The sequence below is a fragment of the Halomonas sp. MS1 genome (assembly GCF_024182575.1).
Lineage (GTDB): Bacteria > Pseudomonadota > Gammaproteobacteria > Pseudomonadales > Halomonadaceae > Vreelandella.
The window spans coordinates 1,728,222-1,785,892 of record NZ_CP098926.1 but is presented as its reverse complement, the minus strand read 5'-3'; the positions used below and the strand labels follow the sequence as shown (position 1 = coordinate 1,785,892).

51 protein-coding genes, 4 tRNA genes and 1 pseudogene (2 of these 56 cut by a window edge) are annotated in these 57,671 nt (G+C 54.2%); 22 read left to right on the top strand and 34 right to left on the bottom strand.

Annotated features, from left to right (window positions below; all coding sequences use genetic code 11):
* The 13 genes from rpoB to NF683_RS07970 all read right to left on the bottom strand — a co-directional run.
* Window positions 1-459, bottom strand: partial view of a DNA-directed RNA polymerase subunit beta gene (gene rpoB, locus NF683_RS08030; RefSeq protein ID WP_089040013.1) — the 5' portion only. 3,618 nt of this gene lie to the left of the window's left edge; 459 of the gene's 4,077 nt are visible here — the first part of the coding sequence; it begins with the start codon at window positions 457-459; its stop codon lies off the left edge, out of view.
* A gap of 351 nt (window positions 460-810) precedes the next feature.
* The gene (gene rplL / locus NF683_RS08025) at window positions 811-1,182 is read right to left on the bottom strand and encodes a 50S ribosomal protein L7/L12 (RefSeq protein ID WP_038480362.1); all 372 of its coding nucleotides are present in this window, start codon (window positions 1,180-1,182) and stop codon (window positions 811-813) included.
* Between the two features lie 112 nt (window positions 1,183-1,294).
* Complete coding sequence (gene rplJ / locus NF683_RS08020) at window positions 1,295-1,798, bottom strand: 50S ribosomal protein L10 (RefSeq protein ID WP_009723910.1); 504 nt, start codon at window positions 1,796-1,798, stop codon at window positions 1,295-1,297.
* A gap of 298 nt (window positions 1,799-2,096) precedes the next feature.
* The gene (gene rplA, locus NF683_RS08015) at window positions 2,097-2,789 is read right to left on the bottom strand and encodes a 50S ribosomal protein L1 (RefSeq protein ID WP_030074217.1); all 693 of its coding nucleotides are present in this window, start codon (window positions 2,787-2,789) and stop codon (window positions 2,097-2,099) included.
* A 2-nt stretch (window positions 2,790-2,791) separates the two neighbouring features.
* Entirely contained in the window at window positions 2,792-3,223 is a 432-nt protein-coding gene (gene rplK, locus NF683_RS08010; RefSeq protein ID WP_009098963.1) for a 50S ribosomal protein L11, read from the bottom strand.
* Between the two features lie 123 nt (window positions 3,224-3,346).
* Window positions 3,347-3,880 carry a transcription termination/antitermination protein NusG gene (gene nusG, locus NF683_RS08005; protein ID WP_038480355.1) on the bottom strand — a complete coding sequence of 178 codons (534 nt, stop codon included), beginning with the start codon at window positions 3,878-3,880 and terminating at the stop codon, window positions 3,347-3,349.
* A gap of 8 nt (window positions 3,881-3,888) precedes the next feature.
* Complete coding sequence (gene secE / locus NF683_RS08000) at window positions 3,889-4,272, bottom strand: preprotein translocase subunit SecE (protein WP_125744928.1); 384 nt, start codon at window positions 4,270-4,272, stop codon at window positions 3,889-3,891.
* A gap of 73 nt (window positions 4,273-4,345) precedes the next feature.
* Window positions 4,346-4,421: transfer RNA gene (locus NF683_RS07995), tRNA-Trp, on the bottom strand.
* A 141-nt stretch (window positions 4,422-4,562) separates the two neighbouring features.
* A tRNA-Thr gene (locus NF683_RS07990) sits at window positions 4,563-4,637 on the bottom strand.
* A 14-nt stretch (window positions 4,638-4,651) separates the two neighbouring features.
* Window positions 4,652-4,725, bottom strand: a tRNA-Gly gene (locus tag NF683_RS07985).
* 105 nt (window positions 4,726-4,830) lie between these two features.
* A tRNA-Tyr gene (locus tag NF683_RS07980) sits at window positions 4,831-4,914 on the bottom strand.
* A gap of 138 nt (window positions 4,915-5,052) precedes the next feature.
* Window positions 5,053-5,892, bottom strand: coding sequence for a type III pantothenate kinase (locus NF683_RS07975; protein ID WP_253921696.1), 840 nt, complete (start codon window positions 5,890-5,892; stop codon window positions 5,053-5,055).
* Window positions 5,889-6,872, bottom strand: coding sequence for a biotin--[acetyl-CoA-carboxylase] ligase (locus tag NF683_RS07970; RefSeq protein WP_120385937.1), 984 nt, complete (start codon window positions 6,870-6,872; stop codon window positions 5,889-5,891). The genes NF683_RS07975 and NF683_RS07970 overlap by 4 nt, the downstream gene beginning before the upstream one ends.
* Before the next feature lie 163 nt (window positions 6,873-7,035).
* On the opposite strand from NF683_RS07970, the gene typA reads away from it, so the two are divergent.
* The 6 genes from typA to NF683_RS07940 all read left to right on the top strand — a co-directional run bounded on the left by typA (window position 7,036) and on the right by NF683_RS07940 (window position 14,585).
* Window positions 7,036-8,862, top strand: a complete 1,827-nt coding sequence (typA, locus tag NF683_RS07965) for a translational GTPase TypA (RefSeq protein WP_253921695.1) — start codon at window positions 7,036-7,038, stop codon at window positions 8,860-8,862.
* Between the two features lie 306 nt (window positions 8,863-9,168).
* Complete coding sequence (locus NF683_RS07960; RefSeq protein ID WP_253921694.1) at window positions 9,169-10,602, top strand: sodium-dependent transporter; 1,434 nt, start codon at window positions 9,169-9,171, stop codon at window positions 10,600-10,602.
* A gap of 52 nt (window positions 10,603-10,654) precedes the next feature.
* On the top strand, window positions 10,655-11,425 hold the full coding sequence (locus tag NF683_RS07955; RefSeq protein ID WP_083000439.1) for an ABC transporter ATP-binding protein: 771 nt from the start codon (window positions 10,655-10,657) through the stop codon (window positions 11,423-11,425).
* Between the two features lie 85 nt (window positions 11,426-11,510).
* Window positions 11,511-12,239, top strand: coding sequence for an ABC transporter ATP-binding protein (locus NF683_RS07950; protein WP_030074224.1), 729 nt, complete (start codon window positions 11,511-11,513; stop codon window positions 12,237-12,239).
* A 16-nt stretch (window positions 12,240-12,255) separates the two neighbouring features.
* Window positions 12,256-13,260 (top strand): branched-chain amino acid ABC transporter permease, encoded by a 1,005-nt coding sequence (locus tag NF683_RS07945; protein ID WP_253921693.1) that lies wholly within the window; start codon window positions 12,256-12,258, stop codon window positions 13,258-13,260.
* Window positions 13,260-14,585 (top strand): branched-chain amino acid ABC transporter permease, encoded by a 1,326-nt coding sequence (locus tag NF683_RS07940; RefSeq protein WP_089040021.1) that lies wholly within the window; start codon window positions 13,260-13,262, stop codon window positions 14,583-14,585. Before NF683_RS07945 ends, NF683_RS07940 begins: the two co-directional genes overlap by 1 nt.
* A gap of 91 nt (window positions 14,586-14,676) precedes the next feature.
* Here NF683_RS07940 and NF683_RS07935 read toward each other — a convergent pair whose 3' ends face one another.
* Together NF683_RS07935 and NF683_RS07930 are read right to left on the bottom strand one after the other, a co-directional pair.
* A complete protein-coding gene (locus tag NF683_RS07935) occupies window positions 14,677-15,885 on the bottom strand; it encodes an ABC transporter substrate-binding protein (RefSeq protein WP_089040022.1) in 1,209 nt (402 codons plus the stop codon).
* 97 nt (window positions 15,886-15,982) lie between these two features.
* Window positions 15,983-16,228 (bottom strand): hypothetical protein, encoded by a 246-nt coding sequence (locus NF683_RS07930; RefSeq protein WP_253921692.1) that lies wholly within the window; start codon window positions 16,226-16,228, stop codon window positions 15,983-15,985.
* A 66-nt stretch (window positions 16,229-16,294) separates the two neighbouring features.
* Here NF683_RS07930 and NF683_RS07925 point away from each other — a divergent pair, with 66 nt between their 5' ends.
* Both NF683_RS07925 and rapA read left to right on the top strand, forming a co-directional pair.
* Window positions 16,295-17,098 carry a TlpA disulfide reductase family protein gene (locus NF683_RS07925; protein WP_089040024.1) on the top strand — a complete coding sequence of 268 codons (804 nt, stop codon included), beginning with the start codon at window positions 16,295-16,297 and terminating at the stop codon, window positions 17,096-17,098.
* A 114-nt stretch (window positions 17,099-17,212) separates the two neighbouring features.
* Window positions 17,213-20,158 carry an RNA polymerase-associated protein RapA gene (gene rapA, locus NF683_RS07920; RefSeq protein ID WP_253921691.1) on the top strand — a complete coding sequence of 982 codons (2,946 nt, stop codon included), beginning with the start codon at window positions 17,213-17,215 and terminating at the stop codon, window positions 20,156-20,158.
* Between the two features lie 10 nt (window positions 20,159-20,168).
* Here rapA and NF683_RS07915 read toward each other — a convergent pair whose 3' ends face one another.
* A complete protein-coding gene (locus NF683_RS07915; protein ID WP_253921690.1) occupies window positions 20,169-21,071 on the bottom strand; it encodes a TIGR01777 family oxidoreductase in 903 nt (300 codons plus the stop codon).
* 176 nt (window positions 21,072-21,247) lie between these two features.
* Here NF683_RS07915 and NF683_RS07910 point away from each other — a divergent pair, with 176 nt between their 5' ends.
* The 9 genes from NF683_RS07910 (at window position 21,248) to NF683_RS07870 (ending at window position 30,188) form a co-directional block, all read left to right on the top strand.
* Window positions 21,248-22,312, top strand: a complete 1,065-nt coding sequence (locus tag NF683_RS07910; protein ID WP_253921689.1) for an NAD(P)/FAD-dependent oxidoreductase — start codon at window positions 21,248-21,250, stop codon at window positions 22,310-22,312.
* 221 nt (window positions 22,313-22,533) lie between these two features.
* Window positions 22,534-23,454, top strand: a complete 921-nt coding sequence (locus NF683_RS07905) for a MerR family transcriptional regulator (protein WP_198361381.1) — start codon at window positions 22,534-22,536, stop codon at window positions 23,452-23,454.
* A 43-nt stretch (window positions 23,455-23,497) separates the two neighbouring features.
* On the top strand, window positions 23,498-24,910 hold the full coding sequence (gene phrB, locus NF683_RS07900) for a deoxyribodipyrimidine photo-lyase (protein ID WP_089040029.1): 1,413 nt from the start codon (window positions 23,498-23,500) through the stop codon (window positions 24,908-24,910).
* 105 nt (window positions 24,911-25,015) lie between these two features.
* Complete coding sequence (locus NF683_RS07895; protein ID WP_253921688.1) at window positions 25,016-25,447, top strand: nuclear transport factor 2 family protein; 432 nt, start codon at window positions 25,016-25,018, stop codon at window positions 25,445-25,447.
* A gap of 58 nt (window positions 25,448-25,505) precedes the next feature.
* The gene (locus NF683_RS07890; protein ID WP_253921687.1) at window positions 25,506-26,291 is read left to right on the top strand and encodes an SDR family NAD(P)-dependent oxidoreductase; all 786 of its coding nucleotides are present in this window, start codon (window positions 25,506-25,508) and stop codon (window positions 26,289-26,291) included.
* Complete coding sequence (locus NF683_RS07885) at window positions 26,288-27,643, top strand: NAD(P)/FAD-dependent oxidoreductase (protein WP_253921686.1); 1,356 nt, start codon at window positions 26,288-26,290, stop codon at window positions 27,641-27,643. The genes NF683_RS07890 and NF683_RS07885 overlap by 4 nt, the downstream gene beginning before the upstream one ends.
* The gene (locus NF683_RS07880; RefSeq protein ID WP_253921685.1) at window positions 27,640-28,404 is read left to right on the top strand and encodes a DUF1365 domain-containing protein; all 765 of its coding nucleotides are present in this window, start codon (window positions 27,640-27,642) and stop codon (window positions 28,402-28,404) included. Before NF683_RS07885 ends, NF683_RS07880 begins: the two co-directional genes overlap by 4 nt.
* The gene (locus tag NF683_RS07875) at window positions 28,401-29,669 is read left to right on the top strand and encodes an SAM-dependent methyltransferase (protein WP_253921684.1); all 1,269 of its coding nucleotides are present in this window, start codon (window positions 28,401-28,403) and stop codon (window positions 29,667-29,669) included. Before NF683_RS07880 ends, NF683_RS07875 begins: the two co-directional genes overlap by 4 nt.
* On the top strand, window positions 29,670-30,188 hold the full coding sequence (locus NF683_RS07870; protein WP_089040035.1) for a DUF2878 family protein: 519 nt from the start codon (window positions 29,670-29,672) through the stop codon (window positions 30,186-30,188).
* Window positions 30,189-30,216: 28 nt separating this feature from the next.
* Here the strand turns inward: NF683_RS07870 and NF683_RS07865 are convergent, their stop codons facing one another.
* Window positions 30,217-32,058: a putative bifunctional diguanylate cyclase/phosphodiesterase gene (locus tag NF683_RS07865; RefSeq protein ID WP_253921683.1), complete on the bottom strand. Its 1,842-nt coding sequence runs from the start codon at window positions 32,056-32,058 to the stop codon at window positions 30,217-30,219.
* A gap of 276 nt (window positions 32,059-32,334) precedes the next feature.
* Here NF683_RS07865 and fabA point away from each other — a divergent pair, with 276 nt between their 5' ends.
* Together fabA and fabB are read left to right on the top strand one after the other, a co-directional pair.
* Entirely contained in the window at window positions 32,335-32,850 is a 516-nt protein-coding gene (fabA, locus tag NF683_RS07860) for a 3-hydroxyacyl-[acyl-carrier-protein] dehydratase FabA (RefSeq protein WP_038480285.1), read from the top strand.
* Window positions 32,851-32,862: 12 nt separating this feature from the next.
* Window positions 32,863-34,080 (top strand): beta-ketoacyl-ACP synthase I, encoded by a 1,218-nt coding sequence (gene fabB, locus NF683_RS07855; protein WP_089040037.1) that lies wholly within the window; start codon window positions 32,863-32,865, stop codon window positions 34,078-34,080.
* An 86-nt stretch (window positions 34,081-34,166) separates the two neighbouring features.
* Here fabB and NF683_RS07850 read toward each other — a convergent pair whose 3' ends face one another.
* The 4 genes from NF683_RS07850 to NF683_RS07835 form a co-directional block, all read right to left on the bottom strand.
* The gene (locus tag NF683_RS07850; RefSeq protein ID WP_089040038.1) at window positions 34,167-34,901 is read right to left on the bottom strand and encodes a lysophospholipid acyltransferase family protein; all 735 of its coding nucleotides are present in this window, start codon (window positions 34,899-34,901) and stop codon (window positions 34,167-34,169) included.
* On the bottom strand, window positions 34,898-35,788 hold the full coding sequence (locus tag NF683_RS07845) for a sugar nucleotide-binding protein (RefSeq protein WP_089040039.1): 891 nt from the start codon (window positions 35,786-35,788) through the stop codon (window positions 34,898-34,900). Before NF683_RS07845 ends, NF683_RS07850 begins: the two co-directional genes overlap by 4 nt.
* A 58-nt stretch (window positions 35,789-35,846) precedes the next feature.
* On the bottom strand, window positions 35,847-36,506 hold the full coding sequence (locus NF683_RS07840) for a single-stranded DNA-binding protein (protein WP_089040040.1): 660 nt from the start codon (window positions 36,504-36,506) through the stop codon (window positions 35,847-35,849).
* A gap of 169 nt (window positions 36,507-36,675) precedes the next feature.
* The gene (locus tag NF683_RS07835) at window positions 36,676-38,055 is read right to left on the bottom strand and encodes an MFS transporter (RefSeq protein ID WP_089040960.1); all 1,380 of its coding nucleotides are present in this window, start codon (window positions 38,053-38,055) and stop codon (window positions 36,676-36,678) included.
* 171 nt (window positions 38,056-38,226) lie between these two features.
* On the opposite strand from NF683_RS07835, the gene uvrA reads away from it, so the two are divergent.
* Together uvrA and NF683_RS07825 are read left to right on the top strand one after the other, a co-directional pair.
* Window positions 38,227-41,076, top strand: coding sequence for an excinuclease ABC subunit UvrA (gene uvrA, locus NF683_RS07830; RefSeq protein WP_253921682.1), 2,850 nt, complete (start codon window positions 38,227-38,229; stop codon window positions 41,074-41,076).
* A gap of 188 nt (window positions 41,077-41,264) precedes the next feature.
* Window positions 41,265-42,005 (top strand): Crp/Fnr family transcriptional regulator, encoded by a 741-nt coding sequence (locus NF683_RS07825; protein ID WP_253921681.1) that lies wholly within the window; start codon window positions 41,265-41,267, stop codon window positions 42,003-42,005.
* A 127-nt stretch (window positions 42,006-42,132) separates the two neighbouring features.
* Here the strand turns inward: NF683_RS07825 and NF683_RS07820 are convergent, their stop codons facing one another.
* Window positions 42,133-42,927: a ribonucleoside-diphosphate reductase gene (locus NF683_RS07820; RefSeq protein ID WP_089040043.1), complete on the bottom strand. Its 795-nt coding sequence runs from the start codon at window positions 42,925-42,927 to the stop codon at window positions 42,133-42,135.
* Between the two features lie 59 nt (window positions 42,928-42,986).
* Window positions 42,987-45,098: an adenosylcobalamin-dependent ribonucleoside-diphosphate reductase gene (locus tag NF683_RS07815; protein ID WP_089040044.1), complete on the bottom strand. Its 2,112-nt coding sequence runs from the start codon at window positions 45,096-45,098 to the stop codon at window positions 42,987-42,989.
* Between the two features lie 181 nt (window positions 45,099-45,279).
* Between NF683_RS07815 and NF683_RS07810 the strand changes: the two genes are divergently transcribed.
* On the top strand, window positions 45,280-45,864 hold the full coding sequence (locus tag NF683_RS07810; protein ID WP_456362356.1) for a hypothetical protein: 585 nt from the start codon (window positions 45,280-45,282) through the stop codon (window positions 45,862-45,864).
* A gap of 9 nt (window positions 45,865-45,873) precedes the next feature.
* Here the strand turns inward: NF683_RS07810 and NF683_RS07805 are convergent, their stop codons facing one another.
* From NF683_RS07805 to cheY, 11 genes and pseudogenes are all read right to left on the bottom strand, one after another.
* Window positions 45,874-47,913, bottom strand: a complete 2,040-nt coding sequence (locus NF683_RS07805; RefSeq protein WP_253921680.1) for a sensor domain-containing diguanylate cyclase — start codon at window positions 47,911-47,913, stop codon at window positions 45,874-45,876.
* 23 nt (window positions 47,914-47,936) lie between these two features.
* Window positions 47,937-48,607: pseudogene (locus NF683_RS07800) on the bottom strand (OmpA/MotB family protein).
* A 4-nt stretch (window positions 48,608-48,611) separates the two neighbouring features.
* Complete coding sequence (locus NF683_RS07795) at window positions 48,612-49,427, bottom strand: motility protein A (RefSeq protein WP_089040047.1); 816 nt, start codon at window positions 49,425-49,427, stop codon at window positions 48,612-48,614.
* A gap of 39 nt (window positions 49,428-49,466) precedes the next feature.
* Entirely contained in the window at window positions 49,467-50,168 is a 702-nt protein-coding gene (locus NF683_RS07790; protein WP_089040048.1) for an RNA polymerase sigma factor FliA, read from the bottom strand.
* A gap of 26 nt (window positions 50,169-50,194) precedes the next feature.
* A complete protein-coding gene (locus NF683_RS07785) occupies window positions 50,195-50,635 on the bottom strand; it encodes a flagellar protein FlhE (RefSeq protein WP_232471396.1) in 441 nt (146 codons plus the stop codon).
* A gap of 67 nt (window positions 50,636-50,702) precedes the next feature.
* Window positions 50,703-51,281, bottom strand: coding sequence for a hypothetical protein (locus NF683_RS07780; protein WP_089040049.1), 579 nt, complete (start codon window positions 51,279-51,281; stop codon window positions 50,703-50,705).
* Window positions 51,278-53,488: a flagellar biosynthesis protein FlhF gene (gene flhF / locus NF683_RS07775; RefSeq protein WP_089040050.1), complete on the bottom strand. Its 2,211-nt coding sequence runs from the start codon at window positions 53,486-53,488 to the stop codon at window positions 51,278-51,280. Before flhF ends, NF683_RS07780 begins: the two co-directional genes overlap by 4 nt.
* A 53-nt stretch (window positions 53,489-53,541) precedes the next feature.
* A complete protein-coding gene (gene flhA / locus NF683_RS07770) occupies window positions 53,542-55,626 on the bottom strand; it encodes a flagellar biosynthesis protein FlhA (protein WP_089040051.1) in 2,085 nt (694 codons plus the stop codon).
* Window positions 55,623-56,789, bottom strand: a complete 1,167-nt coding sequence (gene flhB / locus NF683_RS07765) for a flagellar biosynthesis protein FlhB (protein ID WP_253921679.1) — start codon at window positions 56,787-56,789, stop codon at window positions 55,623-55,625. The genes flhA and flhB overlap by 4 nt, the downstream gene beginning before the upstream one ends.
* A 117-nt stretch (window positions 56,790-56,906) precedes the next feature.
* Complete coding sequence (gene cheZ / locus NF683_RS07760; protein WP_038480231.1) at window positions 56,907-57,602, bottom strand: protein phosphatase CheZ; 696 nt, start codon at window positions 57,600-57,602, stop codon at window positions 56,907-56,909.
* 42 nt (window positions 57,603-57,644) lie between these two features.
* A protein-coding gene (gene cheY, locus NF683_RS07755; RefSeq protein WP_009097747.1) for a chemotaxis response regulator CheY crosses the window boundary here: on the bottom strand, window positions 57,645-57,671 show its 3' end. Its footprint extends 363 nt past the window's final position; only the last 27 of its 390 coding nucleotides appear in the window; the start codon falls outside the window, past its right edge; the stop codon is at window positions 57,645-57,647.

Genomic DNA, 57,671 nt, shown 5'->3' with positions numbered 1-57,671 from the left:
GAGCTGAGAAACGATAACCCGCTCAGTACCATTGATGACAAAGGTACCATTCTCGGTCATCAGGGGGATTTCCCCCATGTAGACTTCCTGCTCTTTAATATCCTTGATTGCCTTGTTCGAGGAGTCGCGATCATAGATGATCAAGCGAACCTTGACACGCAGCGGGGCGGAATAGGTCACGCCACGCAGCTGACACTCCTTTACATCGAACGCCGGCGTGCCGAAACGGTAGCTGACATACTCCAGCGCCGCATTCCCAGAGAAGCTTTCAATCGGAAACACGGACTTAAACGCCGCGTGCAGACCAATCTCGTGGCGCTCGTCGGGCGAACGATCCTGCTGGAGAAAGTCGTAGTAGGAATCAAGCTGGATGGCCAGCAAGTAAGGCACATCCATCACTTGGGGCAGTTTGCCGAAATCCTTGCGGATGCGTTTTTTCTCAGTATATGAGTAAGCCATCTGTATTCCCCAGCTTGTTCACCATGGGTGACCGATGCGTGGTCATCTGCCCCGCGGGCGTTTCAGACGCAGACAGCAAGCTCCTAAATCGGTAGCTCGCCGTCAAAAATCTTGATAGATAACAGTGTTACAGTAGTGCTGCTAGCGCTTCGTTATCACTCGCGCTTCACAACTTACGCTTCACAACTTACGCTTCACAACAACGGTCTTACTGTTTTGCTGCTTCTTACCGCAGCCTTCCTGCTGTAATGCTGCCGAGCAACATGATACAACAGAAAAAGGCCGGCAGCGGGATAAGCCCGCCGCCAGCCGTGGAAGCTTACGCAGCGCGTAAAGCCGTCAGCACAAGAATTACTTGAGCTCGACGCTTGCGCCCGCTTCTTCCAGCTTGGTTTTAGCTGCTTCAGCGTCTTCTTTAGACATTGCTTCTTTGATGGTAGCCGGCGCGCCATCAACTGCACCTTTGGCTTCTTTCAGGCCAAGACCAGTGATTTCACGAACTGCTTTGATGACGTTAACTTTCTTGTCACCAGCAGAGGTCAGTACCAGATCAAATTCAGTCTGTTCTTCAGCAGCTGCTTCGCCGCCGCCAGCCGGACCAGCCATTACGGCTGCTGCAGCAGAAACGCCGAATTTCTCTTCCATTGCTTCGATCAGCTCGACAACTTCCATTACGGACATGTCGGCTACAGCATTGATGATATCGTCTTTGGTCAGTGCCATTGTCTCATTCCTAACTTTGCGGGAGCCTCGGTCTACCGAGTGCTCAGGATTCATTGCATGGTTCAAGCAGCGCCCTGCTTATGCAGCGCAAACTGCTTGCAAAAAGGCCTGCTTATGCAGCTTCTTCTTGCTTCTGGTCGCGCAGGGCGGCCAGAGTACGAACCAGCTTGCCAGCGGAGGCTTCTTTCATTACCGACATCAACTTGGCAATTGCTTCGTCGTAAGTCGGTAGGGTTGCCAGACGATCGATGTCAGCAGCCGGAATCAGCTCACCTTCGTAGGCCAGCGCCTTCACTTCGAAGTTCTGATCTTGCTTCGCGAACTCTTTGAACAAACGAGCGGCAGCGCCCGGGTGCTCAGTAGAGAAAGCCAGCAGAGTAGGACCAACAAAGCTCTCGTTCAGGCACTCCCACTGAGTACCTTCGAGGGCGCGGCGTGCCAGAGTGTTGCGAACAACACGCAGCTGGACGCCATTCTCACGCGCTTGCTTACGCAGGTCGGTCATTTTACCGACTGTAACGCCGCGAGAATCGGCAACTACGACGGAGAGTGCGCCCTTGGCCGCTTCACTGACCTCGGCAACAATCGCTTTCTTGCCTTCAAGTGCTAGTGGCACAGTGATCACTCCTTCGTGCCGGAACCCACAACAGGCTCCGGTGGTTACCATCTCTTCCAGACGATAAATAAATAACGCTGGAAGCCTTGGGGGATGGTGCTCACCAGAAAGCGGTTTGGCTAAAAACCTCAACCAACTGGCGGCCACACCATCTGCGCAGGCGCTTTAAGGGCGATTAAGCCGCACCTCTAAAAGATGCGGCACCTGCGGTCTTTGACGATGCCCTGCCTGGCTTACGCATTAACAGGGGACCGCAAAGTTCTTGCTCGGTTCTTACAAAAATCGTACGACTACCTGCTTATACCAACGCAGAATGGTCGATAGTCAAGCCCGGGCCCATGGTAGTGGACAGGGTGACTTTCTTAAAGTAGATACCTTTAGAAGAGCTCGGCTTGAGCCTCTTAAGGTCAGCAACCAGCGCTTCCAGGTTACCCAGAACAGCAGATGCTTCAAAATCAGCTTTACCCAACGTTGTGTGGATAATGCCATTTTTGTCGGTACGGAAACGCACCTGGCCTGCCTTAGCATTTTTAACCGCAGTGGCAACGTCAGGTGTAACGGTACCAACTTTCGGGTTAGGCATCAGGCCGCGCGGACCAAGAATCTGACCCAGCTGACCGACAACACGCATAGCATCTGGAGAGGCAATCACGACGTCAAAATCCATCACGCCTTTTTTGACTTGCTCAGCCAAATCTTCCATACCTACGATGTCAGCGCCTGCTTCTTTAGCAGCATCGGCGTTAGCACCCTGGGTGAAGACCGCTACGCGTACGTCTTTGCCAGTACCGTTAGGCATGACAGTAGCGCCACGTACAACTTGGTCAGATTTACGCGGATCAACACCAAGGTTGATCGCCACATCCAAGGACTCTTTGAATTTAACGGTGGACAGCTCAGCGAGCAGCGCAACCGCTTCTTCAAGAGAGTAAGCTTTGTTCGGGTCTACTTTCTCGCGAATAACTTTCGCGCGCTTAGTTAGTTTAGCCATGATCAGAGACCCTCCACGTTTAGGCCCATGCTACGAGCGCTGCCAGCGATGGTGCGCACCGCGGCATCGAGATCAGAAGCCGTCATATCGGGCTCTTTGGTCTTAGCGATCTCTTCGAGCTGTTCACGCGTAACGGTACCAACCTTCTTCTTGTTCGGCTCACCAGAACCAGACTTGATGCCCGCTGCTTTTTTCAGCAGTACGGCAGCAGGCGGCGTCTTGGTGACGAACGTGAAGCTACGGTCAGAGTAAACGGTGATCACGACAGGCGTCGGCAGACCTGGCTCAATTTCTTGAGTAGCCGCGTTGAACGCCTTACAGAATTCCATGATGTTCACGCCGTGCTGACCCAGCGCGGGGCCGACGGGCGGACTAGGATTGGCTTTACCTGCAGCAACCTGCAGTTTGATATAAGCCTGTACTTTCTTGGCCATGCTAAATACTCCAGTTGGGTGATAGCGCCTTACGGCTCCCCGGTACACATAAAGCAGCGCTTAGCTGCTTCACATAATGCAAGGATGGCGTGCAATGCACACCACCCCGCTACTTAATTAAATTTACTCTTTCTCTACCTGAGAGAACTCAAGCTCCACAGGCGTTGCGCGCCCGAAGATCAGCACGCTGACCTGCAAACGGCTCTTATCATAGTTCACTTCTTCAACGACACCGTTAAAGTCAGCAAACGGACCATCAATAACGCGGACCGACTGACCCGGCTCAAACATGGTTTTGGGCCGCGGCTTATCAGTACCGTCTTTCACGCGACGCAAAATAGCATCGGCTTCACGCGAAGTAATAGGTGCAGGCTTCTCTTTCGTGCCACCAATAAACCCCATTACACGCGGAGTTTCATTGACGAGATGCCAGGTTTCATCGGCCATTTCCATCTCGACCAGCACGTAGCCTGGATAGAATTTGCGCTCACTCTTACGGCGCTTTCCGTCACGCACTTCAACGACTTCTTCCGTCGGCACGAGAATTTCGCCAAAGCGATCTTCCATGCCATACATTTTCACGCGCTCGACAAGCGAACGCATGACATGCTTTTCAAAGCCGGAATAAGCGTGGACGACATACCAACGTTTGGACATGAAAGCTCCTAACCAATGACGCCGGACATCGCCCAGCCAAGAAGAGTATCAATCAACCACAGCATCAAACCCACCACCACAACAGCCGCCAGCACAATGGCTGTAGTCTGAATGGTTTCGGGGCGAGTCGGCCATACAACGCGCTGTATCTCTTTCTTGGCGCTGACGGCAAGCTCTACTAAATCGCGACCTTTAGCAGTGGTCAGCGCGATCAAACCCGCAATCACACACAACACCACCACACCTAATACGCGGTAGAGCAGGCCAATATCAGCGAAATAGGTATTACCAACAACTGCAACAACAAGCAGCGCCACAACCGCCGCCCACTTGAGCCCGTCATGGCGCGACTGTTGCACCTCTTCGCCATGTTTTACGGAACTAGGCTTCATAAAAACGAGACTCCCAAGGGTGCAGCGAGCGACAAAGGAATTCTAGAAAAAGACATACCAACCTGGGGAAGGCTGGCAGGCCAGGAGGGAATCGAACCCCCAACCTGCGGTTTTGGAGACCGCTGCTCTGCCAATTGAGCTACTGGCCTGTATCGTCATGTGCGCAAACAAATGCCTACGCAACAGCGGGCGCCATAATAGCGGATAACTTTCCGCCTGACAACCCTCAACACTTATCAAACTGACAAGTGAAAACAAAAAAAGCGAGCTTGGCTCGCTTTTATGCAATATGGAGCTCATGGACGGAATTGAACCGTCGACCTCACCCTTACCAAGGGTGTGCTCTACCCCTGAGCTACATGAGCTAAATACATCAAACTGGAGCGGGCGGCGGGAATCGAACCCGCACCATCAGCTTGGAAGGCTGAGGTTCTACCATTGAACTACGCCCGCCGAACTTGCCTATGGAATGACAACCCGTTGCACGAGATACAGTAGCTAAGCCCGCTTACCGGCCTTTCATTCCCAAGCAATGACTCAGTCACTGCTCGATAAAACTGGTGGAGAGGGAAGGATTCGAACCTTCGAAGCTTTCGCGGCAGATTTACAGTCTGCTCCCTTTGGCCACTCGGGAACCTCTCCAGCTGTGGCGGCACATTATGCCAGCCTCCAAAGCCATGTCAAGCTTACAAACTCTTTATTTATCAAAGCTTGTGAACTTACCAACACTTGCGCACTAATATTTAAAGTGGCTTATGCCTTGGAACGCGCTGCATTCTGTCAAAGCAGCATTGAGAATGCAAGACCTGCGCGAATTTTTTCTAACGAAACAGGCTCAGGCACCCCTGGTGCGCCTGACATTTTTCCAGCACGCTCCGCAAAGGTCAGCGGAAAGCAGGCTTCCAGCCCCCCGTAGACCATATCCGGCCATACCGCATGGGGCACTTGAACACCACGGGAAACCACTCTGGCATCACCACCCGTCAATAGCACTGGCAATGCGATCCCCTGCTGATCGCAGACTTCACTGTAAATTCTATTAATCGCACTGACCGCCGCCATATAGATACCGTGATTGACAGCATCTACCGTGCGCCTCCCCGGCTCCAATAACGCATCAGCTTCACTTTCTGGATCAATGGCTACGTTGCGGGTGCCTAATTTAAGGCTCTCTTTCATTAATCGTAACCCGGGGACGATAAATCCGCCGAGATGGACACCACCCGGCAATACAAAATCAATGGTGATCGCACTACCACAATCGACTGCACAGCAACCGCCCGCCAATTGGTAGCCTGCCAGCGCCCCCATCCAACGATCGACGCCCAGTCGCCCAGGCTCTTCATACCCGTTGACAACACCCAGTGCTTCAGGAGTTGAGCGTGCAACATACACTTGGCGCACTTGGCGACGCAGCAAGGCAACGGCCTCCTCCAGCACGGCAGCTCTAGCGACACTGGAAATGCGCACCGCCTCGACGACATCAAGATTCGGAATATCTGACCCAGGCCGCCACTCCTCCCGTGTCCACACAGCACCTCGTGAACGTATTTCACTACTTTCGGCATCTTTTAAACGCCATTTCGATAGCGTATTGCCGATATCCAAATCCAAAATCATAGGCGCCTGCGTACACTGATCTCACCGCCCGACAGGCGTCGCGAGTGATCATTTTCGGTAACCCAAAGATTACCACTCTCATCTACCTCTCTAGCCACTGCATCGCTTGAGCGCTCACCCTGAATAATACGGATCGGCAACCCTGCATAGGCATGGCGACTATTCCATTCATCTCGCCAAGGGGCAAACCCTTCGCTTTCGAAACCTGCCAGCATATCCAATAGCTCAGACACCATATCCGCGGCTAACTGATTGCGCGAAATACCCGCTTTTGCATCAAACAGCGCTGCCACAGGCTGATCAATAGCGGCACGCAAGCTATCGGGTAGCGATAGATTCATACCAATGCCAATGACCACTTCACAGGGGCCCGCTGCATCCCCAGTGACTTCAATCAAAATACCGGCCAGCTTGCCAAGCTCACTACCTTTCTCTGCCAGCAGTATATCGTTAGGCCATTTTAATTTTGGTGAAACCCCATACTGCTCCAGCACTTGAGCAACCACCACGCCAACCGCAAGACTCAACCCCTCCAGCGCATTAACTCCTGATTCAAAACGCCAGCCAAGCGAGAGCATCAAGCTTTGCCCCCAAGGCGTAGACCATACGCGCCCGCGACGGCCACGACCTGCGGTTTGTAGCTCAGCGAAGCATACCTCACCGTGCCCGGCCCCCTGCGCAAAGCGTTCGCGCACATATTCATTGCTCGATGGCAACTGGTCTTCAATGAATAGCCTGGTTAAGAGGTGGCGAGCACTAGCGGGCAAACGCTCTACAATTTTTGCCCCATCAAGCGGCTCTAGCGGATAGGCAAGTCGATACCCTCGACCTTTCACAGCCACCAATTCAACGCCCAGTGCGTCTAATTTTTTTAGTTGTTTCCATACGGCGGCTCGAGAAACGCCCAGCGCTTCACCTAATTGTTCACCGGAATGAACCTCGCCATCGCTCAACAAACGCATCAGGTTACCGATGGTCATGTGCTTGCCCCAACTGGGAAAACGCCTATCTTAACGGAAGCACCGCTGGAGCGAAAACTGCCATGTTTAGGTTATTGACTTGCACCTTTATTTAAGACAGCACTGGTAGTGGACCGCGCCCAGACCCTATAATGCCGCCCTATTTTTCTAGCAGGATCGCGTCGTGATCGAGAATCTTCGCAACATTGCCATCATCGCCCACGTTGACCACGGTAAAACTACCTTGGTAGACAAGCTGTTAAGCCAGTCCGGAACGCTCGACCGCAAGGCCGAAGGCCAAGAGCGCATCATGGACTCCAATGACCAGGAAAAAGAGCGCGGTATTACCATCCTGGCCAAAAACACTGCTATTCAGTGGCAAGATGGCAATGGTAAGGATTACCACATCAACATCGTGGACACCCCTGGACACGCCGACTTTGGTGGCGAAGTTGAGCGGGTTATGTCCATGGTGGACTCGGTACTGCTTCTGGTAGACGCCGTTGACGGCCCTATGCCGCAGACTCGCTTCGTTACCCAGAAAGCATTTGCCCAGGGCCTGAAGCCGATTGTCGTCGTCAATAAAATTGACCGCCCCGGCGCACGCCCGGATTGGGTTATCGACCAGATCTTTGATCTGTTTGACAACCTAGGGGCTTCTGATGACCAGCTCGACTTCCCGATCATCTACTGCTCGGCGCTAAACGGCATTGCCGGCATGGACCCTGAAGAGCTGGCCGACAACATGGACCCCATGTTCCAGGCGATTGTCGATATCGTTGAGCCGCCCGCGGTTGAGATCGATGGTCCATTCCAGATGCAAATCTCCGCACTGGATTACAACAGCTACGTCGGCGTTATCGGCCTTGGCCGCATCAAGCGTGGCTCGGTGAAGCCTAACCAGCAAATCTCGATCATCAGCGTTGATGGCTCTACCCGTAAGGGTAAGATCGGCCAGGTCATGACTCATATGGGTCTTGAGCGCGTCCAGACAACGGAAGCGACAGCAGGCGATATCGTCTGCGTTACTGGCATTGAAGATCTATCAATTTCTGACACGCTGTGTGACCCGAGTGCCATTGAAGCGCTGCCGCCGTTGTCTGTTGACGAGCCGACCGTTTCGATGACGTTCCAGGTCAATGACTCACCGTTCGCCGGAAAAGAAGGTAAGTTCGTCACCAGCCGTAATATTAAAGATCGTCTGGAACAAGAGCTTATCCACAACGTGGCGCTACGCGTTGAACAGGGCGAAACCCCTGAGAAGTTCAAAGTTTCTGGCCGTGGTGAGCTTCACTTATCAGTGTTGATTGAAACCATGCGTCGCGAAGGCTTCGAGCTGGCGGTTGGCCGCCCAGAAGTCATCATTAAAGAGATCGACGGCGTTAAGCAAGAGCCCTACGAAGAAGTCATCATCGACTGTGAAGAGCAGCATCAAGGCTCGATCATGGAAGAGCTTGGCTACCGCAAGGGTGAAATGACCAATATGAACCCCGATGGTAAGGGTCGTGTGCGTCTCGACTTCATCATCCCGGCGCGCGGTTTGATTGGTTTCCGTGGTCAATTCTTAACCTTGACCTCCGGCACCGGCATCCTGACCAGCCGCTTTGATCACTACGGCCCGCTAAAGCCCGATGCTTCCATCGAGCGTCGCAATGGCGTACTGGTCTCAATGGTTGGCGGCAAAGCCCTTGCTTATGCACTCTACGCCCTGCAAGAACGCGGCAAGCTGATTATCGATCACGCCACTGAAGTATACGAAGGTATGCTGATTGGTATTAATAATCGTGCCAATGACATGGTCGTTAACCCGACCAAAGGTAAGAAACTCGATAACATGCGCTCAACGGGTAACGATGAAAACATCGTGTTGACGCCGCCGATCAAGTTTACTCTTGAGCAGGCTATCGAATTCTTGGATTCCGATGAACTGGTTGAAGTTACTCCCAGCCATATTCGTCTACGCAAGAAGCACCTGACCGAAAACGAGCGCAAGCGTGCTAGCAAGAAGTAAGCTCTCACCAGTCCATGCTCGATAGTCAGTACCCCAAAGCCCGCCATGTGCGGGCTTCTTTTTTAGCTTCGGCTAACGATCCCCCCTCGCTCATTTCCCGTCTCCGTATTACCCCACACGCCCCGCCCCCTGCGCCAAGTGGCTTCGTAAACGCAGCCTTAACGCTAGCAGGCTGGTAAGCGTAAGCGTTCTATCGCACAGTAACGCTACTATCAGTGCGTCCCTAGGCCGCTGGCAATCTACAATGCATACAAGTGTTTGGATAGTTACCCTCATCCTTCCACTACCACACGGACACTCCTCCACATGAGCGGTCATAACGTCTGGACTCACAAAGGCACGTTTTTGCTGGCAGCGGTCGGTTCAGCCGTCGGCTTGGGCAATCTCTGGCGCTTCCCCTATCTCACCGGGGAAAATGGTGGCGGCGCGTTTATTTTAATTTATGCATTGACCATCTTTGCTGTCGGCATCCCCATTTTAATTGCCGAAACAATGCTTGGCCGTACCAGTCGTCAAAGCCCTATTATGGGGATGCGCCATTTAACTAAAACACACAAGACCTCCCGTGCCTGGGAATCGATTGGCTGGTTGGGCGCTGCTTCCGCTTTTTTAATTTTGAGCTTTTATTCCGTCATCGCTGGCTGGGCACTGCACTACACGTGGCTGATGCTAACCGGCTCACTCGTGGGTGCCGATGCAGCAACGATTAGTGCTGGCTTTGATGCGTTGCTGGCGTCTCCGGGTCTGATGACGCTTTATCACACGCTGTTTATCGCCTTCTCGGCATTAATTGTCGGTATGGGGATTCATAAAGGGATAGAGTCAGGGCTGCGCATCATGATGCCAGCGCTGTTTGTTATTCTCATCGTGGTGCTTATCTACGGCGTCATCAATGGCGACGTGAGAGCGGCAGCCAGCTTTCTGTTTACGTTCAATATTGCCGATCTCAGCTTAGAAGGCTGGTTACAAGCGATGGGGCAATCCTTCTTCACCCTGAGCCTTGGAATGGGGGCCATCATGGCCTACGGCGCTTATATGTCCAGCGAAGCCTCTCTAACCCGTACCGCTATCGCCGTGGCATTTGTAGATACTGCGGTTGCCATGGTGGCAGGGCTAGCAATTTTCTCGCTGGTCTTTGGTGCGGGGCTCGAAACCGGCCAAGGCCCGGGACTGATGTTTGTTACTCTGCCGCTAGCGTTTGCTGACATGCCGTTTGGTGCTCTGGTGGGCGGGGTCTTTTTTATTCTGGTGCTAGGGGCCGCGATTAGCTCGTCTATTTCATTGATAGAGCCGGTCGCTGCCTTCCTGGTTGAGCGTTTTGATATGACCCGCCCTCAGGCAGTCACCATCATGGTCGTCGCGGCTTGGGCGATGGGCTTACTGACCGTGGTGAGCTTCAACATATGGGCCGAAGGGACGCTTTTCCACGCTCTATTTGGACGCAGCGCTTTTGAATTCATTGAGCTGTTGACCAATATCTTTATGCCGCTGGGCGGGCTAATGATCGCTCTATTCGCGGGCTGGGCACTGACTCAAAATGAAGTCATGAAAGAGCTTGGCACCAACATCACTTGGTTTAAAACGTGGCGCTTCCTGGTGCGCTTTGTTGGCCCTGCTGCGGTGTCGTTTGTATTTTTACGCACTATTCCACAGGTGGAAGGCTACGTTGTCCCAACCCTCGGCGCACTGCTCATTGTGGGTGTATTTGCCTTGAGTCAGCGGCTGCGTAAGTCTGCTTAATATAATTCTAATAACGCGGGTGGACAAAGGTCGCCTGCGGCGCGAGGACACGATGACTCCCCTTATTGAGGTACAACACGTCAACAAAGCCTTCGGCGGGCTGCACGTTATCAATGACTGCTCAATCCGGGTTGAAAAGGGTTCGATTACCGGCATGATCGGCCCCAATGGGGCAGGTAAGTCGACGCTTTTCAATTTAATTGCGGGCGCACTTACGCCAGATAGTGGCCGCATTCTGCTGGACGGTGAAGACATTACGTCGCTAAGCGCTGATCAACGTTTTCACAAAGGGTTACTGCGCACCTTCCAAATCGCCCATGAGTTCAGCCAAATGAGCGCGCTGGAAAACTTGATGATGGTGCCACCCAACCAAGCAGGGGAACGTCTATTCAACACCTGGTTCAAGCCTGCTCTGGTCCGCAGCCAGGAGGCAGAGGTACGCCGCCGCGCACTGGAAGTCATTGAGTTTGTTGGTTTGCATCATGTACGCAACGAGCTTGCGGGCAACTTATCGGGTGGTCAGAAAAAATTGCTAGAGCTTGGCCGCACGATGATGACCGATGCCAAAGTCGTGCTGTTAGACGAAATCGCCGCCGGTGTAAACCGCACGCTACTCGGCGACTTAATGGGCAACATCGAACGTTTAAATCGCGAAATGGGCTATACCTTTCTGGTGATTGAGCACGATATGGATATGATTTCGCGGCTCTGCGATCCAGTGATTGTACTGGCACAAGGCAGCGTTATGGTTGAGGGTTCAATTGAAGAAATACAAAACAATCCGGCCGTTATAGAAGCCTATTTCGGTACTGATGCCGCTTGATAGCGCTGAGTTTGTCACCTAAACAATAGCCACAATAACATGGTCGCCATTGTTCACCGCAGTGCGGCCCAGCTGAGACGCGTTTATGTCATCCACACCGTCATCCCCACAGCCACTGCTCGAGGCACGCGATGTGCACGGCGGCTATGGCAGTATGAATATCCTTAACGGGGTCAATATGACCCTGTATGCCGATGAAGTCGGTGTCATTGTTGGCCCTAACGGGGCTGGCAAATCCACTATGCTAAAAGCAGTATTTGGGCTGCTGAACGTTAATCAAGGCGAGATTTTGCTTAACGGTCAGCCGATCCATAACCTGCCGCCGAATCAGTTGGTTGAGCGTGGTATGGGGTTTGTCCCCCAGGAGAAAAACGTTTTCCCCAGCCTGACGGTGAAGGAAAACCTGGAAATGGGCGCCTATCTAAAACCTCAAAACGTAAAGCGCATGCTGGAGCAAGTTTACGACTTCTTCCCCCCTCTCGTTGAGAAGCGCCACCAGCCTGCAGGAGAGCTTTCCGGTGGCCAGCGCCAAATGGTCGCCATGGGCCGTGCGCTAATGGCTGAACCTAGTCTGCTGCTGCTGGATGAGCCAACCGCTGGCTTGTCGCCCCTTTACATGAATGAAATTTTTGACCGGGTAAAAAAAATCAACGCTGCCGGTGTGGGCATTTTGATGGTGGAACAGAATGCTAAACAGGCCTTAGCCATTGCCGATAAAGGCTTTGTGCTGGCGGCGGGACAAAACCGCTTTACAGACACGGGGGCTGCGTTACTGGCTGACCCTGACGTCGCCAAAAGCTTTTTGGGCGGCTAGCCCGGGGGAGAAACGCGTGAACGAACTGGTCTTTTTTATCAATAACGTAGTGATTGCAGGTAGCGTCACTGGCTCTATTTATGCCATTGGCGCCATTGGCGTCACGCTCATTTTTAGCATTATGCGCTTTGCCCACTTTGCCCATGCCGACATCATGACGTTTGGTGCCTTCATGGTGCTGCTCCTGACGACCGCCTTCCCAGCGGTGGGCGCCAGTATCGGGGTGCCGACGGCGCTCATCATGCTGCCGCTAGCGATGCTGCTTACTGCAGCGCTGGCAGTAGGCATTGATAAAGCGTTTTATAAGCCGCTACGCGCCCATGGCGTCAAGCCTATCGTGATGGTGATTGGCTCGCTGGGCGTGACACTTATGCTCCAAGGGCTTATCCGGCTATTCTCAGGCACCGGTGGTCAGAGCTTGTACGTCGATGACCGCAAGGAAATTTTCCGCATCGCGCTACCTTTCGAGGGCGTTCGGGCCCCCATCGTGATTACCGAACCACAGATTTATCTGTTTGTGATTACGCTAGTGGCCGTGGTCGCCCTACACCTATTCCTCAATCGCTCGCGACTTGGCAAAGCCATGCGCGCCATGTCAGACAACCCCGAGCTTGCCCAGGCATCTGGTATTAATACCAACACCATCGTGGCCGTCACATGGGTGATTGCTGGCGCACTGGCGGCAATTGCGGGCACCCTGCTGTCATTAGACGTCACGTTTAAACCCGACCTAAGCTTCTTCCTGCTACTGCCTATTTTCGCGGCGGCCATTGTCGGCGGCGTAGGCCACCCCTACGGGGCCATTGCAGGAGGATTTGTCGTCGGCTTTGCAGAAACCCTGGCAGTATTTAATTGGAATGTTCTCCTGCGCCCTTTCCGCGACAGCCTACCTACTTGGCTAGAGCTCCCTTCCAATCTCGCCTTTGTAGGCACTGAGTACAAAATTGTGGTGCCGTTCTTTATTTTGGTGGCCATCTTAGTGTGGCGCCCTACCGGCCTGTTTAAAGGCAAGGTGATCTAATGAGCCATTCCACAAAAAACCGTAATCCTGCTTACACGCCCAAAGATGCCACTCCTGAACGGCGCTTTCCGTTGCGCGAACTGGTGCTGTTTGGCGCTCTATTAGCTGCCGTGCTAGCGGTGTACGCGATAATGGGAGCGGCCTACAGCACGCGTATGCTGGTAGAGGCTGCTTGTTACGCCATTCTTGCCCTGGGCCTAACGATTCAATGGGGCTATGCCGGGCAGTTTAATGCTGGCGTCATGGGCTTCGTCGCGCTCGGCGGTTTCTGCGCCATGCTATTTAGCGTCCCGGTGAATGACGCATTCTGGGGTACTGAACTGCCGGGAGAGCTCGGCCAAGTTCTGCTGTATGGCATTGCGGCAACCTTGATCGTCGTCGGAGTGACAAAGCTTGACCGATTCGGCGTGCCGAAAAAGCTACGCACCGTGCTCGCCATCGTGATCGGAATCGTACTCTATTTGATTGTCATCAGCCTGCTGCGCGAAGTGACCAGCCAAATACAGTCTCAAGCGGGCTTTATTGGCGGATTTGGCTTGCCGGCCTGGGTGGGCTGGATTGTAGGTGGCGCGCTTGCTGGCGGCGTTGGTTACTTTATTGGCCACGTTTGCCTTGGCCTACGCAGTGACTACCTCGCCATTGCCACCCTGGGTATCGCGGAAATCATCAAAGCTTTTTTGAAAAATTCCGACTGGCTGACGCGTGGCACGGCCACGGTATCACCTCTTCCTTGGCCGACCCCCGGCCCGGCGGAACTCGGCTTTACGCTTTCCCGAGCAATTTATCTCTCAGTGACAGCTGTCGTGATCGCAGTGATTTTCTTTTTACTCCATCGGGCTTACCACGCCCCCTGGGGAAGAATGATTCGTGCGATTCGCGATAACGAAGTCTCGTCAGCGGCCATGGGTAAAGATATCAATAAGCGGCGCTTGGAGATTTTCGTATTAGGCTGCATTTTGATGGGCCTTGGCGGCGGCATGCTGGGCACCTTTAACAGCCTGTTTGATCCTCAAGGCTACTTGCCTCTCAACCACACCTTCCTGGTGCTGGTCATGGTTATTTTAGGTGGCCCAGGTAATAACCTTGGCACCATTTTTGGGGCGGTCGCGGTTTATATCATTTGGATTATGTCAGAGCCGTTGGCGCTATTTTTAATGCAACTAGCGGTCACACTGGGGGAAAACGCCTTCGGCTGGGAAGCGCCTAGCAATATGGATAGCCGGGCACTGCAAGCGCGGGTTCTGGTAATCGGTATGTTGATTACCCTGGTACTACGCTTTGCTCCGAAAGGTCTGTTGCCAGAGAAAATTAAAACCCTCGGTTAACGTCCTCACAGTGTTAAAAACTTACAGTGCTAAAAAACGCCCCAGGCTCGCCTGGGGCGTTTCGGTTATTGCTTAAAGAGCGTCATTTTGACTAGAGGTCAACCAAGCCCTTGCCGGTGAACGAGCCGTCTTCTACCACCATTTCCACAACAACCCCAGGCACGTCGCCGTTTTCATCAAATTCATGAGAGCCAGAGGCGCCTTCGTAGTTGATCTCGGTACCCGCTGCGATCAGCTCAAGTGCTTTTTCCCACTCACCCGGCAGTATCACTTCGCCTGGCGCACTGGAAACACTGCGTAGCGCTTCAGAAAGCCCTTCACGCTCGGCACTGCCATTTTGCTCAATAGCCAACGCTACTAGGAAAGCCGCGTCATAAGCTTGGGCAGCAAACACGGCACTAGGATCAATGTCTGCCGCAGTAGCCGCTTCATTAAAGATGTCCGTGCCGGGGAGATCAGGGCTACCAGGCCGTGTGGCGATCATGCCGTCTAGCACGTCTGCGCCAATCGCTTCTATTAAGCTATCCCCCACCATGCCATCGGCGCCCACATACTGGGTGAACATGCCGCTTTCGTAGGCTTGGCGCAGTACCGTCTGGCCGGAGGTATCGGCATAGGCCAGCACGACCAGCGTGTCTGCGCCACTCGAAGACAGCGAGCCAAGCTCAGAGCGATAGTCGGCACGGTTATCTTCATGTGCGAGGTTTTCGGCTATTTCGCCACCGCCCGCTTCAAAGGCGCCACTGAAGGCATCCGATAAGCCACGGCCATAGTCGTTGTTAACGTAGGTCACCGCGACAAAGTCGATACCTTTATCAAGCAGTAGCTTAGCAAGCATTTCGCCCTGGAAGGCATCCGATGGCACGGTACGGAAAACTAAGTCGTTGTCGTCTAACTCAGAGACAGCGGGGGCCGTTGACGCAGGTGAGACCATCAACACACCACCGGGAACCGCGGCGTTATTAGCAGCGGCAACCGTCGCCCCAGTACATAAAGCGCCGACAATCGCGGTGACTTGCTCAGAGTTCACCATACGATCTGCGGCGTTAGACGCAGCCGATGCATCCGAGCAGGTGGTATCCCCGGAAGGCATTTCCAATGTTTGCCCACCCAAGATACCGCCCTGCTCATTTATCTGCGCAACGGCAAGCTGAGCACCTGCAAAAATGGGTGGCGTCAGGCTTTCAATTCCCCCGGTAAAGCCGCCCAAGAAGCCAACTTTGACCTCCGCCTGGGCCATGCCCGCTAAAGCGAGTGATGAGGCCGCAACGGCGGTGGCTAATGTGCGCTTATTAATCATATTATTGGTCGCTCCCAGTATATTAAGTGCCCCGACTGTCCAGCGCGGGACTTCTCTTAATCTGGAACCGTAACGCCAAAAACACAAGCAACGCTTTCTAACGCTCCTCCTCTTCATCCGCATTTTGGCGACGCTCAGCCATCTGTTTTTGGTAACGCTTATTTTGGTACAGTCGCACCAGCGCAATCGTAAGCGCCGACGCGATCATGACAGCCAGCACACCCCCTTGCCAGGGGCGCGCAGCATCGCCCATTACGGTTTCCAGCGTAATAATCAGCATTAAACCCAGCGCCTGCGACCCAATGGCCAGCGCCCGCAGTATGTCGAAAGCGGGTTGTGGCATAGACATCTCCGTAATGTTTAACGTGCGTGGTATGGTTCACCAGTGTACCTGCTTAACGGAAAAATCATGAATGCGATTGCCATTGGACCACTGCTGATCTCCACCCCTAGGCTATATGCCCTCGGCTGCGCGCTACTGCTGTTATTGGCTAGCCGCTATCTGTTGGGATTAACGTCTTCTCAGCATGGGCGCTGGTTCAACGGGCTACTGGTGGTATGGCTACTGGCGGCTCGAATTGTTTTTGTCGTGCTCAACTGGGAAAGCTACAGCGCAGAACCGCTCGAGGCGCTCAAGCTATGGCAGCCCGGTTACAACGCGCTGGGCGGCCTAATCGCGGGGTTAATTTGGACAGCCTGGGCACTACGCAAGCGGCTGCTGTCGCTTATCGGCGGCCTTGCCATGTTGATTGGCACAACAAGCCTGTGGCTGGTCTTGGTAACGCTTGCCCCCTTAGGCAATGAATTTGCTATTGATACGTTGCCGGAGGTGACGTTGGACGATGTGGACGGCAACGCAGTGCATCTCCCTTCGCTGGCCGAAAGCGGTGACCTTATTATCGTTAATCTATGGGCGACCTGGTGCCCCCCCTGCCTGCGGGAGATGCCGCTGCTTGAAGAGGCAGCCAAGCGTGACGATGTCAGTGTGGTAATCGCGAACCAAGGCGAGGACTTACTGCCCGTCGTGCGCTATTTAGACGAGCAGGGACTGGATTTTCGCTACGCGCTGCGTGACCCAAGCCAAACGCTAATGGCACAATTTCAAGCGCCAGGCCTACCCACCACGGTACTTTTTGATCGCCAGGGCAACACGCTGGATGTCCACGTTGGCGAGTTAACCCGAGCCCAGCTGGAACGCTGGTTAAAAGATTGACCACGATAGACCTTAATCCCCCCGCCGCTTTGCGTTAGAATCCCCCGCCCTGTTGCCACCGGAAACCTGCCCCGGTGGCGTACAACCTGTTTCTGTAGACTTCCTCGAGGCATCATGAGCGATTTTTCTCCCGGCCAGCGTTGGATTAGCGACGGCGAGGCTGAGCTTGGACTCGGCACCGTGCTTAACTGCGACGCCCGTAGCGTTACCATTTTGTTCAGTGCCAGCCAGGAAACCCGTACGTACAACACTCGCCAAGCCCCCTTAACTCGCGTCATGTTCGGCGGTGGCGACCGCGTGATTTCTGCTGATGGCTGGCAGATGATCGTAGACGATAGCAAAGAGACCAGCGGCTTAATCACTTATATTGGCGAAGATAGCGACGGCAATCCTCGTGAGCTATCCGAGGCAAAGCTTGCCGATACCATGCAGTTTGATCAGGCGCGCGATCGGCTGCTGACTGGCCAGGTTGATCGCAATGATTGGTTCGATCTGCGCTTTCGCACGCTGCACCACTATCAGCGCATCGAACAGCACAGCGCCCTGGGCTTTGCTGGGCCGCGTATCGATCTGATTCCCCACCAGCTTTATATCGCTGACGAAGTGGCAGGCCGCCATGCGCCGCGTGTCTTGCTTGCGGACGAAGTTGGGCTGGGTAAAACGATCGAGGCTGGGTTGGTTCTGCACCGCCTCCTCCTGGCTGGCCGAGTAGAACGCGCATTAATTTTGGTGCCTGACAGCCTTACCCACCAATGGCTAGTAGAGCTTTTACGCCGTTTCTCACTTAAGGTCAGCTTGCTAGATGAGCAGCAAAGTCTCGCCCACGGTAGCGCTAACCCATTTGAAAGCGCTCAAATAGTACTGGCCAGTCAAGGTTGGCTATTCGCCAACACACACCGTCAAGAACAGGCCCTGGCGAGCCACTTTGACCTGCTGATCGTCGATGAAGCCCACCATCTCGACTGGAGCCCTGATGGCAGCGGTCCAGGCTATCAGTGCGTTGAGCAGCTTGCTGCTGATATTCCTGGCTTATTGCTGCTGACGGCCACGCCAGAGCAGATGGGGGTGGAGAGCCATTTTGCTCGCCTGCGCTTGCTAGATGCCGAGCGTTACCACGATATCGAACGCTTTAAAGACGAAGAGCATCATTACATCGCTGTCGCTCAAGCCATTGATGCCTTGGATGAGCTACCCAATACCGTCGAGGCCCGTGAACGGGTCGATAATGTCGCGGACGACCGCGACAGTCAGGCGCTGCTAGCAACGCTATGCAACCCTGAAGCCAGTACCGAACAGCAGAATGCTGCTCGCGCTCAGTTACGCGATGCTCTGCTTGATCGTCACGGTACCGGGCGCGTCATGTTCCGCAACAGCCGCCGTCATGTGGGAGGATTCCCAGAACGTCGCCTGCACCTAGCTCAGTTGGAACTCCCATCGGCCTATCGGCGCGTGCTTCGTCGCTTGGAACGCGATGATGACTACCTGGATGAGCTGCTGATTGAAACGGGCATGGATCACCCGGACGTATTGATCTATCCAGACACGATGTACCGTGAGCTCAGCAACGACCCGCTTAACACCGAATCCTGGTGGCATATCGACCCACGGGTAAACTGGCTGCTGGAAAAACTTAGCGACGATAGCGATAGCGGCTTTGCCAATGACAAAGTACTGATTATTGCTCACCACAGAGAAACCGCTGAAGGACTTGCCGAAGGGCTGCGCGTACTAGGCGGCTATCACGCACCGGTGTTCCACGAAGGGCTATCGCTGGTGGAGCGTGACCGGGCCGCGGCGGCATTTGCCGATGAAGAAGACGGTTGCCAAGTGCTGGTGTGCTCTGAAATTGGCTCAGAAGGCCGCAACTTTCAGTTCTGCCGCCACTTGGTGATGTTTGATATGCCCCAGCATCCCGACCAGCTGGAGCAGCGTATCGGCCGCCTCGACCGGATAGGGCAGCGCCACGCCATTGAACTCCATGCCCCCACCTTCACTGGCAGCCCAGGCGAGCGCCTGCTGCGCTGGTACCACGAAGGCATGGATGCTTTTAGCGCGCCTCACGGCATTGGCAGCGACCTCTTTGATGCGTTTGGCGATGCTCTGGCCGATGCGTTACTCGATGATGAAATGCTCAATGAGATCATCGATGAAACCCGTGAAATGTTCACCGCCAAATTGGCTGAGCGGGACGCAGGTCGTAACCGACTGCTAGAACTAAACGCCTGCCGCCCTGCCCGTGCTCAGCAGGTAATTGATGCGGTGTGTGAGTTGGATGAAGACCCGGCGTTGCCGCGTTTTGTAGAGCGCGCCCTGGATATTTTTGGCGTAGACAGTCAAGAGATTGGCAATGGCTTGCTTTATTTACAGCCTAGCCAACACATGCTGGATGGGCTCCCCGGGCTAGTGAAAGGTGAAGAGGGCTTCTCGGCTACTTACAGCCGTTCGCTGGCACTTGCACGAGACGATATTCAGCGACTCTCTTGGGAACACCCGCTGCTGCGCGAAATGATGGAGCGCATTCTAGATGGCACAATGGGTAACACCGCGTTGGCGCTATTACGCCATCCCGCCATTCCCAGCGGCCGTTTAATGGCTGAACTGGTGTTCCGCACCCAGTGCCCTGCACCTAAATCGCTGCACATCAACCGCTTCCTGCCGCCCACGGCAGTGCGCGTCCTGCTTGATGAGTCAGGCGCAAACCTAACCAGCAAGATCTCCTTCACTGGTCTTGGCAAGAATCTACAGAAAGTGAACAAATCACTGGCACGAGATTTGATCAAGAGCCGCCATGACCAGCTGCGTGCGCTTCTCATTCAGGGGGAAGGTGAAGCCGAACGTGAACTGCCCAGCATCGTAGAAAGTGCTGAAACACGCATGCGAGCTCAGTTAGATGCCGAACTAGCCCGCTTGACCGCCCTGGCAGAGCACAACCCAGCTGTTCGTAGTGAAGAGCTTGAGGCGCTGAAGCAAGAGCGCCAAGCGCTCAGCGACGCGATAGAAAACACTCGCTTACGGCTTGATTCCGTGCGAGTGATAATCACCGTCGACCCCAACGCCTAACACGGAAGGACTAAAGAATCGCCGCTAGCGCCTTATCAAGGGTCGGGTACTGAAAGGTAAACCCAGCCTCAGTAAGGCGTGCAGGGCGCATATCGGCCCCGGTCAGCAACAGCTGCGACATTTCTCCAAAGCCCGCTTTTAGTACAAAAGCGGGCACGGGGAAAATCGCCGGCCGGTGAAGCTGCTTAGCCAACGTTTTCGTGAACTCAGCATTTGTCACCGGATGCGGCGCACTGCCATTAAACGCGCCTGAAAGCGTTGACTCGTTCATCAAAAACATAATCGCTGCCACAAGATCGTCACGATGAATCCAGGGCATAAACTGTGTGCCGCTCCCAAAACGCCCCCCAAGTCCGAGCTTAAAGGGTGGCAGCATCTTCTGCAGCGTACCGCCCCCTGCCTCAAGCACTAAACCAATACGCAGTATCGCTAAGCGAACGCCCATCGCCTCAATCGGTTTTGCCGCTGCTTCCCACTGCGCACAAAGCTGATGAGCAAACTCATCGTTTGGCGGCGTTGTTTCATCTACTACCTTGTCGCCTTGATCGCCGTAATAGCCCATCGCAGAGCCGCTAATCATCACGCTGGGTAACGCTTGCCCGTTGGCTTTGAGCTGCTCACAAAGCGTAATCAATTGCTGCGTACTGTCGATACGAGAGCGAACTAGTGTCTCTTTTTGGCTGTTACTCCAGCGCTTTGCAGCAATCGACTCACCGGCAAGGTTCACCAACACTTCCGGTGGGGTGTCCATAAATGCCTGAGCGCTATCACGAATATCGCAGGCTTTTGGCAACCTACCACGCACCTGATGCGGGGATCGGGAAACCACCTGCACATCATGCCCTTGGGTGAGGAGTTGTTGGCAGAGCCGCTGACCAACAAAGCCGCTACCTCCGGTGATTAATACCCGCATGGTGTCACTCCTGTGGTTGGTTAAGGTGGCTAGCGTATGCCCGCGTCGACGCTGAACTGCAAAGCTGGGAATAGCCGTCAGCTAAATGATCATTGCATAATATTTTATTGTACGATATCTATACACAAATGCTACATACTGACCATTGCACATTTCATTAGCCGTTGCGAGTTCCTATGCTTGAACCATTGCCTGAGTCTTTAACACTTTCCGACGTTCACTCAGTGGCAATTATCGGTGCAGGTCTGTCTGGCCTTGCCTGTGGGCAGCAACTTGCCACTCAGGGCGTTAAGGTGGCGTTGTTTGATAAAGCGCGTGGCCCTGGCGGCCGTATGTCAAGTAAACGACGTCCCTCCGCGACACTGGACCTAGGTGCTCAAGCATTCACCGTGCGCAATCAACGATTCGCCAACAAAGTAGCCGAGTGGCAAGCCGCTGGTTGTGTCGCCAGTTGGCCCACAGCTTGTTATCAGGCTAGTGCATCCGGCTGGCAAACACACAATGACGATCAGCTACGTTATACCGGCGCGCCGCGTATGAGTGCCGTCACCCGTCATCTAGCCGATACACTTAACGCATTACCTAATGCCTCCATGACGCTTGAAACCCACATTACAAGGTTTGATAAGACGGCTGCGGGCTGGCAGCTCCACGATAGCCGTGGCTCAATACACGGGCCTTTTGACGTGGTGGTTATCAGTGCCCCGCCGCCCCAGGCCAAGGCATTATTAGCAGGGTGGGAACCGACACTGGCGGCGGCCTGTGAGGCCAAGCCCCAGCGTGGATGCTGGGCAGGCTGGGTTATTTTCGAGAAACCATTACCCCCCATGGCGAAGGTAGCATCAGCGTGGCACACCGTTCACACACAGCATCCAGTGCTTCGTCTAGCGTCACGCAATCACACCAAGCCTGGCCGTGAACATCAGCCGGAAAGCATTAGCTTGCTTGCTCAGCTGGATTGGAGCGATGCACATATTGAGAGTGACAGCGACAGTGTCGCCCAACAGTTGCTAGCAGCATTTGTATCGCTGCTGCCCGATGATGTAGAGCTACCGAGTGTCATTGAACTCGGTGCGCACCGCTGGCGCTATGCTCAGCCAGCACAGGCAGGTCATCAGACATACTTATACAGTACAAGTGGCTTAGCACTCTGTGGCGATAGCTTTAAAGGTAGTCGTGTCGAGGATGCTTGGTTATCAGGTGATGAGCTGGGCCAGGCCCTATTAGTCCGGTCGGTCTGAAATTAGAAACTAAACTTAACTTTTCCGCACCTGCAGGAAAGGTTGTACCCAGAAGCCACAAGTTGTACAAAGGTGGCTATAATAGCGTTTAGCTATCTATACGATTAATAACGACCCGATTATGTGGCCAAACCGCCGGTCAGGCGCTGAAGCATCGCCACGACAATTATTGACAGATCCCTGCACGCTTATTTGCAGGCAACCAAGAGGCAATGGCGCCCATGAGCATCAAGGCGACCCACCCACCCGATACCCCGCTTTATCCGATTAGGGAAGTTTCCCGCTTGACGGGTGTGAACTCGGTCACTCTTCGTGCCTGGGAGCGTCGCTACGGTTTAATTCGCCCACAACGCACCCCCAAGGGCCATCGTCTATACGCGCAAGACGATATCACTCGCATTGAACGCATTTTACAATGGCTAAACCGCGGCGTTCCGGTTAGCCAAGTGGTTGATTTACTTGATCAACCTGAAACGGTAGAAACACCATCGCCGAATACTGGCGACTGGGCCAGCCAACGACAGTTGTTGCAGTCCACCATAGAAGCGGTTGACCTTCCCAAGCTGGAAGCGCTGTACCACCAGAGTCTGGCGCTCTATCCATTAAGCGTCGCGATTAATGAGCTCTGGCAGCCCGTTATTCTTACCCTTGAAGCCAAATGGGCCAGCCAGCCCGATGACCTTGTGCGCCGCACCTTTGAAGCCTTTCTGCGTAGCCAGGTAGGCATTCGCCTGCACTATGCCAATCAGGCAACGCGCGGCCCGTTAATCCTGCTAAGTGCGATGCCTGATGACCCCGGCCCGCTATGGGTTTTAATGTGTGCGCTCATGGCCAGCGAACAGGGCTACCGCGTACAACTGTTTGACCGCTCATTAGCGCTGGAGGACCTTCCTCAAGCCGTATCCCGATTGCACTCATCGATGGTACTGCTTTCCAGTGGCCAGCGAGAAAGCGACGACTACATTGGTCGCGCACTTCCCCAGGCCGCAGAAGCGTTAAATGTTCCTATTGGGGTGTGTGGGGAAGTGGCGCGATTAAGAGAAAATGAGCTGCGTGACGGTCCGGTGCAGATGTTAGGCGACGACCTGCCGCAAGCCATTTCACGACTTCGCCCCTTGTTGCGCGAATCGGGAATTCTCTGAGGTATCGGATGCTAGTTAACGTTACCGATGATAAGGATATCGCATGAATCTGCAGCTCGTTTGGCTGCGTAGCGACTTACGCATTCACGATAACTCCGCGCTTGCCGCTGCGGCTGCCAACGGCCCCGTGGTGGCCGTTTTCTTACGCAGCGTGGCTCAATGGCAAACACATGGCCACGGGGCGACTAAGCTCGACTTCTGGGCACGCAGTGTTGCGGCGCTCAAAGCGTCGCTTAACGGGCTTAATATTCCACTTTTGCATCGTGATATTGATCACTATGACGAAGCGGCTCAGGTGTTGCTTGATATCGCCCACGAGCACCAGATTACTCAACTCCACTTTAACTATGAGTATGCGCTGAACGAGCAACATCGCGATCAATCGGTGCTTGATGCTTTTAAACAAGCAGGGATCACCGCTCAGGGTCACCATGACGCCGTCGCCTTCGCCCCTGGCAGTTTATTGACCGGAAAAGGCGATTATTACGGCGTATTTACACCGTTTTCGAAAGCTTGGCACAAGCAGGTGACTGCACAGCAGCTTGCCTTACGTGATACCCCAGGCGTGCAATCTCCGCTAGAGATCAATAGCGACCCACTGCCCGCGCTTCCATCGCTGGATAATGACCCCGTTGATAAACGCCTCTGGCCTGCTGGAGAAGAGGCGGCTAGTGACAATCTCGAACGTTTTTTACGCTTTCGTGGACGGCACTATAAGCAGCAGCGAGACTTTCCAAACGTTCGCGGCACCAGCGAACTTTCGCCCTATCTAGCGCTGGGTATGATCTCCTATCGCCAATGCCTTCAAGCCGTGATGAGCGAAAATGGTGGCCACTTGGCCGATGGAGATGCGGGGCTAACCAGCTGGGTAAATGAGCTTATTTGGCGTGAATTTTATCAGCACGTTGCGGTAGGCTTTCCCCAGGTTTGCCGTCACCAACCTTTTCAAGAGCACACCAAGCAGCTCCGCTGGCGTGACGACGATAAAGGCTTTCAAGCGTGGTGTGAGGGCCGTACCGGCTATCCGATTGTCGATGCGGCCATGCGCCAGCTAGTGACTACGGGCTGGATGCACAACCGCCTGCGCATGATCACCGCGATGTTTCTAAGTAAGCACTTGCTGATTGACTGGCGGCGCGGTGAGGCATTTTTCATGCGCCATTTAATCGACGGTGAGTTTTGCGCCAATAACGGCGGTTGGCAGTGGGCGGCATCAACGGGGACGGATGCAGCGCCCTATTTTCGTATTTTTAACCCCACTACCCAGTCAACGCGCTTTGATCCAGAGGGTGAATTTATTACCCATTGGCTGCCCGAGTTAAAACCACTGCCTAAAAAAGCTCGCCATGCGCCGCCCCAGGACATGCTGAACCCAACGGATTACCCAGCCCCCATCGTTGACCATAAAGCAGCGCGCCAGCGTGCCCTGGATGCCTTTAAAGCGCTCTCGAAATAACTCCTCTCTTTTGCATCGCCTGCGCTGCGGTGATGCAAATCGATCGACTGCTTTCTCCTCGCTTCATCGTTTGCTGATTTTTCTTAACCACCACAGGACTGCGTGATGCCTAACGACCAAGCTTTGGCGAATTTCTGCGCCTTTTTTAATAAACTAGACAATACCTGTACAGAAAAACTATACGAGGTATATACTGAGGAAGTTATCTTCAATGATCCGCTACATCACATTGAAGGGCGATCGGCGCTAGAGCGCTATTTCGCCACCATGTACGAAAACGTTGAACGTTGCCAATTTACTTATCACACGCAACAACAGGTGGCTAATCAAGCATTTGTAACCTGGACAATGGAGTTCATTCATCCCCGACTAGCCCAGGGAAAACCGATCCGTGTCGAGGGATGCAGTGCCCTAACATTTGCACAGGATGGTCGGGTTTCAAAGCACCGCGACTATTTCGATGCAGGCGCCATGTTGTATGAACACTTACCAGTCATGGGACGTGTCATACGTTGGTTAAAACGGCGCATTAGCTGATATATGCCGTTTATTTGCATACAGGTTGCATGCTAACAGGCCATTACAGGAGAGCATGATGAGCACATGGAAAACGCCCCAACGCATTTGGCTCACTGGTGCCACGTCAGGCATTGGTGAAGCGCTTGCCACAAAGCTCATCGCCCAAGGTCACCATGTTGTGCTGAGTGCTCGAAACCAAGAGGCGCTCGATGATTTATGTGCCGGTCATCCCAATGCTTATTCGCTCCCCGTTGATATCAGCGACCACCAAGCAGTGATTGCAGCGGGTGAACAGATCAGCACATGGCTGGGCGCACTTGATATTGCCTTATTCAATGCAGGCACCTGCGAATATCTAGACGCGCAGCATTTTGATATGGCGCTGATTGAGCGGGTTTTCACCCCAAACTTGTTTGGCACCCTGTATGGCGTGGAAGCAGCCCTGCCGTTATTAAGAGCTGCCCGCAAAGAGGGTAAACCTGCTCGCCTAGCCGCCACCTCTAGTGCATCTGCCTATTTACCGCTGCCCAGAGCCGAAGCCTATGGCGCCTCAAAAGCAGCTATCAGTTACTTTTTGGAGTCATTACGTCTCGACCTCGATCAAGAGGGCATTGATGTCAGCGTCATTCACCCTGGTTTTGTTAAAACCCCGTTGACCGATCGCAATGATTTTCCAATGCCCATGCAAGTCACCGCGGAACAAGCGGCCGATGCCATCATTGCCGGTCTTGTCAAAGGAAGGCTGGATATTCACTTTCCGCGTCGCTTCACCTATCTGGTGAAATGTTTAGGAATTTTACCGCCTGCGCTGCGTCGTCATATCGGCCTACGTATGACAAGGCGCCAAGAGGTACAGCAATGAGCAACATGGCTTCACAGCGTATCGCCATTATCGGCAGCGGTATTAGCGGCATGGCAGCGGGTTGGTACTTATCCTCCCAACATGAAGTCACTCTGTTTGAAGCAGACGGGCGTCTTGGTGGGCACACGGCCACGATGGACGTGGAGGTCGGTGGGCAGTCCTACGCTATCGACACGGGCTTTATTGTTTTCAATGATTGGACCTATCCCCATTTCCAACGCTTACTAGAAACACTCGAAGTGCCTAGCCAAGCCACCGAAATGAGTTTTTCGGTGCATGAAACTGATGTTGATTTTGAATATAACGGCCATACGCTAGGCTCGCTGTTTGCCCAGCGGCGCAACTTACTTAGCCCCACTTTTTATCGCCTGTTACGCGACATCTTGCGCTTTAACAAACAAGCAACGGCTGACTTAGAGTCCAAGCGCCTTCCTAGCAACACAACGCTAGGCCAATACCTTGACCAGCATGGCTACGGTGACGCTTTTCAGCGACGTTATCTGCTGCCCATGGGGGCCGCTATTTGGTCTGCGAGTATTGGCGATCTACGCGCCTTTCCACTGACGTTCTTCGTGCGTTTTTTCCGCAATCACGGCTTGCTGTCGGTTAACCACCGTCCTCAATGGCATACCTTAGTTGGCGGCTCGAAACGCTATATTCCCAGCATGACAGCGCCATACGCAGCGCGCATTCACCTGAATACGCCTGTCACGCGCATTGAGCGAAACGCCACCGGCGTATTGATCACCACGGCACAAGGCACACAACGCTTTGATCATGTGGTGCTGGCTTGCCACGCCGATCAGGCACTAGCGATGCTCGGCGACCCGACACCCGCTGAACAAGGCATTCTTGTCGCCATGCCTTATCAAGATAACGAGGTCGTGCTGCATACCGACACATCGCTGCTGCCCCGGCGGCAGCGCGCCTGGGCTAGCTGGAACTACCGTTTAGATCGTCGAGGAGCAGACGAGCGGGTGTCTGTTACCTACAACATGAATATTCTGCAGCGATTGAAAGAGGCCGAGACTACTTTTTGCGTCACGCTTAACGACTCAAACAGCATTGACCCTGCGAAAGTGCTCGGACGTTATACCTATGCCCATCCCCAATTCACACTAGCAGGACAGGCAGCGCAAATGCGCCATGACGAGATATCCTCGGTTGCTCGGCGCACTCACTTCTGCGGCGCTTACTGGCGCAATGGCTTTCACGAAGATGGGGTATGGAGCGCGCTGCGGGTTGCCCAAGCACTAGGTTGTGATGAAGCCGCTGCGCCGCCAACAACGCCCACAGCACTCCCGGCTCATGACCTGATGCCCACTAACAGCGTTGGGGAGGGGCTCGGATGATTACCGCGCCTCGCTCGCGTATTTACCGCGGCGCCTTGCGCCATCGTCGCTTCACTCCTAAGGAGCACGCTTTCAGTTACCGCGTTTGGATGGCGTGGCTCGACTTGGATGAGTTGCCGAGCCTATTTGACAATGTGCCTTGCTTTAGCGCCCGAAGGCCGGCACTAGCACGCTTTCGTCGCGAAGATTATCTCGGCCCTACTGATAAGCCATTGCGTACAGCGGTACGCGAAGAACTAATTCGTCAGTTGGGTAGTGCCCCCAGTGGCAAGATTTACGTACTGACCCAACTGCGCACCTTTGGCACGGTCTTCAATCCTGTTTCGATGTACTACGCCTATGACCATCTTGGCAGGCTGGCGGCTGTCGTTGGTGAAGTCACTAATATGCCCTGGAAAGAGCGTACCTGCTATGCCTGTCGGATCGATCCAACTCGTCATAGCCATCATGCAAGCTTTGATAAAGACATGCATGTGTCGCCGTTTAACCCCATGGAAATGACCTACCGCTGGAAGCTCAACGCACCCGGCGATCAGCTCTATCTACACATGGAAAACTGGCAAAGCAGGCAGCGCCATTTCGACGCCACGCTTACCTTAGAGGCTGCGCCAGCGACACGCGGCGTTCTACTAGCAACGCTTGCACGCCAGCCTTGGATGAGCCTGAAAACCGTGGCGGGAATTCATTTTGAAGCGTTTCGCCTCTGGCTGAAGCGCATCCCCGTTTATAACCACCCTAAGCGCAAGGAAACTTCAAAATGACGACCCTGCGTTCTACGCCCCCTGACATACAACCGGTTAACCAGGATCGTTTGACTCGCTGGTTGAAGCCTCGCCTGATGGCTCAATTAGATGCCTTCCAGGGTGGCCGTATCACCTTAATTGAAGGCAATCAGTGTCACCACCTGGGTCAAGAAGGGCCGCTTCAAGTGACCGTTGTGATTCGTCACTCCCGCGCCTGGAAAAGGCTCGCGTTTGGCGGCACAGTGGGCGCAGCTGAATCCTATATGGATGGCGACTGGGATGCTGATGACTTAGTGGCCTTGGTGCGTTTGTTTGCGGCCAATCTGGATCACGTAAACGGTAAAATGGAAAACGGAAGCGCCCGTTTCACCCGCTGGCTGCTTGGCGCTGCCTATCGCTTCCAACGTAATAGCCTTTCCGGTTCAAAGCGTAATATCTCGGCACACTACGATATTGGCAATGACCTATTTGCCACGTTTCTTGATCAACGCCACTGGATGTACTCGAGCGCTGTATTCCCTTATCCAGAAGCCAGCCTGGAAGAAGCGTCTACCTACAAACTCGACATCATGCTCGAAAAGCTAGATGTACGCCCAGAACACCACTTGCTAGAAATTGGTACTGGCTGGGGTGGTCTTGCAATACACGCCGCCAAAACCCGTGGCTGCCATGTCACTACCACCACCATTTCTGAAGAGCAGTACGCCCATACCGCCCGGCGCATTCAAGAAGAGGGGCTTGACGATAAAATCACCCTGCTAAAGCAGGATTATCGTGAGCTGACAGGTCGCTACGATCGACTGATCTCTGTTGAGATGATTGAAGCCGTCGGCCACCAGTATTTGAACACCTACCTTGAAAAGGTCGACAGCCTGCTGAGCGACGATGGCCAGGCTATGCTGCAAGCCATCACTATCCGAGACCAACGGTTTGAAGAAGCCAAGCGGGATATGGACTTTATTAAGCGCTATATTTTCCCCGGTGGTTTTTTGCCGTCTCATCACGCCATGCTAACCAGCGTGATGCGCAAAACCTCACTGAACGTGGTAGCGCTTGATGAAATTGGCCAGCACTATGCCCGCACTCTACGCGAGTGGCGCCATCGCTTTGAAACCAGCCTAGAGCAGATAAGGCAGCAAGGCTACGACGAACGGTTTATTCGTATGTGGCGTTACTATTTGTGCTACTGCGAGGGGGGCTTTATTGAGCGCTCTATTGATACGTGCCACTTATTGCTAGCCAAACCAGCCGCCAAACCCGCACCGTTAACGGGCGCGCTATAAATGGCTAGCCCACGCTGGCACGGCTTGCTGTTCAATGCACTACGCTTCGAAGCGGGCTGGTTGCTGTGCGTTTTGGGGGGATCATGGGTAGCTGCCATTATAGGGAGTGCGCTGCTAGGCTGGCATTTCTGGCGCTGCGCCAAACCCGGCGAATGGCGTTTTATTGGTGTGTTTGCGCTATTGGGGTTAGCGTTGGACGGAGGCCTTCATTTGGCAGGAGGTTTCGACTTCGGTGAACACACCTTGGTGGCTGGTTTACTGCCACTGTGGCTTTGGATGCTGTGGCCGCTGTTTGCAACGCTGGTATTTCACTCGCTTGCTTGGGTGTGGCAGTACCCAATGATTGCGGCGGTTTGCGGTGCGGTCAGCGGGCCACTGTCCTATGTTGGCGGCGCAGCGCTCACTGGCGTTAGCTTAGCCCCCTGGTTACTGCCAGCACAGGCCATTATTTGGGCAGTGCTATGTGTGTGTATCAGTCGTTACGCTAACCACAAGGTCGCTGCTTCTGGCGTTCATTAACACTTGCTTCTAGCATGGCGTTTAGCATTCACGAGGGCACTGATTCAGCCAGTATGCGCGGCGCCCAACGCTGTTCAAGCTCCGCTGCAGGTAAGGGCCTCGCAAAATAGAATCCTTGCACTAACGTACAGCCGGCGTTAACCAGAAACTGACACTGCTCCTGAGTTTCTACGCCTTCGGCGACCACTTCCAGTCCCATCCCCTCTGCCATCGCCAACACGGCCGTTACAATAGCGGCATCCGCTTGGTCATGAGGCAGTTCACGAATAAACGCACGATCTAGCTTAATTTTATCTACCGGCAGTCGTTTCAAATAACCAAGCGATGAATAGCCAGTACCAAAATCATCGATGGCAATCGCATAGCCCTGGTTACGCAGCGCCTGCAGGCGAGGCCCCATATCCCCGGCACGCTCGTCCAGCAAAACAGACTCTGTCAATTCCAAGCCAATTTGCGACGTTTTTAGCTGGTAGCGTTCTAAACAACTAGACAGCTGAGTTTCCAGGTCTCCCTGAAAAAGCTGCAGCGCAGAAATATTGACCCATACCGTCACTTTTGGCATACCGCTGTATTGCCAATGCGCCTGCTGGGCACAGGCTTTTTCGATCACCCAACTACCGAGTTCGGCCATCAGTCCATGACGTTCAGCAAGCGGTATAAAGTCGCCTGGCGAGATCATGCCATCCTCAGGGTGACGCCAGCGCAGCAGCGCTTCCATGCCCACTAAATCGCCAGTTCCTGGGTGATGCTGCGTTTGGTAATGCAGCTCCAACTGGTCACCGGATATCAACGCGGCCCGCAAATCGCTGACCAGAGCAAGCTGGGGGTTATCTTGTTTATCCAGCGCGGGGCGAAACCGCTGGCTGAGATTACGCCCTAAGCGCTTGGCACTATATAAGGCAGACTCTAGCCGCTGAAACAGCACGCCGGAATCATTGCCATCTTCAGGGGCGCGACAGCTACCTATCGTTAACCCCAGACGTAGCGATTGATCTTTTATTTCGAATGGTCGGCTCATGTGCTCACGCAGGGTCGCTACCCACTGATCATGGTCGTCGAAGGTGGTCGTGCGAATCACCATAAATTCATCACCACCCAACCTACCCACTACGCTGCCAGCCATATAGCCTGTTAACCGTTGGGCAAAGCGCGCTAACAAGCGGTCGCCCTGCTCGACCCCTAAGCTGTCATTCACCGACTTGAGCCCGTCAATATCAATCAACGCCATATCCAAGCTTTCACCCGCACGCAGATGGCGCAGCCGAGAGGACATCAGATCGTGTAAGCGGCGTCGGTTTGGCAACCCCGTTAGCGGGTCTTCATAACCAATTCGGCGCAAATCACGCTCGCGGGCTTTTTGGGAGGAAATATCGGTAAAGAGACTGATAAAGTGAGTAATCTTGCCGCGTTTGTCAGTAACCGCACGGACCTTTAGCCACTCGGGGTACTCATCACCGTGCTTGCGGCGATTCCACATCTCGCCCTCCCAACGGCCAGTCGCCTTTAACGTGCTCCAAAACGTCCGATAAAACGCTTTATCGTGGCGCTGAGCCGCTAACGTCTCTAGCTTACGGCCAATCATTTCCTGACTTTCGAAGCCGGTAATTTGAGTAAAGGCCGGATTGACCGTCAAGACGCGATTATGCACATCGCTGATGACAATGGCGTCACTCGCCAACCCTATGGCATCTTGCGAAAGGCGTAGCCGTAAATATTGTTGGCGTATTTGGTTCCAAGCATCCCACATACCAAATGCAACCAAGCTGGCCGCCACCATACGTAACGCCGAGTCAGGCACCCATACACAAGCGGGCAGCGCTATTAACGCCATCCATACCAGCGGACGATTAAGAGAAACAGGCAGCCACATGGCGGTTTAGTGTGTCCTATAAATGAGCCAAACAGGGCATGGGTTACAGATCTGGCATCATGCCGCTTAACAAAAAAACATGGATACACCATATTACGTCAATAGGGCGTTTATTGTGCAGAATCGCGTATTTGAAATAACGAAATACTCACAACCTCTATCGGCAGGCAGGTAAAAAGCTGTAGAGAAAACACGATAAGTGCCCAACAACGTGCATTCAGAGGTTTCGGGAAGTAGACTAGACCCAACTACCATCTTGATACTCGGAACGATTCAGTGACCAAGCAACATTCCTTTGATCGCGAAGAACTGCTGGCCTGCTCGCGCGGCGAGCTATTCGGCCCAGGCAACGCACAGCTTCCGGCTCCCAATATGCTGATGCTTGACCGCATCATGCACATTCACGAAGAAGGTGGTGTGCATGGTAAAGGCGAGCTAATCGCCGAACTGGACATCACCCCGGACCTGTGGTTTTTTGATTGCCACTTCCCCGGCGACCCAGTCATGCCAGGCTGTTTGGGGCTAGATGCCATGTGGCAGCTTGTGGGTTTCTACCTGGGTTGGCTTGGCCACCCAGGCCGTGGACGTGCACTGGGCTGTGGCGACGTAAAATTCAGCGGCCAAATTCTACCCGACGCGAAAAAAGTGACATATCACATTAATGTGAAGCGCATTATTACCCGTCGGCTTATTCTAGGCATCGCCGACGGCACTGTATCCGTCGACGGACGCGATATATACCAGGCTAATGATTTGCGCGTTGGCCTATTCACCTCCACTGCGAATTTCTGACAGGAGGCTCCCATGCGACGAGTGGTAGTCACCGGCCTTGGCATCGTATCGTGCTTAGGCAACGACCAGCAACAGGTCTTAGACGCGCTCAAAAACGGGCGCAGCGGTATTCGTTTTAAGGAAGAGTACGCCGAACGCGGCTTCCGTAGCCATGTAGCGGGTAGCGTCGACATCGACCTTGATTCCCTCATTGACCGCAAACTTCGCCGATTTATGGGCGACGCGGCAGCGTATGCCTATGTGTCTATGGCACAAGCCATTGAAGATTCGGGGCTCTCTGAAGAGCAGGTGTCCAACGAACGGACTGGGCTTATAGCCGGGTCTGGCGGGGCATCCAGCGCGAATCAGGTAGAAGCCGCCGATGTCATGCGCGAAAAAGGCCTACGTCGTGTGGGGCCATACCGTGTTACCCGCACTATGGGCAGCACCGTGTCGGCATGCTTGGCAACGCCATTTAAGATTAAAGGCGTTAATTTCTCTATCTCATCCGCCTGCGCGACGTCTGCTCACTGCATTGGTAGTGCGATGGAACAAATCCAGCTTGGTAAGCAGGATATCGTGTTTGCCGGTGGTGGCGAAGAAGAGCACTGGACCCTTTCTTGCTTATTTGATGCGATGGGTGCCCTTTCAACTCATTACAACGATACGCCTGAGAAAGCCTCTCGCCCTTATGATCAAGCGCGCGATGGGTTTGTCATTGCTGGTGGCGGTGGCATGTTAGTGCTTGAAGAGCTGGAGCATGCTAAAGCCCGCGGCGCCAAGATATACGGCGAATTGGTGGGCTACGGCGCCACCTCCGACGGCCACGATATGGTTGCCCCTTCCGGGGAAGGTGCGACGCGTTGCATGCGTCAGGCCATGGCGACGGTTGAGGGTGATATTGATTATATTAACACCCACGGCACGTCTACGCCGGTCGGCGATGTGGCTGAACTGAAGGCGATCCGTGAGGTGTTTGGCAATACCACACCTGCTATGAGCTCAACCAAGTCGCTTACCGGCCACTCGTTAGGCGCAACCGGCGTTCAAGAAGCGATTTATTCGCTGCTAATGATGCAAAATGACTTCGTCGCTGCCTCAGCTAATATCGAGCATCTTGATGAGCAGGCGGATGGGTTCGACATCGTTAGAGAGCGACGTGATGGCGTTACCATCGACCGTGTGCTTTCCAACAGCTTTGGGTTTGGCGGCACTAACGCTTGCTTGGTTTTCCAGCGCTTTAATGGCTAATTCCTAGCCATGCAGTGCATGTGCAATACGCTATAAAAACGGCGCCTTAAGGCGCCGTTTTTATGTTCATCGAAAGGTTGCTTAACTTAACGAGAAGCTGGCCGTGGCACCTCTGAAATCTCTTGCAACTGCCCTTCAATCCAGGCTTCAACATCCACCAGTACCTCATCGGGGGTACGGCCTGCAGTTTCAATAGGCGCACCAATACGGACCCGAAGCACGCCGGGGCGCTTTACCCAATGGCGACCAGGCCAGCGCTCACCAGCATTATGCGCCACTGGCAGCACCGGCACGCCTGCTCGGCAGGCCACCACGCTACCACTCTTGTTGTAGCGCTTTCGGACTCCTGGGTCGACACGCGTTCCCTCTGGAAAAATAAGCACTGAAAGCCCCGTTCCCAGTCGCGCGACACCCTGCGTCAACACCTGTTTCATAGCGCGGGCAGGCTTCGAGCGGTCCAGACTAATCGGCCGTAACAGACGTAACCCCCAACCAAAAATAGGCAGTCGCAATAACTCCTGCTTTAATACCGTGCAAACGGGTGGCTTCATCACCTGCAGAAACACCGTTTCCCACTCACATTGGTGGTTAGCCTGGATCACACAGGGGCCCGCCGGAATATTTTCTCGCCCCTGAATGTCGTATCGCACGCCACACGCAACTTTGAACCACGCCATCAAAAAATGGTTATAGAGGTTTAGCAAACGATAACGGGCAGCCAACGGCAAAAACGGTGCAATTGGCAAAAAAAGAATGCCAATCAACAGCATGGCAGAAAAATATCCCACATAAAAAACCAAGCTGCGAACCAGATTGATCAAGCCAACTCTCCTGTCCCTTCGCCCTGCTGTTGTTCCCGCAGCAAACACCACGCATCCAGCATTCGCCCTACCTCCAGCCGCCATGGCTTTTGGTGGACACCAAAAACATCGAGTACACGGCGGCAATTAAGGACTCGCCGCAGCTTGGCATCATGGTGATGATTAAGTGCTTGCACTTCGCCAAGGGCGACACTTTCGCCGCGACCTTCCAGATGGGTTGCCAGTTGGGTGCGAACCATTGAGGTAAACGTAAACGCACTGACAGGCTCGGTGCCCGCTAAGTGGTAAGCCCCCCAAGCCTCGGCCCCACAGGCTTGCTGCTGCAGCATGCCTATCAACGCCATGGCGACAGCATCGGCAGACGTAGGGCAAAAAATGACATCTTCAGCGGCGCGAGCAGACTGCCCAATCATCAAGCTGTCGATTATTTCGTTTAGCCACGCATGGCTGCCTTCCAGCGCAAACAAGGGGCCTAAGCGAACAATGAGATGCCGGTGATACTCAGCACGAATACGATCGCCCGCTTGCACTAAGCGGCGCAGGCTGTCATCCCGGGGGGCAGGCACCACATGTTCATCGATGGGGATCTCAAAACCGTCTTCGTAAAGTTGGTCTGAAACACACCACACCAACGCAATGCCTTGTGCTTGGCATGCATCGACGCAGGCATCAACGGCATCGGCGTGCGCCATTACATCGGCAGGTGCCATACTGAGCGGGTGCGCTAATGGGGGGATAATCACCGCATCAGGTGTTATCGCCTGGAGTTGAGCGGAGGTAATCGTAGTACCCTGCTCAATAACAAGCTCAGTATCCGTTCTACGACTGGCTTCTCGGGCTAATGCCAAACTTAAGCAGTGCCCCGCATCTAGTATCAGCAGCTTCACAGCAGAACCTCCCTCTCACCTAACCCCAGTAATGTGGCGAACTATTCAGTTCAGGCGATCAGAACGGAATTTCGTCGTCAAAATCATCGAAGTTGCCTGGGTCGGGGGCCCCATAATTGCTGTTTTGATTAGCCGGGGCTGGCTGGTTGTGCTGTGGTCCACGAGCAGGCTGGGGCGCGCCGCCATAGTTACCTTGAGGAGCACCGCCCTGGGGAGGGTAACCACCCTGCTGAGGCATACCGCCACCCTGATGACCCTGAGGGGCCGCATGCTGAGGAGCTGGGTGCTGCGGCGCGGGTTGCTGCTGGGCCGGCGCACCTTGCGCAGGGTTATTCTGTGCGTAACCCCCTTGAGGGGCTCCGCCACCCTGGAAATCGCCGCCACGGCTATCTAGCATCTGCATATCGTTGGCCACAATTTCCGTGCTGTAGCGATCTTGACCGTTTTGGTCTTGCCACTTACGGGTTTGTAGGCGACCTTCAATGTATACCTTAGAGCCCTTTTTCAGGTACTGCTGGGCAATCTCAGCGGTTTTATTGAACAACACAATACGGTGCCACTCGGTACGCTCTTGGCGCTGTCCGCTTTGGCGGTCCATCCAGGTGTCAGACGTCGCCAAATTCAGGTTTGCTACCGCCGTTCCTGAGGGCGTAAAGCGTACTTCAGGGTCTTGGCCCAGATTACCAATCAAGATGACTTTGTTAATACCGCGCGCCATAGGTCGCTCCTTTCAATAATCGGTCATATATCAATACCAGTGCCCTCAAGGGTATCACTGATACGGCTGACAGGCCTGAATGCCATGCAGCAAATGTGTGTAAAAGCTTCGCTATGTGTTTAAACCTGGAGGTGTAAACGCTTGCTGTACAAATGATCAGAAGTGGTCGTTACGTCTTGGGTGGCGATAACAACCTCGTCAGCGCTGCTTGATCGAGTTCTTTGCGATTCACTTTCAGGTACATCAAGCGCTCTTCCGGCACCACCATCACATCTTCCACGCCCACGACATCAGCGAGATGTTCCATCAACAGATTTAATGCATCAGGCTGCGTATCGTGTAGTGCTACGACTTCGCTGGAGAGAGGCGGTGGTGAAGGCATACGCCACATCGCCAGCCACCACAGCAGCGCTAGCCCTGCACAGCCGAAGAACACCGCATCAAGGCCCCATAGGTTCGACAACAAGCCACCCAGCGTGCCTCCTAAAAAAGCACCCAAAAACTGGCTGGTAGAGTAAACCCCCATCGCGGTGCCTTTAGCACCCGCGGGTGCCAACTTACTGAGCATTGATGGCAGCGTGGCTTCGAGCAAGTTAAATCCTGTAAAAAAAACAAATAGCCATGCGAACAGCCAGCTCTCTTGGGAGAATGGCAGCCCCAGGCTGCCCAAGCTAATGACAATGGCGCCGATTGCCAGCAGGCATACTAATTTCATGCGCTGGTATTTCTCTGCCACGATCACCAGCGGCACCATGGCAATAAACGACAGCGCCATAATCGCTAGATAAGCCAGCCCGTGGTACTCAATCGCGACGCCTGCATTTAACAGACGGAAAGGAACAGCAACAAAAATCGCCATTAACACCAGATGCAGCGAAAAAATCGACAGATCTAGCCGCCATAAATCGGGGCGCGTAATAACACTTTTAAACTGCTGGCGATCCATCCCCACATCGCGGTGGCGCAAACGGCGTGGTGCGGGCGGCACCCATCGCCAAAGCACCACTAAACCGACGAGCGTTAACAGCGCCGTAAACCAAAAAACTCCCGCCAGGCCCGCCCAAGCCGCCAGCCAGGGGCCAAGAACCATGGCAATAGCAAACGACACGCCAATGGAGAGCCCAATCGTGGCCATCGCCGCCGTCCGCACCTGCTCGCGGGTTTGATCGGCCAGTAGCGCCATAATCGCGGCAGCAACGGCACCACAGCCCTGCAGCGCGCGGCCCAAAATAATCCCGCCGATGGAGTCTGCCATAGCAGCGACCACGCTTCCTACGGCAAAAATCAGTAAGCCCATGGCAATAACGCGCTTACGACCAATACGGTCTGACAGCAGGCCAAAGGGGATCTGTAGCGTTGCCTGAGTTAGCCCATAGACACCTAATGCGACACCAATTAACAGCGGGGTAGCACCACTTAAGGTGTCGGCGTAAAGCGCCAACACCGGCAGCACCATAAACAACCCCAGCATACGAGACGCATAAAGCCCGGCTAAGCCGCTGATTGCACGGCGTTCAGTGGCCAGCAGCAGTGCGGAAACCTTGCGCATAATACCCTTGTGGTCAATAAAGAGGCTGAACAGCCCGAGATAACCGTCCATTCTAGCGCTTTGTATCCACGCTGGAAACGCCAAGCGCTGACCCCATATCAATATGGAGCTTTGCCGGGAGGGGTACAGCAAACGTATAATTACACTTTTGCCACGCGATTCGAGGTGTTGATGGACAGCATTCTGGTCAGGGGTGCACGCACCCACAACCTCAAGCAGATCGATGTGGAGCTGCCCCGCGACAAACTTATCGTCATTACCGGTCTTTCCGGCTCAGGTAAGTCGTCGCTGGCGTTCGATACGCTCTACGCTGAGGGGCAACGTCGCTATGTGGAGTCGCTTTCCACCTATGCGCGTCAGTTCCTTTCGATGATGGAAAAGCCCGATGTGGATCACATCGAAGGGCTTTCGCCTGCGATCTCTATTGAGCAGAAATCCACGTCCCACAACCCCCGCTCTACCGTCGGCACGATTACCGAGATTTACGATTACCTGCGCCTCCTGTTCGCCCGGGCAGGCACGCCACGTTGTCCAGAGCACGGAGAAGAACTGGAAGCACAAACCATTTCTCAAATGGTCGACCAAGTTATGAACCTGGCCGAAGGCACCAAATTAATGCTGCTTGCGCCAGTAGTGAAAGGTCGTAAAGGGGAGCACCTGCAACTGCTGGCAGAACTGCGGGCTCAGGGCTTCGTTCGGGTACAGATTGATGGTCAAGTGCTAGAACTTGACGATATTGCCCCGCTCGACAAGCGCAAAAAACACGATATCAGCGTGGTGGTTGACCGTTTTAAAGTGCGCGATGATATTGCCCAGCGTCTGGCCGAATCGTTTGAAACCGCAATTAATCTCGCCGACGGCACGGCGATGATCCACTTTATGGATGGCGATCAGGAAGACCTTGCCTTTTCAGCACGCTTTGCCTGCCCGGTGTGTGGCTATTCGCTTTCTGAGCTTGAGCCGCGGATGTTTTCGTTCAACAACCCGGCGGGAGCTTGCCCCACCTGTGATGGCTTAGGCGTTCAGCAATATTTTGACCCCGACAAGTTGATTAGCCACCCGGAGCTATCGCTAGCAGAAGGCGTGATTAAAGGCTGGGATCGGCGCAACATTTATTACTTTACCCAACTGCAGGCGCTGGCTAAACATTATCAGTTTGAGCTTGAAACGCCATGGATTGAGCTGGCCAGCCATGAGCGTGAGATTATTTTAAATGGCAGTGGCAGCGAACAGATTCCCTTTGTGTATGTGGGTGACCGCGGCCGCAAGGTAACGCGCGAGCACGCCTTTGAAGGCGTACTACCCAATATGCAGCGCCGCTATCGGGAAACCGAATCCAATATGGTGCGTGACGATCTGGCCAAGTATATCGCCGTGCAGCCCTGCGCCACCTGTAGCGGCTCGCGGCTGCGCAAAGAGTCACGCCATGTGTTTGTCGATGACCATAACATTGCCGATATTGTGCACTTACCTATCGGTGAGGCATGGCGCTACTTTGCCGAGCTTTCCCTACCGGGCCGCAAAGGCGAGATTGCCGATAAGATCGTTAACGAAATTCATGCCCGGCTAGAGTTTTTGGTTAACGTAGGGCTCGACTACCTGAACCTGGAGCGCAGTGCTGACACGCTCTCGGGGGGCGAAGCACAGCGTATCCGTCTCGCCAGCCAAATTGGCGCGGGGCTGGTGGGCGTGATGTACATTCTGGACGAGCCCTCCATCGGCCTGCACCAGCGGGATAACGACCGTCTGTTGAAAACCCTGGAGCGCCTACGCGACCTGGGCAACACCGTGATCGTGGTTGAGCACGACGAAGACGCCATTCGCGCTGCGGACCATGTACTCGACATCGGTCCTGGTGCCGGAGTCCATGGTGGCGAAATTGTCGCTCAGGGCACGCCTCAAGACGTGATGGACAACCCCAATTCACTGACCGGCCAGTACTTGTCAGGCACCCGAGAAATTGCCGTACCGCCCTACCGCATTCCCGGCAATCCGGAAAAGCAGCTGGTGGTGCGCGGCGCGACGGGCAATAACCTGCAAAACGTCACGCTTAGCCTGCCGCTGGGGCTGTTTATTGCCGTCACGGGGGTTTCCGGCTCGGGCAAGTCGACGCTGATCAACGGCACCCTGATGCCGATTGCGGCCCGCGAGCTTAACCGCGCCACTACCTTGACCCCGGCTCCCTATGAGAAGGTAGAGGGGCTTGATCAGCTCGATAAAGTGATCGATATTGACCAGAGTCCTATCGGTCGTACGCCGCGCTCAAACCCAGCCACCTATACCGGTATTTTCACCCCGATTCGTGAGCTGTTTGCGGGCACTCAGGAAGCGCGTTCGCGGGGCTACAAGCCAGGCCGGTTCAGCTTTAACGTTAAAGGCGGCCGCTGCGAAGCGTGCCAGGGCGAAGGCATGATCAAGGTAGAGATGCACTTCCTGCCAGATATTTATGTGCCCTGCGATGTGTGTAAAGGCAAACGCTACAACCGCGAAACGTTGGATATCCACTATAAAGGCAAAACGATCCACGAAGTGCTGGCCATGACGGTAGAGGACGCCCTGGAGTTCTTCAGCCCAGTGCCTGCTATCGCTCGTCGTTTGCAAACCCTGTTGGATGTGGGCCTCTCCTATATCCGCCTAGGACAAAGTGCCACTACCCTTTCTGGCGGTGAAGCGCAGCGTGTCAAACTAGCCCGTGAGCTAGCCAAGCGTGACACCGGAAAAACGCTCTATATATTGGATGAGCCCACCACTGGCCTGCATTTTGAGGACATCCGTCAGCTACTCACGGTACTCCACCGCTTACGTGATCACGGCAATAGCATTGTGGTGATCGAGCACAACCTGGATGTGATCAAAACGGCCGACTGGATTATTGATCTTGGCCCAGAAGGTGGCTCTGGCGGTGGACAAATTATTGCCGAAGGAACACCAGAACAGCTTGCCAAGCAGAGCGTTTCCCATACAGGGCATTTCCTGGCACCGTTGTTAAAGCGTGGTAATCGTGCCAAAAAAACCGCCTAGCGCCACTTCCAGGGTGGGCAACTCCCCCCCTGGAAAATGACAGCGATATACCTGCCCCTCCCCAAGGACGACAAGAGAGCAGAAAAGACCAAGCAACATAGGACGGCCCTGTTTATATTGATTAACGTTTATATTGATCAACAACGCGGCCGGTTAATCGTTGCTAACCTGTTTAGGAGAAGGAAGCTGTGGATCAGGATAAAAGCTGCATTATTAGCCACTTCAGTCACTACTGCTCACTCACTGAAGCAGAAAAAGCGCTATTAACCGAATTGGAAGAGAGTCCTACCGATATCAAAGCAGGGTCGCTGCTGTGGGAAATTGACGCCCCGGCGAATGAGTTTTGCACCTTGCGCAGTGGCTGGGCTTACTCCTATCGACATTTAGAAAACGGTGATCGGCAAATTCTGGAAGTATTTTTGCCTGGCGATATTATCGGTTTGCGAGAGTTTGCGTTTTCCAAGCGGCTGGAAAACGTGCGCATGATTACTGACGGTGTGGTCTGCCATTTCCCTCATAAGCGCATGCTAGAGCTATTTCGTCAGTCACTAACGCTGACCTCGGTGATGTTTGCCATTGGCAGTCGCCACCAGGCCCTACTCACGGAACGGCTGGTCAACTTAGCGCGGCGTAGTGCCAGGCAAAAAATGGCCCACTTTCTCCATGAAATGTACCTACGCTTACGCCAAACTAATCATGACATCAGCGAACAGTTCCGCTTGCCACTTTCTCAAGAACAGTTAGCCGATATTCTAGGTTTAAGCCCGGTTCATGTGAGCCGCACGTTTAGCGCATTGAGTGAAGATGGCTTGGTGTTCCGTGACCGCCATAACGTCACTATTCCCGATTTAAAGGCGCTGGCTACCGAGGGAGAATTCGACGACTGCTATTTAACCGATAACGTCAGGCCGCTGCTTATTAGTGCCTGAGCCTTAGCGTCTGAATCAACGGCAGGTTTTTTGCTCTTAAAACTTTTTGTTCTCAAAACAAGCAACGCCGCGTGGCTCTCTAGGCCACGCGGCGTTGTTCGTTAGCGTTCTAGTGGGTTTGTCTGGCTTAGCCGCACTTAGACCAGCCGCAGCCTGCATAGCAGGTTGGGCAGCCATCCATCATAATAAGCTCACCGCGACACTCAGGACAGTTACCCACAACTGCCGGGCCACTGCCTTCAGGCTTTTTTACGACGTTTTCTTGCTCAGCGGCACCGCCAATCGGCTCCACGGCGCCAACCGCTGGGCTGGTCTCTGGCTCATCGGCCGGTGGTTGCCAAGCATGGCCATGCTGCATGCGGTGCGCATAACGCTCTACCAACATTTCTACCGGTACTTGGTTACCATCCTGGTCCAAGAACCCGCGCCGATAAAGAATCTGCTGGATCGACCAGGCAATCGCCGCCACTTCGGAATCGTGAAACATTGGCTTGTTCCAACGGTTCATACCACAGCGCACCAACCCTTTATCCCACGCCACTTTGCGCAGGTCAGCCACTGCCTGGGTGACATATCCCCCGCGCGCAGCCAGGGAAAGACTACGCATCGTCGCCGTAATCCATTGATGCTCGCTGGAAAGCTGTCCTGATGGGAAAAAGAACTCAACCGGGCGCTCAATGACCACACGTCGGCCACCCACCACGCCTTCTACCGGCATAAAAGAGACCAGCAGGTAAACTTTTTTGCGGCCTTCCGCCCCCACGTAAGAGATCTTTTCGGATACCGCTTCTAACGTACCTTCTGGACGCGAGGGAATCCTGACCGTTAGCGGGTCTTCTTCCGGAAGTTCAGGGGCAGGCGCTGTTTGCTCCTGCTGCTTGATACGGTAACCAACGATTTTTGAGGTAATTTCTACAGCCATGGTGTTCTCCACTTAGCAAAGGGTGTCGGGCGATGTTCGTAGCAAGGCGTAGCCCGCCCTTACCATTTGCCGTAGGTGCCCTCTTTTAAGGCATCAAACAGGTTGGCGGCGTTATGCTCTTCACCGTCGTAGACCACCGTTTCATCGCCGGCCAGTTCTAAGGTCTCGCCATTTTCCAGCTCAAACACGTAGGTGGTGTTTTTTAAATCATCTTCACGTACCAGAACGCCCTGAAATGCTTCTGGGTTGAAGCGGAATGTCGTGCAGCCTTTAAGGCGGCTCTCATACGCCTGTAGGTAGAGATCCTGGAATTTCTCAAACGGGAACTCTGTCGGCACGTTAACTGTTTTAGAGATTGCCGAGTCGATCCACTGCTGAGCGGCCGCCTGCACGGCCACATGCTGCTCAGGCGACACGGAGTCTGCGGTAATAAAGTAGTCGGGTAAATCGCTTTCCACCGCATCGGCGGTAATAAAGTGACGATAAGCGGCTAACTCGAACGAGACAACCTCAACCTGCTCTTTGGTTTTCTTACCCGATTGAATGATATTGCGGAAATAACGGTGCGAGAACGAGGGTTCAATGCCGTTAGAGGCATTATTACCCATCGATAGCGAAATCGTACCAGTGGGCGCAATAGAGCTGTGGTGGGTGAACCGTGCACCATGTTCCGCCAACTGTGTGACCAACTCAGGATCGAGCTCAGCCACTTTCGCCATATACTGGCTATAGCGGGCATGCAGAATACGTCCTGGTACTTTATCACCCACCTCATAACCATCGGCGGCGAGCTGGGGGCGCTCACGCATCATCTTCGGTGTAATCGTGTGCTCTTGCTCAAGCACAGGCGCCATGCCTTTCTCTTTAGACAGCTCTAGCGCTTGCTTCCAGCCTTCCAGCGCGAGGTGGCGGCTAACTTCTTCGGTAAAGGCCAGCGACGCTTGAGAGCCATAGGGTATTTTAAGCATGGTCATCGTTGAACCAAGCCCCAAAAAGCCCATGCCGTGGCGGCGCTTGGCTTCAATCTCACGCTGTTGCTGCGGCAGTGGCAAGCCAGCAATTTCCACGACGTTATCGAGCATGCGAGTGAAGATCGCTACCACCTTGCGATAGCGTTCCCAATCAAAGCGTGGCTTGTCACTAAACGGCTCAATCACAAACTTGGTCAAGTTGACCGATCCCAGCAGACAAGCGCCTTCTGGCGGCAGCGGCTGCTCGCCACACGGGTTGGTCGCGCGGATATCTTCGCAGAACCAGTTGTTGTTCATGCGATTGACTTGATCAATCAGAATAAACCCAGGTTCAGCGTAGTCATAGGTCGAGGACATAATGGTGTCCCACAGCTCGCGCGCTTTAATGACTTCAACGACACGGCAAGCCACGCGGCCTTCATCATCGACCGTATAGCCCTCTTCAATGACGGGCCAGTCGCGATATATCAAATCGCCCGCTTTTACATCGTCTTTTTCACCAGGGTGCAATGGAAACGCCAGCGGCCAGTCGGCGTTGTGCTTCACTGCTTCCATAAATTCGTCGGTAATCAACAGGCTAAGGTTAAACTGGCGCAGACGACCGGCTTCTCGCTTAGCTTGGATAAACTCACGAACATCAGGGTGGCCAACATCGAAGGTACCCATCTGAGCACCTCGACGACCACCTGCGGATGCCACGGTGAAACACATCTTGTCGTAGATATCCATAAACGCCAGCGGCCCGTTGGTGCCAGCCCCCGCGCCAAACACAAACGCTCCCTTATGGCGCAGCGTCGAAAAGTCGTAGCCAATACCGGCGCCAGACTTCAACGTCATGCCAGCATCAACGACGGAGTCGAGAATATCGCGCATAGAGTCGCGAATAGTGCGCGAAACCGTGCAGTTAATCAGGCTGACCGCAGGTTTGTAGGCTTCAGCGCCCGCATTGGAAAGGATTCGTCCGGCAGGAATAGCGCCGTTTTCTAACGCCCAGCGGAATTTTGGCAGCCACTCGTTAGCATTGTCACCTTCAACCGCCGCTAACGCTCGCGCGACACGCTCAAAGGTAGCACCCACATCCTGATCAACAGGTTGGCTATGGCGATCTTTTAACCGATATTTAGCATCCCAGATATCTTTTGAGGGAACCTGTAGTGGGACGTCATTCGAAGTCTTCATAGCCTTTGCTGCGGTGCTCATGTCGCGAAACTCCTTCACAACGGGGTGAAATTAGCGCTCAAAACGGTGCGATTATACGTTCTGCGACTATGAAGTATAGACTTGACTTTACACTATATGCGGCATTTTTCTTGTTAAAGACTACTACATATAGAAAAATCAGCGCGTTACCTTTTGCTTATCTTCAACAAACGATAGGCTAATGTTTTTCTTGTGCGATGCCACCCTTATGCCTATTTTAAAGCCTTTTGCGTTAGCGACCTTCAGCGCCCTACTTTCCAGCACTGCGCTGCCTAGCATGGCAGCAACGTTCAATATTGATGCCGTACAGCCCCACGATCATTGGCAGTCAATGGCGTTAACGTTAGGCAGTGAGCGGCACTTTCGCGCCGTGGAAACTCATAGCTATTCGGATGCCACCTTGAGTTTGAACGCAACCCAAGGTGTTTGCGACTTACCATGGCTGGAAATGCGGGTCACGCTGGCTGAACAGCAAGGTGAAAGTCGCGCGGTTAACTTAGTGCCTACCAGGATCCGGGTGGATGATACGCCTATCATTGATACCATGGCCGAGTTTATTACCGAGCGTGGCGATGATGGGTTTTATGCGCACTTCTACCTAAGCGACCTGCAAACATTAATGGCGCAAATGAGCCAGGGAGAGCAGCTGTTTATTGGTTTCGATCAACAGGATAGCGACCCTTGGTATATGACCTTTAGTCTTGACGGTGCTGATGATGCCATAGCGAGAATACAGCGCTTATGCGACCGCGCCGATGACCAATGATAGCGCGTGTCACTGCACGCTTTTTTCAGCGATTTCAACGCGGTTACGCCCATTATGTTTAGCTCGGTACATCGCAGCATCGGCCCGGGCGATGATAGTCTTGCAGCTATCATCGGGCTGCCATACTGCGACACCGATGCTGACCGTTATCGGTTGGCCCAAGCCCTTCACCTGCAGTGTTGCCACTAGCCCACGTAATCGTTCAGCAAGCCCTTCGGCGGCTTCCATACTGGAGTGGGTCGCCAATACCACAAACTCTTCCCCTCCCCAGCGCCCCAAATGATCACAGCCCCGCAGTGAACTTTCCACCATGCGTGCTAGCGAAATCAGCACATCATCGCCCACGCTATGGCCGAGGGTGTCATTGATCTGTTTAAAATGGTCGACGTCAAATAACAACAGTGCGAAAGCCGCCCCATAGCGTTTTGCTGCGACCAGCTCTGCATCAATAGCCTGCTCGATGCGGTAGCGGTTCCACACCTGAGTGAGCGGGTCAAAATGTGCCAACTGCTCTAACCGCTGATTCGCTTCTGCCAGCGCTTTACGCTCGCGCTCCAGATGCATATTGAGCGTGCTGATCTCATAAGCAGAAATGGCCAGCGTTAAATCTTCTCCTAAATCTATCGCGGCTAGCCGCTCAACCCGTTGCCAGGCTTCGCTTTTTCCTGTGACCTCCTCGCACCACGCGTCAGAAGGCGACATCATCATAGGTGGCAGGGATGCTGAAGAGGGCTGCATCGCCCAGTAGAGCGTTTCCACTTGCTCAGGACGAAAAAACATCAGCCAGCCGCGCTGAGCAGGATCGGTAGGCAGCGGCACGGCGAGTACTCCACTCTGCTCTAGCATGTCTAAAGAGCATGTTAGCGGCTCCTTGGCTGTCTCTTGGGTACACCATGGCCCACTATGGATATGGGATTTTTCAATCCGCGTGACCAACTGGCCGATCGTTTCCGGCTTGGGCGTATTGCCTGATTGATAGATACTGCCTTTCACCCATAACGCAACGCCATTGGCACGAAAGAGCGACTTCCATGTCTCGGCATGCTCCGCAAACAGCTGATAAGGCCCCTGAGGCTTTAAGCGATTATTACTTGAAAGCACCAGGCTATCTTGTACGCGCTGCAAATAGCGCGCCTCTTGGCGAGCTCTCAGCAGTAACAGCCGCTGCGTAGCCATTTGCACCAAGGTGCGTACCGCATCTCGTACGGGCGGCGCTACGGGGTAAGGCGCTGCCGAGTGGCAGAATAGCAGCCCCCAAAGGCCGGTATCTCCCTGCATGGCCACGCTTAATGCGCCGCGCACGCCAAGTCGCTGTAAGTACTGTTGACGCTCAGGGGCCGGAGCACGCAAGAAGCTGTCACTTACATCTACCACCACGCTCGCTGGCAGTAAGTGCTCGTAGGGTGCTGCGACATCTTGGATCAGCCGCACCGGATGGCGCTCATAGGCGCGCCGTAGTGCAATGGGGAAGTCTTTGGCGGGAAAGCGTTGCCCTAACAAGGCAGGCAAACGAACCGCCGCTAATTCGACACTCGACTGAGCGCGCCCTTTAGCTAACGACTCGGCTACGATCAAACCATGCCAGTCACTATCGAAATGGCATACAGACACCCGGTCATGCCCGGTTAATTCTTGTACCGACATCACTAGGTAATCAAGTAGCTCTTCTTGATGGGTCGCTTCCGCTAAGCGCATCAGGCGTTCGTTCACCGTGCCAAGCAGACGCTGCTTACCGAGGGAATGAAGGGGTTCTATCTCAACTAACACATGCGCACCGGCACGGTAAGCATGTAACTGGAAACGGTTTGATCGAGCGGGACACTTAAAGGTGAGAGGCCCCGGCAAACGCTGCTGACCTTGTAGCTCATAGCGTACGCGCTGGCTTAAGCGCTTGCCTAGAACGCTGGAGAGCGTTGCGAGACGCCCTTCAGGAAGGCTTACTCTCAGCAATTCAACAAAGTTGCTACTAAATGCCTGTATGCGCCGACAGTCAGCATCGAGCACCAGTAATGCACCGAACGACTGTAGTAGCGAGTGATGCTTCGACACAGAGATGGCCTCAAGAAATCTCTTTACCCCTCAGTCTGCTGCCTTAGCAACAGTTCAACGCGCCGGTTGGCGGATCTACCTTCCGGCGTTGCGTTACTTTCCATGGGTTGGGTATCGGCGTAACCGACTGCCCGCATACGTGAAATAGCAACTCCCTGGCGCTCAAGATACTGGACCACCGCAATGGCGCGCCCTACCGAGAGATCCCAATTTGAGGGGAAGCGAGAGGTAGCAATGGGAACATTATCCGTATGCCCTTCTACTGAAATTTGCCCCTCAAAGGATGCTAACACTGCCAGAAGGCTTTCTAACACATCTTGCCCCTGGGGCGTTAGTACGGCATCACCGCTAGGGAAAAGCAAGCTGTCGTCGATGCGCAGCGTAACACCTTCTTCACCTTGAGAGACACTAACCCCGGGGATATTAAGCTCAGTCATTCGCGGCTTGAGCCCGCTGTGCCGGGGATGGATACCGGTTGCTAAGCTGGCCAACGGCAGCGAGGTGATAGCACTTACAGAATGCACTCTATCGCGGTCAAAGGCTTCCCCTCCCCCGGCGGCGTCAACGCAAGCAGTAAGACAAACAGCGTGATTAACAGCGTTAATACGTCTAAATAGCTCGTTAGCCACCCTTCATCGCCCTCCCCCGGCACAGTGGGCAATTCCAACGCGTGCCGTGAATCACGATCTAGCATGGCGCTACCCTTTTGCCGCAGAACTAACCGTTGGCCGCGGTTTTACAGCGGCATCGCGGATCTCGTCATGATAGTTAGCAACGAAGGAATTGAGCGTTTCTTCAATAAAAGAAGGCAGCCGCCGTTTGGTAATTAACGAAATGCCTTCCAGCACCATGTTCATGGTGATAAGGCGTTCTTCCGTGCGCCGCTCCAGCTTGACGGCAATCGGTTTGAACACCAAGTTGGCGAGCAGAATACCGTAGAACGTTGTCAGCAGAGCCACCGCCATGCGCGGGCCAATAACGTCAAGATCGCCTGCATCCATCACTTCCAGCATATTGACCAAGCCCACCAAAGTACCGATCATGCCAAACGCGGGCGCGTAGGTGGCCATGGTACGAAATATCTGCGCCTCAGCATGCTCCCGTGCTTTTAATCGTGCGATGCGCCAGCGCAGCATATCGAAAATTTCGTCCTCTTTCGTGTTAGCAATCACCAGTTGAATCCCGGTGCGCAAAAAGGGGTTACGAGTGTGCTCTAGCTCCTTCTCAACCGCCCTGACATCGCCTTTAAACCACAAGCGCGCCATGGAAACCAGTTCGTTGATATCATCACGCACATAGGTATTTTCACGCCGAAACACCAATCCCACCAGGCGCACCACGCGTAGCACTTCTTTCAGCGGATAACTAATGAAGGTAGCCGCCAAGGTGCCCGTTACCACAATGGCTAGCCCCGGCAAGTTAATAAAGCTTTCTGGCGACTCTGCAGTAAAAAACAGCACGCTTACCAGCAACAGCATGCTGGCAAAAATACCGATCAGCGTAGATGGGTTCATCAACGGCTCCTCGCCGGTTAGTCGTGATTAATAGTGGCGTTAGGTGGTGTCATATAAGCGAGCGCGAAGCCTGCTAATCGCTTGGCTGTGAAGCTGGGAGACTCGGGATTCGGTCACACCCAGCACCGCCCCGACTTCTTTAAGGTTCAGCTCTTCTTGGTAATACAACGCCATCAGTAGCTTTTCACGCTCAGGTAAGGCGTCAATCGCGTCAATTAACGACTGGCGTTGCTGTTTATCTAACAACTGATCGAAGGGCAGGTTAGTGGCTTCCTCCGTTGCGGACTCGGCCCCTTCGGCCACCAGTTCTTCGAAGGGCAGCAACTGGCCACTGTTCGTATCATTGAGCAATTGCTGATACTCACTAAGCGGCATATCCAGGTCACGCGCGATCTCACCCTCTTCCGGCGGGCGCCCTAACTGCTGTTCAAGGCGACGCACCGCATCATCCACGGCTCTGGCAGAGCGGCGTACACTACGCGGCAACCAGTCACGTGTGCGCAGCTCATCCATCATGGCACCGCGAATACGCTGACTTGCAAACGTGGCGAACGTTGCTCCCTGGGTCGCATCAAAACGCCCTAGCGCTTCTAATAAGCCCACCATGCCAGCTTGAATAAGATCATCCAACTCAATACTTGCGGGTAGTCTTACCTGCAGCGTTAAGGCCTGACGTCTTACCAGTGGCATGTATTGGGTTAACAGCTCGCTCTGTTTAATCCTGCCTTGTGCTGTATACATCCTCGTGCCTCACGGCTGAACTCTGTTCACTGGTAATTCACAATCACTTGCAGTTCCTGCACCCGTACCGGGCGCTGGCCCGGCGTCAACGCAAAACGAAAGTGCAGCGGCCCACTGACCTGTTTTCCGGCTAACGCAGTGGTTGAACCTCGCATAGCAGTTAAAGGAACACACTGCTCAGGGTGGCATAGCCACGCATTAACCGGCGCATTAACCGGCATTTGAAAACGCCAATGAATACGCTCTATCGCAGCATGCTCTACCTGCGCCCCTGCTGGCGGCTGAATGGGCTGGCTGCTGACAGCTCGGTCACTCATCGCGACCAGTACGCTGGGCACCTCACTACTCCAACTGCCCGTCGCGGCATAAGCACTCATGGTGATGACGCTTAGCGCCACCATCAACACCCTTTTGAGCAGCCTGTCAGCTTTGCAGGTATCGACCTTGAAGTCAGCGAGCATCGACATTGTTATTCCTTATCGGGGCGCTTGATAGCCGCTGTTAAAGCACGGCTACATAGCGTCAGGCTAGCTGTCATCGCGCCAGCAGTAAAAGCTCTATATCCAAGTAATAGCTGGCTGCTTCGCGCAGGTTATCGAGTAGACCTCGGCGCGGCAAATCTGGCTCGTGCAGCGCTAACAGCTGCCTAGGGCCACCGTTTTCCTGCATTTGCCGCAACGAGCGGTACATCTGGGCGAAAGCATCGGCATCGCTATTAATCCATAGTGCCCAACGCGGAAAGCGCGCTTTCAGTTGGCTAAGATTAGCGGCATCCGCATTGACGATGTGAATATCCCAATCATCCGGGTCGCCAGCCCAACGTCGCCCCAGCACTGACCATTGGGCTAGGCGCCCTTTTACTCTTGCCACCTGCTGATCGCCACCGTTAGGCATACCGATCACGATAAGCGGCTTCTGCGGCACCGAGGGCGATGCGCTGGTTTGCGCTTGGGCAGCAGTTGGCGGCACCGTTAAAGAATCGGTCATAGCGGTCAGTGGTTCAGCCGCAAGTTCGTCTCCCGTGGGATCACTCTCAACTGACTCTGCTTGGCGCTGCTGGCGCTGTAAATCTGCCCACTTGCGCAGGCCCGCTGCCTGATCCGGGGCGCTCATGCCAGCCCCTCACGGCTAACGCTGCTGAGTTGGCGAATGGCGTCACGGGCCATAAACGCGTGAACAAGCGCATCTAGCATCGCTGTGTCGCGCCGCTTACGCGTGGTGCCCAACAACCTTAACAAATCGGAGCGCAGTGCTATCGCAGCGTCATCATTGGCGATATCTAAGTGTCCCGCTGCAGCAGCGACACCGCTGGCCATCAATAAGCGAACCTCCGAGCTTACTTCGCCATCATCCGCATCTTTCAACTGCTGCCAAGCGCGCTTGGTTAGGCTAGACACCCCTTCGCTTTGCAACTGGATAACTAGAAGCGAACGCACATCCGCACCTAATCGGGCAGGCGTTAACCAGTAGCGACGCGCGATGCGTTTGCCATTTTCTGGATCGCGAACTTCACCAACCCATGCCAACAGCGGAGTACCAGCGGCGTCCTCGACAGCAATATGGGTGTGCCATAGCTGCACCGTTTGACCACGAAAACGTAGATCAGTGTGATGTGTGAGCGGGCTATCTGTGAACAGCTGACGCTGGGCATAACGCTTGCCCTGACAGTATACCCGTTGAGTGGCAGCTACTTGCGTGATCCAGGTCAAGTGTTGGGCTTCTAGCCACGCTAACGTGGCGGGGTCGGGAAACACGGGGAGCAGATGTACGGCGGCCCCCATCGTTTCGCCCTGGTGCAGCAGCCGTGATTGCCAGCCTGCGGGCTGACGGTGCTGTAGGCTGGTTAGCGCTAGCCAACCGCCATCGGCGTCTAATCCAAGATCGGGCATCGACCAGTCACAGCCCCGCTCATTACGGCGGGGAGACCATGCCATGCCCAGTCCCTTATCCGCGCAGGGCTCGCTAGCCAGTAGTGCATCCAAGCGTTTATCTTGCAGCACGCCCGGTAAGGAGGCGATATCCCATACCGACTCTAGCGCTGAAAACCCAACAATCCTTTCACGCAGCCGCGTCAGCACAGAGCTGAGGCGGCGCCCTTGCCCCAGCACGTCCCGCGACCAGCGCGGCAGACTCACCGAGTGAGGCTGCGCAGCGGAGGGCGAAGATCGCTCTTCACGCCCCCTCCCCAATGGGGTATTAAGCGCTTGATCGATCAGCGCAGCAGGGTCCGCAACCGCCATATCTTCTGGAACACGTTGCCCGTACGAACCAAACAACACGCGCAAGCCATGGCGTATGACAATATCTAGCACGGGGGCTAACCGGCCAGCTTCGTCCTGCTTGGTAATAATGCAATCATCTAACTCAGCGCCAGCCGCCCGTGCGGCTTGGCGATAGCGCAACACGACCTCTTCTAATGTTTCAGGCTGGCTAGCTGCATTCAACAGCAGCACTAAGCGCACGGACGCTTGCCCACCCTGCAAATGGGCAATTTGCTCAATCACACGCTGGTCACGCTGGCTCATACCGACGGTGTCGATAATCACCCACTGTTTACCTTGCAGTCGTCCGACCAGCTCATCAATCGGCTGCTCGGCGTCTAAGGCATACATGGGGGTATCCAGCAGGCGGGCGTAAATTCGTAGCTGCTCGTGGGCACCAATACGAAAGCTATCGGTGGTGACAAGGGCCACAGGTCGCGTACCGTGGCGCATCACGAAACGAGCTGCTAGCTTCGCAGTGGTGGTGGTTTTCCCCACCCCCGTAGGCCCCACCAGCGCGACAATTCCCGCTTGATCGAAAAAACCGGTTTCTTCTTTCAGTACCGGTAACCGCGCCATTAGCTGCCCACGAAGCCACTCGATTGCAAGCGCGCTATCGGCATCCGGCTGAGCCAATGACGTCGGCAGCGCCGCCAGCACCTCGTCGCTTAGCTCCTCGCTGAAACCAACGCTAAGCAGCTGTTGGCGCAAACGAAAGATTGGGTCGTCAGTGGTGGCAGAGACGGGCACATCGGCAGCTGGCTGCCGCTGGGCAAGCAGCTCCCGCATTTCCTGCATCTCGCGCAGCAAGCGTTCACTCATTGCCTGCAGCGGATCGGAATCTTGCGCTGAAAAGGCGATTTGGGGAGCTGGGGTAGGTGGAGGTGGCGACGTAGGGGAAGGTTCAAAATGATCGACCGCTTCATCCGCCATTGCCAATATTTCAACCCCATCCTCGGTACGGCGATTGGCGACAATTAAAGCGTCATCACCTAATGTTTCGCGCACTTGGCGCATCACATCGCGGCTGTTTGCTCCAACAAATCGTCTCACGCTCATGCTTTACCTGCGCCTCTTTGTGATGGTTTGGTAACGAGTGTTCTGCGTCAATCTCACGCCCGTCCTCCTACTACCGTAGTGACTCGTAACGTACGGTCATCCGGTATTTCTGCTTGAGACATCACCACCAAATGACGCACACGCCGACGTAAGAAACGCGATAGCACAGCACGCAGCGAGTGCTGTACGACCAGCACCGGTGCTTCACCGCTACCTTCATGACGCTCCAGGGCCTCTTGTGCCTGTGTCATGAGCGTATCAGCCAGCCCTGGCTCCATCGCACCGTTACCATTCATGGCCTGCATAAGCACTTGCTCTAACTGGGCATCAAGCCCCATCACGTTGAGCGTTTCCTGGCCGGCAAACCACTGCTGGGTAATCGCTCGACCCAAGGCAACACGCACCAGTGCGGTCAGCTCATTAGCATCTTTTTGCTGCCCAGCATGCTCTGCCAGCGTATCCAGCACCGTGCGCATATCGCGTATCGAAACATCTTCATCAAGCAGATTCTGCAGAATACGCTGCAGTACGGTGAGTGAAATGGCTTTCGGCACCACCTCTTCGACTAGCGACTTTTGATCCTCACCCAGCTTATCGAGCAGCTTTTGCACTTCTTGCCGTCCCAGCATTTCTGGCGAGTGGCGATGCAGCAGGTGATTTAAGTGGGTAGCAATGACCGTGCTGGCATCCACCACGGTATAGCCGTACACCTGGGCGTGTTCACGCTGATTGGCATCGATCCAGATGGCGGGCAAACCAAAGGCCGGGTCTTGGGTGGGCGTCCCCTGTAATTCGCCTGATACCTGACCTGGGTCGATTGCCAACCATTTGCCCGGCTGTGCATCCGCACGGCCAATTTCCGCCCCCTTCATAGAGAGTACGTAGGTATTCGGCGGCAGCTCCAGGTTATCGCGTATATGCACCACGGGCGGTAAGAATCCAACCTCTTGGGCAAACTTCTTACGCACACTTTTGATCCTAGCCAGCAGCTCCCCTTTCTGGCGGGAGTCCACTAGGGGAATAAGCCGATGCCCCACCTCAAGCCCCAACGTATCAACCAGTTGCACATCTTCCCAACTGGCTTCCGGTGACTCTTGTTGGGGCAGTGGCACGGCTGAGATTTCCTCTTTTACCAACGCCTGCTCTTTTTGACGAATCAAATACCACGCTAAACCCGCCAGTAGGGCTGTAAAAATCAGAAATACCAGGTTTGGCATCCCAGGCACCATGCCCAGCAGCCCCATCACCATCGCAGAGAGGATCATGACCTGAGGATTAATAAATAGCTGGCTGATCATTTGCTGACCAACATCTTGGTCAGTATTGACGCGTGATACGGTGACACCGGCGGCGGTTGAAATCACCAGCGCAGGGATCTGGGCCACCAGACCATCGCCGATGGTTAGCAACGTATAGGTACGGGCGGCATCTGCAAAGCCCATATCGTGCTGCATCATGCCGATCAATAACCCACCGATAATATTGACCACCATGATGACCAAGCCAGCCATGGCATCACCACGCACAAACTTGCTCGCACCATCCATAGAGCCATAAAAATCTGCTTCCTGGGCGACTTCAGCCCGCCGCTTTTTAGCGTCCTCTTCACCAATCAGGCCTGCGTTCAGGTCCGCATCAATCGCCATCTGTTTGCCAGGCATGGCATCCAGCATAAAGCGAGCGCCCACTTCGGCAATACGCCCAGCCCCCTTGGTAATAACCATGAAGTTGATGATCACCAGGATCAAAAAGACCACCAGACCAACGGCAAAATTACCGCCGACCAGGAAGGTACCAAACGCTTCGATGACTTTACCGGCCGCATCCCCGCCTTGGTGGCCTTCCATCAGTACAACACGGGTCGAGGCCACATTGAGCGATAGCCGTAATAGCGTGGTAAATAACAGCACCGCAGGGAAAGCGGCAAAATCGAGTGGCTTTTCCGCAAACATGCTGACCAGCAGCACCATGATGGCCAGTGCGATATTGAACGTGAACAGCAAATCGAGCGCGAAGGGCGGCAAGGGCAGAATCATCATGCCCAAGATCATCAGAATCAGCAGCGGCCCTGCGAGCAGCTTCATGCGCACATCGCCCATCCAATCGCGCTGATTGATCAATTGGGTTAAGCCTTTCATGATTGCGCCTCACTGCCACCGGCATCTCGATTGGAACGTTCCATTTCGGGAGGGACCGATAAATTGTCTGGGGTTGGGGGCACCTCGCCTCCTTGTTGTGCGACCTGCTTCAGGCGGTAAGCCCAGGCCATCACTTCAGCCACTGCGGTATACAGTTCCGCAGGTACTTCAGCATCTAAATCCACGTGATGATACAGAGCGCGCGCCAAGGGAGCGGCCTCCAATCGCGGCACACCGGCTTCCAAGCCTATTTCGCGGATACGTGCGGCCACTACATCGGCCCCTTTGGCCACTAGCCTTGGGGCGCCCATGCTACCTTCCTTATACGCCAGGGCCACCGCATAGTGGGTTGGGTTGGTGATAATAACGTCGGCATCAGGCACTTTACTCATCATCCGCCCTCTGGCCATTGCTTGCTGCTGCTGGCGAATACGCCCCTTGACGTGGGGGTCGCCTTCCGACTCTTTATGCTCTCGCTTAACCTCTTCCTTGCTCATACGCAGCTTTTTCGCATTACTCCAAAGCTGAAAAGGCACATCAATTAAGATAACCACCACTAGCGATAAAACGATCAGGCCAGCGGCCAGCGCCGACATATTCAATGCGCTTGCCAATGCTTGCTGAATGGGCTGGTTCATTAGCCCCATAAACTTGCCAAGGTTGGCGTACAGAAACGCCGATGCAATGCCGCCGACCAGGATTGATTTGGCAATCGCTTTGGTTAATTCAATCAATGCCTGCGACGAAAAAATACGCTGTAACCCTTTCACCGGGTTTAGCTTCGACAGTTTGGGCTGCATTGATTTTGCCGAGACTAACCACCCCCCAAGTAATGCGGGTGCGACCAGGGCGATCACCGTCAACAGCAAGAACAGCGGCAACATTGCAAATAGTGTGCGCTGCCCCAGATCCAGCGCATTGACCAGCATCGGGGTACTTTCCATGGCATGACGACGCTCAAATAAGAAGGCCTGCTCCATCACCATGCCCAACTGGTCATAGAGCATTTGCCCCATGCTCCACAGCCCCATCACACCGCCCAATAGCAGCAAAAAGGTCGCCAGTTCTCGAGACCGGGGTACTTGGCCTTCTTCCCGGGCTTTGTCTAAGCGTCGGGGTGTGGCCTCTTCCGTCTTTTCCTGATCGCTGTCGTTATCTGCCATGCGGCCATCCGGCGGTATCTTGCGTGGCTTATCATAAATTCAGCCGCCCCGAGGGACGGCTGAACAAATGCCTATAGTGCCAGATACTGCCTTTCACAATGTCTTAATAACAACGCATTAAAAGCCTAATTCGTCCAATAAGTCGTCTACCTGATCCTGACCAGTAACGATGTCAGGCGCATTGTCCTTCACCTGAGGACCATTCAGCAGCTCTTCATTACGACGTGCGTTGTCATTTTTCCATTGGTCTTCTGCCTTACGCTGCATCGACTCACGGACATGAGCACCCGGCACGTTATCGATCAGCACCTGCACCAACTGATGCTCAATTTCTCGGATGACATCCATCATCTTTTTGATAACTTGGCCGGTAAGATCTTGAAAATCCTGGGCCATCATAATGTCGAGCAGCTCTTTATTTGTCGCTGCAGCGATGGTTGGCACATCACTTAGATAGGTGCGTGTCTCTTTTACCAAGGCTTTGGCATCATCCAACTCTTGGGGCGCTTCAAACCACTCTGCCCAGCGCTTATCGAGCGCTTCAGCACGGTCAGAGAGTTGGTCTTGCAATGGCTGAGCGCGATCAATGGCGTTTAATGCACGTTCAGCCGCCTGCTCAGTCATGGTAGCGACGTAATGCAACCGGTCACGCGCGTCAGGAATTGCTTCCGCTGCTTTCTCGATCTCTTTGTCCAGACCCAGCTCTCGCATGTTATCGCGTAACATGCGGGTAAGTTTGCCGATGCGAAAGATCAGGTCTTCAGCGGCTTCCTCAGATAGCTGGGTAGCGCTATCCTGCTCATGCTGACTCATCGTGTTGTCTCCTCGTTAACCGAGCACTCAGGCGCAGCCGCTTCATTTACCCATCTTATCGAAGATTTT

Bases quoted from the DNA above. Each gene is read 5' to 3' on its own strand.
- phrB (WP_089040029.1), top strand. From the start codon at position 23,498: ATGAATCTGCAGCTCGTTTGGCTGCGTAGCGACTTACGCATTCACGAT.
- nusG (WP_038480355.1), bottom strand. From the start codon at position 3,880: ATGTCCAAACGTTGGTATGTCGTCCACGCTTATTCCGGCTTTGAAAAG.
- NF683_RS07790 (WP_089040048.1), bottom strand. From the start codon at position 50,168: ATGTATACAGCACAAGGCAGGATTAAACAGAGCGAGCTGTTAACCCAA.
- NF683_RS07940 (WP_089040021.1), top strand. From the start codon at position 13,260: ATGAGCCATTCCACAAAAAACCGTAATCCTGCTTACACGCCCAAAGAT.
- NF683_RS07895 (WP_253921688.1), top strand. From the start codon at position 25,016: ATGCCTAACGACCAAGCTTTGGCGAATTTCTGCGCCTTTTTTAATAAA.
- NF683_RS07970 (WP_120385937.1), bottom strand. From the start codon at position 6,872: ATGACCATCGGTAACCTGATGCGTTTGTTGAGCGATGGCGAGGTTCAT.
- cheZ (WP_038480231.1), bottom strand. From the start codon at position 57,602: ATGAGTCAGCATGAGCAGGATAGCGCTACCCAGCTATCTGAGGAAGCC.
- NF683_RS07955 (WP_083000439.1), top strand. From the start codon at position 10,655: ATGACTCCCCTTATTGAGGTACAACACGTCAACAAAGCCTTCGGCGGG.
- rplL (WP_038480362.1), bottom strand. From the start codon at position 1,182: ATGGCACTGACCAAAGACGATATCATCAATGCTGTAGCCGACATGTCC.
- NF683_RS07780 (WP_089040049.1), bottom strand. From the start codon at position 51,281: ATGAGCGCCCCGGATCAGGCAGCGGGCCTGCGCAAGTGGGCAGATTTA.
- flhB (WP_253921679.1), bottom strand. From the start codon at position 56,789: ATGGCAGATAACGACAGCGATCAGGAAAAGACGGAAGAGGCCACACCC.
- NF683_RS07785 (WP_232471396.1), bottom strand. From the start codon at position 50,635: ATGTCGATGCTCGCTGACTTCAAGGTCGATACCTGCAAAGCTGACAGG.
- NF683_RS07930 (WP_253921692.1), bottom strand. From the start codon at position 16,228: ATGCCACAACCCGCTTTCGACATACTGCGGGCGCTGGCCATTGGGTCG.
- NF683_RS07840 (WP_089040040.1), bottom strand. From the start codon at position 36,506: ATGGCGCGCGGTATTAACAAAGTCATCTTGATTGGTAATCTGGGCCAA.
- secE (WP_125744928.1), bottom strand. From the start codon at position 4,272: ATGAAGCCTAGTTCCGTAAAACATGGCGAAGAGGTGCAACAGTCGCGC.
- fabB (WP_089040037.1), top strand. From the start codon at position 32,863: ATGCGACGAGTGGTAGTCACCGGCCTTGGCATCGTATCGTGCTTAGGC.
- NF683_RS07870 (WP_089040035.1), top strand. From the start codon at position 29,670: ATGGCTAGCCCACGCTGGCACGGCTTGCTGTTCAATGCACTACGCTTC.
- NF683_RS07835 (WP_089040960.1), bottom strand. From the start codon at position 38,055: ATGCGCAAGGTTTCCGCACTGCTGCTGGCCACTGAACGCCGTGCAATC.
- uvrA (WP_253921682.1), top strand. From the start codon at position 38,227: ATGGACAGCATTCTGGTCAGGGGTGCACGCACCCACAACCTCAAGCAG.
- NF683_RS07915 (WP_253921690.1), bottom strand. From the start codon at position 21,071: ATGCGGGTATTAATCACCGGAGGTAGCGGCTTTGTTGGTCAGCGGCTC.
- NF683_RS07810 (WP_456362356.1), top strand. From the start codon at position 45,280: ATGTTTTTCTTGTGCGATGCCACCCTTATGCCTATTTTAAAGCCTTTT.
- NF683_RS07815 (WP_089040044.1), bottom strand. From the start codon at position 45,098: ATGAGCACCGCAGCAAAGGCTATGAAGACTTCGAATGACGTCCCACTA.
- NF683_RS07890 (WP_253921687.1), top strand. From the start codon at position 25,506: ATGAGCACATGGAAAACGCCCCAACGCATTTGGCTCACTGGTGCCACG.
- NF683_RS07950 (WP_030074224.1), top strand. From the start codon at position 11,511: ATGTCATCCACACCGTCATCCCCACAGCCACTGCTCGAGGCACGCGAT.
- NF683_RS07910 (WP_253921689.1), top strand. From the start codon at position 21,248: ATGCTTGAACCATTGCCTGAGTCTTTAACACTTTCCGACGTTCACTCA.
- NF683_RS07795 (WP_089040047.1), bottom strand. From the start codon at position 49,427: ATGAACCCATCTACGCTGATCGGTATTTTTGCCAGCATGCTGTTGCTG.
- flhA (WP_089040051.1), bottom strand. From the start codon at position 55,626: ATGAAAGGCTTAACCCAATTGATCAATCAGCGCGATTGGATGGGCGAT.
- rapA (WP_253921691.1), top strand. From the start codon at position 17,213: ATGAGCGATTTTTCTCCCGGCCAGCGTTGGATTAGCGACGGCGAGGCT.
- NF683_RS07865 (WP_253921683.1), bottom strand. From the start codon at position 32,058: ATGTGGCTGCCTGTTTCTCTTAATCGTCCGCTGGTATGGATGGCGTTA.
- rplA (WP_030074217.1), bottom strand. From the start codon at position 2,789: ATGGCTAAACTAACTAAGCGCGCGAAAGTTATTCGCGAGAAAGTAGAC.
- NF683_RS07975 (WP_253921696.1), bottom strand. From the start codon at position 5,892: ATGATTTTGGATTTGGATATCGGCAATACGCTATCGAAATGGCGTTTA.
- NF683_RS07885 (WP_253921686.1), top strand. From the start codon at position 26,288: ATGAGCAACATGGCTTCACAGCGTATCGCCATTATCGGCAGCGGTATT.
- NF683_RS07960 (WP_253921694.1), top strand. From the start codon at position 9,169: ATGAGCGGTCATAACGTCTGGACTCACAAAGGCACGTTTTTGCTGGCA.
- NF683_RS07820 (WP_089040043.1), bottom strand. From the start codon at position 42,927: ATGGCTGTAGAAATTACCTCAAAAATCGTTGGTTACCGTATCAAGCAG.
- NF683_RS07880 (WP_253921685.1), top strand. From the start codon at position 27,640: ATGATTACCGCGCCTCGCTCGCGTATTTACCGCGGCGCCTTGCGCCAT.
- NF683_RS07875 (WP_253921684.1), top strand. From the start codon at position 28,401: ATGACGACCCTGCGTTCTACGCCCCCTGACATACAACCGGTTAACCAG.
- flhF (WP_089040050.1), bottom strand. From the start codon at position 53,488: ATGAGCGTGAGACGATTTGTTGGAGCAAACAGCCGCGATGTGATGCGC.
- NF683_RS07935 (WP_089040022.1), bottom strand. From the start codon at position 15,885: ATGATTAATAAGCGCACATTAGCCACCGCCGTTGCGGCCTCATCACTC.
- NF683_RS07905 (WP_198361381.1), top strand. From the start codon at position 22,534: ATGAGCATCAAGGCGACCCACCCACCCGATACCCCGCTTTATCCGATT.
- NF683_RS07925 (WP_089040024.1), top strand. From the start codon at position 16,295: ATGAATGCGATTGCCATTGGACCACTGCTGATCTCCACCCCTAGGCTA.
- rplK (WP_009098963.1), bottom strand. From the start codon at position 3,223: ATGGCCAAGAAAGTACAGGCTTATATCAAACTGCAGGTTGCTGCAGGT.